At 68.7% G+C, this 57,671-nt stretch carries 45 protein-coding genes, 1 tRNA gene and 1 pseudogene (1 of these 47 running past the window's edge); 26 read left to right on the top strand and 21 right to left on the bottom strand.

Going from position 1 to position 57,671, the window contains the following annotated elements:
* The 3 genes from VHB92_RS16200 to VHB92_RS16190 all read right to left on the bottom strand — a co-directional run.
* A protein-coding gene (locus VHB92_RS16200; protein WP_325454803.1) for a transglycosylase domain-containing protein crosses the window boundary here: on the bottom strand, positions 1-1,012 show its 5' portion. Its footprint begins 1,436 nt before the window's first position; only the first 1,012 of its 2,448 coding nucleotides appear in the window; it begins with the start codon at positions 1,010-1,012; the stop codon falls past the left edge of the window.
* A 316-nt stretch (positions 1,013-1,328) separates the two neighbouring features.
* Entirely contained in the window at positions 1,329-2,336 is a 1,008-nt protein-coding gene (locus tag VHB92_RS16195; RefSeq protein ID WP_325454802.1) for a metallophosphoesterase, read from the bottom strand.
* On the bottom strand, positions 2,333-5,008 hold the full coding sequence (locus VHB92_RS16190; RefSeq protein ID WP_325454801.1) for a transglycosylase domain-containing protein: 2,676 nt from the start codon (positions 5,006-5,008) through the stop codon (positions 2,333-2,335). Before VHB92_RS16190 ends, VHB92_RS16195 begins: the two co-directional genes overlap by 4 nt.
* Before the next feature lie 262 nt (positions 5,009-5,270).
* Between VHB92_RS16190 and VHB92_RS16185 the strand changes: the two genes are divergently transcribed.
* Together VHB92_RS16185 and VHB92_RS16180 are read left to right on the top strand one after the other, a co-directional pair.
* Positions 5,271-5,432 (top strand): hypothetical protein, encoded by a 162-nt coding sequence (locus VHB92_RS16185; protein ID WP_325454800.1) that lies wholly within the window; start codon positions 5,271-5,273, stop codon positions 5,430-5,432.
* A complete protein-coding gene (locus tag VHB92_RS16180) occupies positions 5,432-5,902 on the top strand; it encodes a RidA family protein (RefSeq protein WP_325454799.1) in 471 nt (156 codons plus the stop codon). Before VHB92_RS16185 ends, VHB92_RS16180 begins: the two co-directional genes overlap by 1 nt.
* Positions 5,903-5,907: 5 nt before the next feature.
* Here the strand turns inward: VHB92_RS16180 and VHB92_RS16175 are convergent, their stop codons facing one another.
* Positions 5,908-6,204, bottom strand: coding sequence for a hypothetical protein (locus VHB92_RS16175; RefSeq protein ID WP_325454798.1), 297 nt, complete (start codon positions 6,202-6,204; stop codon positions 5,908-5,910).
* A 246-nt stretch (positions 6,205-6,450) separates the two neighbouring features.
* Here VHB92_RS16175 and VHB92_RS16170 point away from each other — a divergent pair, with 246 nt between their 5' ends.
* Positions 6,451-7,011, top strand: a complete 561-nt coding sequence (locus tag VHB92_RS16170; protein ID WP_325454797.1) for an endonuclease domain-containing protein — start codon at positions 6,451-6,453, stop codon at positions 7,009-7,011.
* 310 nt (positions 7,012-7,321) lie between these two features.
* Here the strand turns inward: VHB92_RS16170 and acs are convergent, their stop codons facing one another.
* The gene (gene acs, locus VHB92_RS16165; protein WP_325454796.1) at positions 7,322-9,298 is read right to left on the bottom strand and encodes an acetate--CoA ligase; all 1,977 of its coding nucleotides are present in this window, start codon (positions 9,296-9,298) and stop codon (positions 7,322-7,324) included.
* Between the two features lie 1,254 nt (positions 9,299-10,552).
* On the opposite strand from acs, the gene VHB92_RS16160 reads away from it, so the two are divergent.
* The 5 genes from VHB92_RS16160 to VHB92_RS16140 all read left to right on the top strand — a co-directional run bounded on the left by VHB92_RS16160 (position 10,553) and on the right by VHB92_RS16140 (position 13,994).
* Positions 10,553-11,533, top strand: coding sequence for a TadA family conjugal transfer-associated ATPase (locus VHB92_RS16160; RefSeq protein ID WP_325454795.1), 981 nt, complete (start codon positions 10,553-10,555; stop codon positions 11,531-11,533).
* A gap of 65 nt (positions 11,534-11,598) precedes the next feature.
* On the top strand, positions 11,599-12,600 hold the full coding sequence (locus tag VHB92_RS16155; protein ID WP_325454794.1) for a type II secretion system F family protein: 1,002 nt from the start codon (positions 11,599-11,601) through the stop codon (positions 12,598-12,600).
* A 359-nt stretch (positions 12,601-12,959) separates the two neighbouring features.
* Positions 12,960-13,118, top strand: a complete 159-nt coding sequence (locus VHB92_RS16150) for a DUF4244 domain-containing protein (protein ID WP_325454793.1) — start codon at positions 12,960-12,962, stop codon at positions 13,116-13,118.
* A 1-nt stretch (position 13,119) separates the two neighbouring features.
* Positions 13,120-13,635 (top strand): TadE family protein, encoded by a 516-nt coding sequence (locus tag VHB92_RS16145; protein WP_325454792.1) that lies wholly within the window; start codon positions 13,120-13,122, stop codon positions 13,633-13,635.
* Positions 13,632-13,994 carry an Rv3654c family TadE-like protein gene (locus VHB92_RS16140; protein WP_325454791.1) on the top strand — a complete coding sequence of 121 codons (363 nt, stop codon included), beginning with the start codon at positions 13,632-13,634 and terminating at the stop codon, positions 13,992-13,994. The genes VHB92_RS16145 and VHB92_RS16140 overlap by 4 nt, the downstream gene beginning before the upstream one ends.
* Before the next feature lie 44 nt (positions 13,995-14,038).
* Here VHB92_RS16140 and VHB92_RS16135 read toward each other — a convergent pair whose 3' ends face one another.
* The gene (locus tag VHB92_RS16135; RefSeq protein WP_325454790.1) at positions 14,039-14,284 is read right to left on the bottom strand and encodes a hypothetical protein; all 246 of its coding nucleotides are present in this window, start codon (positions 14,282-14,284) and stop codon (positions 14,039-14,041) included.
* Between the two features lie 607 nt (positions 14,285-14,891).
* On the opposite strand from VHB92_RS16135, the gene topA reads away from it, so the two are divergent.
* From topA to VHB92_RS16110, 5 genes and pseudogenes are all read left to right on the top strand, one after another.
* On the top strand, positions 14,892-17,936 hold the full coding sequence (gene topA / locus VHB92_RS16130) for a type I DNA topoisomerase (protein ID WP_325454789.1): 3,045 nt from the start codon (positions 14,892-14,894) through the stop codon (positions 17,934-17,936).
* Positions 17,933-18,607 (top strand): annotated as a pseudogene (gene tmk, locus VHB92_RS16125) (dTMP kinase); the annotation flags it as partial. The gene topA and the pseudogene tmk, both read left to right, overlap by 4 nt.
* Before the next feature lie 180 nt (positions 18,608-18,787).
* On the top strand, positions 18,788-19,960 hold the full coding sequence (locus VHB92_RS16120) for a DNA polymerase III subunit delta' (protein ID WP_325454788.1): 1,173 nt from the start codon (positions 18,788-18,790) through the stop codon (positions 19,958-19,960).
* Entirely contained in the window at positions 19,957-21,486 is a 1,530-nt protein-coding gene (locus VHB92_RS16115; RefSeq protein WP_325454787.1) for an alpha/beta hydrolase, read from the top strand. Before VHB92_RS16120 ends, VHB92_RS16115 begins: the two co-directional genes overlap by 4 nt.
* 43 nt (positions 21,487-21,529) lie before the next feature.
* Positions 21,530-22,183: a TetR/AcrR family transcriptional regulator gene (locus VHB92_RS16110; RefSeq protein ID WP_325454786.1), complete on the top strand. Its 654-nt coding sequence runs from the start codon at positions 21,530-21,532 to the stop codon at positions 22,181-22,183.
* A gap of 234 nt (positions 22,184-22,417) precedes the next feature.
* Here VHB92_RS16110 and VHB92_RS16105 read toward each other — a convergent pair.
* Positions 22,418-22,493, bottom strand: a tRNA-Thr gene (locus VHB92_RS16105).
* Between the two features lie 149 nt (positions 22,494-22,642).
* On the opposite strand from VHB92_RS16105, the gene VHB92_RS16100 reads away from it, so the two are divergent.
* The 6 genes from VHB92_RS16100 (at position 22,643) to VHB92_RS16075 (ending at position 30,376) form a co-directional block, all read left to right on the top strand.
* Complete coding sequence (locus tag VHB92_RS16100) at positions 22,643-23,626, top strand: Gfo/Idh/MocA family oxidoreductase (protein WP_325454785.1); 984 nt, start codon at positions 22,643-22,645, stop codon at positions 23,624-23,626.
* Positions 23,627-23,703: 77 nt separating this feature from the next.
* Positions 23,704-26,289 (top strand): D-alanyl-D-alanine carboxypeptidase, encoded by a 2,586-nt coding sequence (locus tag VHB92_RS16095; RefSeq protein WP_325454784.1) that lies wholly within the window; start codon positions 23,704-23,706, stop codon positions 26,287-26,289.
* A 262-nt stretch (positions 26,290-26,551) separates the two neighbouring features.
* Entirely contained in the window at positions 26,552-26,929 is a 378-nt protein-coding gene (locus VHB92_RS16090; RefSeq protein ID WP_325454783.1) for a YciI family protein, read from the top strand.
* Positions 26,917-28,236 (top strand): RNA polymerase sigma factor, encoded by a 1,320-nt coding sequence (locus tag VHB92_RS16085; RefSeq protein WP_325454782.1) that lies wholly within the window; start codon positions 26,917-26,919, stop codon positions 28,234-28,236. The genes VHB92_RS16090 and VHB92_RS16085 overlap by 13 nt, the downstream gene beginning before the upstream one ends.
* A gap of 117 nt (positions 28,237-28,353) precedes the next feature.
* The gene (locus VHB92_RS16080; RefSeq protein WP_325454781.1) at positions 28,354-29,553 is read left to right on the top strand and encodes a thiolase family protein; all 1,200 of its coding nucleotides are present in this window, start codon (positions 28,354-28,356) and stop codon (positions 29,551-29,553) included.
* A 37-nt stretch (positions 29,554-29,590) separates the two neighbouring features.
* On the top strand, positions 29,591-30,376 hold the full coding sequence (locus VHB92_RS16075; protein ID WP_325454780.1) for a 3-hydroxyacyl-CoA dehydrogenase: 786 nt from the start codon (positions 29,591-29,593) through the stop codon (positions 30,374-30,376).
* Positions 30,377-30,482: 106 nt separating this feature from the next.
* Here the strand turns inward: VHB92_RS16075 and VHB92_RS16070 are convergent, their stop codons facing one another.
* Entirely contained in the window at positions 30,483-31,934 is a 1,452-nt protein-coding gene (locus tag VHB92_RS16070; RefSeq protein WP_325454779.1) for a helix-turn-helix domain-containing protein, read from the bottom strand.
* Positions 31,935-32,103: 169 nt separating this feature from the next.
* Here VHB92_RS16070 and VHB92_RS16065 point away from each other — a divergent pair, with 169 nt between their 5' ends.
* Positions 32,104-34,164, top strand: coding sequence for a phosphoenolpyruvate carboxykinase (GTP) (locus VHB92_RS16065; RefSeq protein ID WP_325454778.1), 2,061 nt, complete (start codon positions 32,104-32,106; stop codon positions 34,162-34,164).
* 208 nt (positions 34,165-34,372) lie between these two features.
* Here VHB92_RS16065 and VHB92_RS16060 read toward each other — a convergent pair whose 3' ends face one another.
* Both VHB92_RS16060 and VHB92_RS16055 read right to left on the bottom strand, forming a co-directional pair.
* Positions 34,373-37,183, bottom strand: coding sequence for an FAD-binding and (Fe-S)-binding domain-containing protein (locus VHB92_RS16060; protein WP_325454777.1), 2,811 nt, complete (start codon positions 37,181-37,183; stop codon positions 34,373-34,375).
* Positions 37,184-37,218: 35 nt separating this feature from the next.
* Positions 37,219-39,213, bottom strand: a complete 1,995-nt coding sequence (locus VHB92_RS16055) for an ABC transporter ATP-binding protein (RefSeq protein WP_325454776.1) — start codon at positions 39,211-39,213, stop codon at positions 37,219-37,221.
* Positions 39,214-39,409: 196 nt separating this feature from the next.
* Between VHB92_RS16055 and VHB92_RS16050 the strand changes: the two genes are divergently transcribed.
* The 4 genes from VHB92_RS16050 (at position 39,410) to VHB92_RS16035 (ending at position 42,648) form a co-directional block, all read left to right on the top strand.
* Positions 39,410-40,336, top strand: coding sequence for an ABC transporter ATP-binding protein (locus tag VHB92_RS16050; RefSeq protein WP_325454775.1), 927 nt, complete (start codon positions 39,410-39,412; stop codon positions 40,334-40,336).
* A 109-nt stretch (positions 40,337-40,445) separates the two neighbouring features.
* Complete coding sequence (locus tag VHB92_RS16045; protein ID WP_325454774.1) at positions 40,446-41,285, top strand: ABC transporter permease; 840 nt, start codon at positions 40,446-40,448, stop codon at positions 41,283-41,285.
* Positions 41,282-42,115 carry an ABC transporter permease gene (locus tag VHB92_RS16040; protein ID WP_325454773.1) on the top strand — a complete coding sequence of 278 codons (834 nt, stop codon included), beginning with the start codon at positions 41,282-41,284 and terminating at the stop codon, positions 42,113-42,115. The genes VHB92_RS16045 and VHB92_RS16040 overlap by 4 nt, the downstream gene beginning before the upstream one ends.
* 47 nt (positions 42,116-42,162) lie before the next feature.
* Entirely contained in the window at positions 42,163-42,648 is a 486-nt protein-coding gene (locus VHB92_RS16035) for a DUF2269 family protein (RefSeq protein ID WP_325454772.1), read from the top strand.
* A gap of 27 nt (positions 42,649-42,675) precedes the next feature.
* On the opposite strand, the gene VHB92_RS16030 is transcribed toward VHB92_RS16035, so the two are convergent.
* The 9 genes from VHB92_RS16030 to VHB92_RS15990 form a co-directional block, all read right to left on the bottom strand.
* Positions 42,676-43,089 (bottom strand): hypothetical protein, encoded by a 414-nt coding sequence (locus VHB92_RS16030; protein WP_325454771.1) that lies wholly within the window; start codon positions 43,087-43,089, stop codon positions 42,676-42,678.
* 163 nt (positions 43,090-43,252) lie between these two features.
* Positions 43,253-43,729 (bottom strand): 6,7-dimethyl-8-ribityllumazine synthase, encoded by a 477-nt coding sequence (gene ribH, locus VHB92_RS16025; RefSeq protein ID WP_325454770.1) that lies wholly within the window; start codon positions 43,727-43,729, stop codon positions 43,253-43,255.
* Positions 43,726-45,168 (bottom strand): GTP cyclohydrolase II, encoded by a 1,443-nt coding sequence (gene ribA, locus VHB92_RS16020; protein ID WP_325454769.1) that lies wholly within the window; start codon positions 45,166-45,168, stop codon positions 43,726-43,728. The genes ribH and ribA overlap by 4 nt, the downstream gene beginning before the upstream one ends.
* The gene (locus VHB92_RS16015) at positions 45,165-45,815 is read right to left on the bottom strand and encodes a riboflavin synthase (RefSeq protein ID WP_325454768.1); all 651 of its coding nucleotides are present in this window, start codon (positions 45,813-45,815) and stop codon (positions 45,165-45,167) included. The genes ribA and VHB92_RS16015 overlap by 4 nt, the downstream gene beginning before the upstream one ends.
* Before the next feature lie 2 nt (positions 45,816-45,817).
* Positions 45,818-46,945 (bottom strand): bifunctional diaminohydroxyphosphoribosylaminopyrimidine deaminase/5-amino-6-(5-phosphoribosylamino)uracil reductase RibD, encoded by a 1,128-nt coding sequence (gene ribD / locus VHB92_RS16010; RefSeq protein WP_325454767.1) that lies wholly within the window; start codon positions 46,943-46,945, stop codon positions 45,818-45,820.
* Positions 46,946-47,472: 527 nt separating this feature from the next.
* A complete protein-coding gene (locus VHB92_RS16005) occupies positions 47,473-48,207 on the bottom strand; it encodes an HAD family hydrolase (protein WP_325454766.1) in 735 nt (244 codons plus the stop codon).
* A 109-nt stretch (positions 48,208-48,316) separates the two neighbouring features.
* Entirely contained in the window at positions 48,317-49,327 is a 1,011-nt protein-coding gene (gene trpS / locus VHB92_RS16000) for a tryptophan--tRNA ligase (RefSeq protein WP_325454765.1), read from the bottom strand.
* Positions 49,328-49,397: 70 nt separating this feature from the next.
* A complete protein-coding gene (locus VHB92_RS15995; RefSeq protein ID WP_325454764.1) occupies positions 49,398-50,240 on the bottom strand; it encodes an exodeoxyribonuclease III in 843 nt (280 codons plus the stop codon).
* A 9-nt stretch (positions 50,241-50,249) separates the two neighbouring features.
* A complete protein-coding gene (locus VHB92_RS15990; RefSeq protein WP_325454763.1) occupies positions 50,250-51,629 on the bottom strand; it encodes a YihY/virulence factor BrkB family protein in 1,380 nt (459 codons plus the stop codon).
* Positions 51,630-51,835: 206 nt separating this feature from the next.
* On the opposite strand from VHB92_RS15990, the gene ptsP reads away from it, so the two are divergent.
* Positions 51,836-53,491, top strand: coding sequence for a phosphoenolpyruvate--protein phosphotransferase (gene ptsP / locus VHB92_RS15985; protein ID WP_325454762.1), 1,656 nt, complete (start codon positions 51,836-51,838; stop codon positions 53,489-53,491).
* Between the two features lie 35 nt (positions 53,492-53,526).
* On the top strand, positions 53,527-54,852 hold the full coding sequence (locus VHB92_RS15980) for a GNAT family N-acetyltransferase (RefSeq protein WP_325454761.1): 1,326 nt from the start codon (positions 53,527-53,529) through the stop codon (positions 54,850-54,852).
* 218 nt (positions 54,853-55,070) lie between these two features.
* Here the strand turns inward: VHB92_RS15980 and VHB92_RS15975 are convergent, their stop codons facing one another.
* Positions 55,071-55,856 carry a succinate dehydrogenase iron-sulfur subunit gene (locus VHB92_RS15975; RefSeq protein ID WP_325454760.1) on the bottom strand — a complete coding sequence of 262 codons (786 nt, stop codon included), beginning with the start codon at positions 55,854-55,856 and terminating at the stop codon, positions 55,071-55,073.
* Positions 55,856-57,652, bottom strand: a complete 1,797-nt coding sequence (gene sdhA, locus VHB92_RS15970; protein ID WP_325454813.1) for a succinate dehydrogenase flavoprotein subunit — start codon at positions 57,650-57,652, stop codon at positions 55,856-55,858. Before sdhA ends, VHB92_RS15975 begins: the two co-directional genes overlap by 1 nt.
* Between the last annotated feature and the right edge of the window lie 19 nt (positions 57,653-57,671).

Below are 57,671 nucleotides of genomic sequence, written 5' to 3'. Positions count from 1 at the left end.
CGTAGTCGCAGAAGAAGCCGGCGTCGTACGCGACAGCGGACTGGCATCCTGAGGGCGTCGGCGTGATCTTCGGCGTGATGGGCGTGGCGACCGCCTGCTTGTACTGGGCCTTCGTGATCGACTTGTGCACGAGCATCCGCTGCAGCACGTAGTCACGGCGCGCCTTCGTGGCCGCGAAGCCGTTCTTCGAGTTGTTGTCGGTCGCCGAGTCGTCGGGCTTGATCGATCCGTCGTCGATGCGCAGGTAGTTCGGGTTGTTCAGGATGGCGACGAGGGTCGCGGACTGGGGGAGCGAGAGGTGTTTCGCATCGACGCCGAAGTAGTACTTCGCCGCAGCCTGCACACCGTAGATCTGACCGCCGAACCCGACGATGTTGAGATACGAGCGCAGGATGTCGGTCTTGCTGTACCGCTTGTCGAGGCCTATGGCGTACCTGATCTCCTGCAGCTTGCGTGACACCGTGACGCCCGCGGCGTCTTCGTAGCACTGCTCGAACTTCGCCCGCTGCTTCTTCTGCTCCGCCGCCGACGCGCTGGGATCCACCTGGTCGTTCTCGTCGCAGCGCTGCACGAGGATGTTCTTCACGTACTGCTGCGTGATCGACGAACCGCCCTGCACGTCACCGCCCGTCGAGGTCGCGATGGCCCCGCGGATGGTTCCGTAGACGTCGATGCCGCCCTCCGAGTAGAAGCGCGGATCCTCGGTGTCGACGGCGGCGTCCTTGACGGTCTGCGCGATCTGGGCGGATGAGACATCCTGCCGATTCTGCGCGTAGAAGGTGGCGATCGGCACCTTCTGTCCGCCCTTGGAGGCGTAGAAGGTGGTCGTCTGATCCAGTGGCTGCAAGGCCAGGTAATCGGGGAGCCCGTCGAACGTGTTCGTCGCGTCGCTCACCGCGAGCGAGGTGACCGCCGCCGCGGGAGTCACCGCCGCCACGACGAGGACACCTGCCACAGCACTCATGCCGACGAAGGCCGCGAGCGCTCCCCAGAATGTGCCAGTGGTCTTCACCCGAGCACCGTACGCGGCCACTCTGACCCGTCGATCAGCGTGGACTATGTCGTTTCTCAGAGAACGCGGTGGTGCATCAGCGAGCCGCGATTCAGGTGACGTTCGCTCCGAGGAGGAGGCTCGTCCACAACCTGGACGTCAGGGGACGTTCGCCCCGCGGCGGCCCGCGGGCGGCCCGGACGTCAGGGGACGTTTGCTCCGTGGCGGCTCGTGGGAGCCGGAGGCCAGCGGACGTTTGCTCGGCGGTGGAGGCTAGACGGCGACCGAACGGTCAGCGGACGTTTGCTCCGGTGGCGGCGCGTCGGCGACGCGGCGGTCAGCGGACGTTCGGTCCGTCGAAGGGCGTGTCGTGCGGGACGAGAGTGACGAGGGATGCTTCCGGCCTGCAGGCGAAGCGCACGGGAGAGTAGATCGACGTGCCGAGACCGGCCGAGACGTTCAGGTACGCGACACGGAGTGCGTGCGTCCAGGTGCTGAGGCCCTTCGCCTGGCGGCGCGGGAGGTCGCAATTGGTCACGAGCGCGCCGAAGCCGGGCACGCAGACCTGACCGCCGTGGGTGTGTCCCGCGAAGATCATGCTCGCTCCGTTGGTGACGAAGGAGTCGAGGATGCGCCGGTACGGCGCGTGCGCGACGCCGATCGCGACAGTGGCCCCCGGGCGGCCGTCGCGACCGCCGTCGCGCCAGCCGCCATCGGTCTCCTCGGATGCCCTGAGCTCGTCGAGCTCGCCCGTCACCGTGTCCAGCCGATCGAAATTGCGGTGCGGGTCGTCCACCCCGAACAGCTCGAGTCGCGTCCCGTTCAGCGTGAGCGCACCCGCGCGGTTGTTCAGGTCCAGCCAGCCCAGCTCGTTCGCGAAGTATCCGGTGAGCTCACCGGTGTCCAGGTTGGACGGCTTCGCGTGCAGGGTGGAAGGGCCGCTGAAGTACCGCATTGGGTTCTTCGGGATCGGCCCGTAGTAGTCGTTCGACCCGTTCACGAACACGCCCGGGACACCCTTGAACGCGTCGAGCGCGTACTTCACGCCGTCGAAGCCGCGCTCGTGCCCGAGGTTGTCGCCCGTGTCGACGATCAGATCGGGCGCGTAGGACGCGAGTGAACGGATCCACTCCTGCTTGTCGCGTTGCCAGGGCGCCATGTGCAGGTCGCTGAGATGCAGCACCCGGACCGGTTTCGAGCCGGAGGGCAGCACAGGAGCGCTCACCTGCCGCAGCGCATACCACCTGCGCTCGATGAGCGTGCCCCAGATCAGAGCACCCATGGATGCCGCGCCGGCGACGAGTGCAACCGTTCCGATCGCACTCGCGCCCCGGCGTACTGTCATCCGTTGGCTCCGTTTCCTCCGTTGCCGCCGCCTCCGTTGTTCTTCGCGGTCTTGATCGTGACCGTCGAGCCGGTGGCGGCAGGGGTATTCGCAGCCGGATCGGTAGAGACGACCGTGCCGGTCGGATCGCTTCCGCTTGCCCAAGCCACGTTGAATCCGGCGTCGCTCAAAACCTTGGCAGCATCTTGGCCTGACTTGCCGGTGACGTCGGGTACCGCCTTCTGATTCCCCTTCGACGTGTACACCGTGACCACCGCACCGATGCCGACACTGCTGCCGGCAGGCGGGTTGGTGCTCGCGACGACGCCCGCTGGCAGCGCCGAGTCGACAGGGCCGCCGTCCTGGTACGCGAAGCCCAGGCCCTCGAGCGTGGACTGCGCGTCTGCGGGCGACTTGCCCGTCAGGTCGGGCACCGTCACCTGCTTGGCCTGCAGAACGCTTCCGGTCGCCTGCGGGAACGGGTCACCGCCGTACAGCTTGTTGAGTGCTGCGATCACCGGCTTGGCGACGTGGAGCTTGGCGTTGCGTCCGTTGTCGCCGTTCAGGCTGAAGTTGCCGAAGTTGACCCAGTTTCCGTTGGTCTGCTTCGTCTGACCGACCCAGGAGACCGTCGCCGTCTTGGTCGTGGACGAGACGAACCAGTTCTGCGCGGCGGAGTCGGTCGTACCCGTCTTGCCCAGGATCGGAACACCGTCGTGCGGGTTCGCGATGGTTCCCGTGCCGCTCGAGACGACGCCCTGGAGGGCCTTGATCGCGCCGGCGGCCACGTTCGGATCCACGCCCTGCGTGCACTTCGTCGGCGTGACCGGGAGGTCCTTGCCGTCTGCGCCCACGATCTTGTCGATGCCGACAGGCGTGCACCACTTTCCGCCGTTCGCGACTCCCGCATACGCGGTGACGAGAGTCAGCGGCGAGAGGTTGTTCGTGCCGAGGATCGCAGCAGGGTTGCCGAGCAGCGGGTTGGGAACCTGCACCTCGTTGCCGGCGGCGTCGGTGGTCCACACCTTGTCGCTGGCGGGGTGGATGCCCATGTTGACGGCGCTCTGACGGATGCCGCAGAGGTCGAGCTTGGTGCCCATGATCGCGAACGCCGTGTTCACCGACTCCGCTGTGGCGCTCGAGACGCTCATCGTGCCGCCTTCACCCGGGCCGTCGTTCTCGACCGTCCAGGATGCGACCGGCGAGGTGTCCGAGCACGTCGTGTGCCACTTGCTCGCGGGGAACGTGGTGCGGGCGGAGGGCGCCGTTATCCGGTCGTTGATGGAATGGCCCTCCTTGAGCCACTCCAGCAGCGTGAAGAGCTTGTAGGTGGATCCAGTCTGGAAGCCGCCTGAGCCGCCTTCGTTGAAGTCGGTGTTGTAGTTGATGCTCGTGGAGTTCGGGTCGCCGTTGTCCACAGCGGTGTAGCTCGTGTTCTGCACCATCGAGATGACGCGACCGGTGCCGACCTCGACCGAGAGGTTCGAGCCGCCGATGGCGACGCCAGGACGCGAGCCGGGCACATAGCTGCTCAGCGACTGCTGCGCGACGTTCTGGATGTCCAGGTTGAGCGGCGTGTAGATCTTCAGACCGCCGGCGCGCAGCAGCGCGTCGCGAGCGGCCGCGGTCTTGCCGAGCCCGGTGTCCTCGGAGATCAGGTCCCGAACCCAGGAGCAGTAGTAGGCCGCGTTGTACTGCGCGGCGGTCTCGCATCCGTTGGGCTGCGGCGTGATCTTGGGCTCGATCTTGGTCTTCACCGCATCGTCGTACTGCTTCTGCGTGATCTTGTGGGCTTTCAGCATGCTGCGCAGCACGTAGTCGCGACGCTCAAGCGTGCGCTTGAACCCGTTCTCGGCGTTGTTGCCCGGGTTCGTCGCCTTATCCTGATCGATGCGGAGATTCGCCGGGTTGTTCACGATCGCGACCAGCGTCGCCGCCTGCGGGAGCGTGAGGGTCTTCGCGGTGGCACCGAAGTAGTAGCGGGCCGCCGACTCGACTCCGTACACGGATCCGCCGAATCCTGCGATGTTGAGGTACCCCTTGAGGATGTCGTTCTTCGAGTACTTCTTCTCGAGCCCGATGGCCTGCTTCATCTCCTCGACCTTGCGGGAGATCGTCGGGTCTGTCGCGGCGTTGTAGCAGTCCTCGTACTTCTTGTCCTGAGCGGCCTGACGCTTCTTCTGCTCAGCCTCGGTGGGACCGGAGACGATCTTGTTCAGCGCCTCGCACTGCTGCACCTTGACGTTCTTCACGTACTGCTGGGTGATGGATGATCCGCCCGACGTGGACTTGTGCAGGAGTCCCGTCAGCACGATGGCACGCGTCGTGCCCTCGAGGTCGATGCCGCCGTGCTGGTAGAAGCGCGGGTCTTCGGTGGCGATCGTCGCATCCTTCATCACCTGTGCGATGTCGTCCCAGCCCACCTCGACGCGGTTCTGCTGGTAGAAGGTGGCGATCGGAACGGGCTGTCCGCCCTGGTTCGCGTAGATGGTCGAGACCTGGGGAAGGGCGCCGATCTCGAGGTATTCGGGGAGGCCGTCGAACGCGCCGATGCCGTCACTGGCGGCCATGCCGGTGACCGCGATCGCAGGAGTCACCGCTGCTGTCACAAGAAGGCCGGCGACGACGCTCATTCCGACGAACGCCCCCAGTGCGCCGAGCGCACCTCTAGCCGTGGGTTTTTGGGCAGACATGCGCCACAGGCTATCGGCAGAACCTGGCAAACCGCTCGTTCGGCGGCCGCCGCGGGAAAGCGGGCCTTGGCGGTCGCGTGTGGAGGAGGAGCAGAGGGTTCGCGGCGCGGCTCTGCGGGATGTGACGCAGTTGCGCGCGGCATCGCGATGAGGTTGCCTTGGATGCGCTGCCGTCGTGGTGTTCCGCGACTCCTATCGCCGCTCCACGGCAGCGTGATCGACACAGCAGACCCGCACGCCGGTGCGCGAGAAAGAAGGACCCATGCTTCGGTGGGAGTACATGACCACGCCGCTCATCGTGCACAACACGGCGGCGATCCTGAACAACTGGGGCTCCGAGGGCTGGGAGCTCGTGCAGGTCGTGAGCGGCCCTGAGGGCGGGCTCGTGGCCTACCTGAAGCGTCCGATCTCCGAGGAGGGCTGATGGCGACGCACGAGGAGCGCCTGGCCGAGCTCGGCATCCAGCTTCCGGACGTCGTGCCGCCGGTCGCGGCGTACGTGCCCGCGATCGTCGACGGTTCCCTCGTCTACACCGCCGGGCAGCTGTCGATGGTCTCCGGCGCTCTGCCGCTCACGGGCAAGGTCGGCGACGGCCACGGGCTCGTGCCGGCCGACGACGCTCGCGATCTCGCCCGCACCGCGACCCTCAACGCCCTCGCCGCCGTGAAGTCCGTGATCGGGTCGCTGGACCGGATCACCCAGGTGGTGAAAGTGACGGGATTCGTCGCCTCCGATCCGTCGTTCACGGGTCAGCCCGGTGTGGTCAACGGGGCGTCGCTGCTTCTCGGCGAGATCTTCGGCGACGCGGGCAGGCACGCCCGCTCGGCGGTCGGCGTGGCGGTGCTCCCGCTGGATGCGCCGGTCGAGATCGAGCTCATCGTCGCGTTCGAGTAGCCGCTCTACGTGCCGCCCGCCGACGGCTCGCCGTGCGAGCCGTCGCCGCGCCAGCCGTCGCAGTCGGCTGATTCGCGGTACACCGCAGTTTTGACGATTCGCCGTACGGCAACCGCGCTTTCCGTACGGCGAATCAGCAAGTCACCGGTCTGGCGGAACACGCGGCTTTCCGTCCCCAGCGGTCGGAAGCCAATGTTCGGGTACACATTCGTCTGGCAGGCAGCCATCCCGTCTGAGTCGGGGGTGACGATGACGAGGTGGATATCGCCGGTCTGGTCAGAGCGCACGGTGGCGTCATGCATCGTCGTTCGCTGCGCGGATACGGCATGTCGGCGTATCGCATCCGAGCTGCCGCAGCATCTGGCGAGATCCTCCTCCTGGGTCGCGACCGGGTTGCTATACCCGAGGCGTCAGCTGAGCTGCGGGCAGCCGCCGCGCTGGGTCTGCGAGTCAGCTGCGTGTCGGCAGCGCGCCTGTGCGGTCTGTGGGCGCGGTCGGTTCCTCGGCTCCATGTCTCCGCTCCGCGCGGCTTTTCCCCACACCGCCCCATGCCGCACTTCGTGGTGCACTGGGGTCAGCTGCCGAGGCCGGCCGGTCGGGATGCTGCGATCGAGCCGGTTCTGAATGCGCTCGTTCACGTCGTGCAGTGCCAGCCTCTCGACTACGCCGTCGCAACTCTCGATTCGGCGCTGCACAACAGGCGAACGTCGCTCGAAGAGTTGAATCAGCTGGCGCACGTGCTCGGCGGGCGGTTCGCACGGACGGTCGCCCTGGTGGACGGACGCGCGGACGCCGGTGGAGAGTCGCTGATGCGGGTGAGACTCGCAGCGAGCGGCATCGTCATGGTGCCGCAGGTTTACGTGGACGGCCATCCCGTCGACGGTCTGATCGGCAGTCGCCTGATAGTGCAAGTGGATGGCTTCGAGTTCCATGGCGATCCCGTGAGGCGAGCGAGAGACCTGGCCCAAGATCGCCGGCTGAACCTTCAGGGATACACCGTTTTCAGGTATCCCTCGCACGCCGTCGAGAACAGATGGCCCGCAGTCCAGGAAGAGATCTTGGATGCCGTCGCCCAAGGCTTGCACGAACGTCCCCGCCGTTCACGTTGACCGCGCTCGGGCTCCAGGCCACGGTGTGGTGTGCCCCTGACCAAGTCACCTGCGACTGATTCGGTCCCGTTCCAGTGACGTCGAACGACTGCTGCCGCCGACTTCGTCGTCTGCAGCGGCCGACTTCATCGTGTGCTGCGGCGGATTTCGTCGCATCCACCGTGCGCCCTACACCGGACTTTTGACGATCCGCCGTACGGAAACATCGCTTTCCATACGGCGAATGGTCAAAAGTCCGGCGTGGCGTGACGTCGCGCCGCGTGACGCCGGGCACTCGGCGCGGTGCGGCGAGACGCGGCACCGCGGCGTGTCAGTCCTCTGAGGGCGCAACCCCGCCGGTGAGCTTCTCGGTGATGATCGACATCACGGTGGTGTCGGCCAGCGTCGTCGTGTCGCCGACCGGGCGTCCCTCGGCGACATCGCGCAACAGCCGGCGCATGATCTTGCCGCTGCGGGTCTTCGGCAGCTCCTCCACGACGTAGATGTCACGGGGACGGGCGATCGCGCCGATCTGCTGCGAGACGTGCGAGCGCAACTCGGAGTTGACATCCGTGGCGCTCGCCGCCTCGCGCTGGTTGCCCTTGATGATGACGAACGCCACCACGGCCTGTCCCGTCGTCTCGTCAGAGGCGCCGACGACGGCCGACTCCGCCACGAACGGATGCGCGACGAGGGCCGACTCGATCTCCGCCGTCGACAGACGGTGGCCGGAGACGTTCATCACGTCATCCACCCGGCCCATCAGCCAGATGTCGCCATCCTTGTCGCGCCGGGCTCCATCGCCGGCGAAGTAGACATCGCCGAACTTCGACCAGTACGTCTCCTTGTACCGCTCAGGGTCGCCCCAGATGCCGCGCAGCATCGACGGCCACGGCTCGGTGATCACGAGCAGGCCGCCCTCGTCGGCGCCGACGGGCACACCGGCATCCGACACCACGTCGACCGAGATTCCGGGCAGCGGGATCTGCGCGCTGCCAGGCTTCGCTGTCGTCACACCGGGCAGCGGCGAGATCATGATGCTTCCGGTCTCCGTCTGCCACCAGGTGTCGACCACGGGCGTGCGGTCGCCTCCGATGACCTCCCGGTACCAGATCCACGCCTCGGGGTTGATCGGCTCTCCGACCGAGCCGAGCACGCGCAGCGACGACAGGTCGTACTGCTGCGGGATCTGCCGTCCCTGCTTCATGAAGGACCGGATGGCCGTAGGCGCCGTGTAGAAGATGCTCACCTTGTACTTCTCGATGAGCTGCCACCAGCGTCCGGGCTGGGGGAATTCCGGAGTGCCCTCGTAGAGCAGCTGCGTCGCGCCGTTGGCGAGCGGGCCGTAGACCACGTAGGTGTGTCCGGTGACCCAGCCGATGTCGGCCGAGCACCAGTAGACGTCGGTCTCCGGATGCAGATCGAAGACGTTCTTGTGCGTGTACGCGGCTTGCGTGAGGTAGCCGCCCGACGTGTGCACGATGCCCTTGGGCTTACCCGTGGTCCCGCTCGTGTACAGGATGTAGAGCGGATGCTCGGCGGCGAACGCCTTCGCCTCGTGGTCCGCGTCCACGAGTGGCAGCTCCTCGTGCCACCACAGGTCGCGACCCTCGACCCATTCGACGTCGTTTCCGCCGCGGCGCACCACGAGCACCCTCTCGACGTTCGTTCCACCGTCGGCGAGCGCCGCATCCACCGCGTTTTTGAGCGGGAACACGGATCCCTTTCGGTATCCGCCGTCGGCCGTGATCACGAGCTTCGCGTTGGCGTCGTCGATGCGCTGCCGCAGGCTGTCGGCGCTGAAACCTCCGAAGACGACGGAGTGGACGGCGCCGATGCGCGCGACGGCCAGCATCGACACCACGGCCTCGGGGATCATCGGCATGTAGATGGCCACCCGGTCGCCCTCCCGCACGCCGAGGCTCGTGAGCAGGTTCGCGGCGCGCTTCACGTCTGCCGTCAGCTCCGCGTACGTGATGGTGCGGCTGTCGCCGGGCTCGCCCTCCCAGTGGATGGCCACGCGGTCGCCGTTGCCGGCGAGCACGTGACGGTCGAGGCAGTTGTAGGCGACGTTGAGCTCGCCATCGTCGAACCATTTCGCGAAGGGAGGATTGGACCAGTCGAGCGTGCGTGTGAACGGCTTGTGCCAGTGCAGCAACTCGCGGGATTGGTCAGCCCAGAACTGCAGACGGTCGGCCCTCGCCTGCTCGTACAGCTCTGGTTTGGCGATCGCATTCGCTGCGAAGTCCGGGTCGGGGGCGAACCGGCGCGACTCGTGCAGCAGGTTGTCGATCGTGTCTGAAGACATGGATTTCGCTCCTTCGCGAGGTGAGACAAGGGGCGGCTGGCGCAACGCTGACGACGATACCGTTTGCTCCGTTGCGTCGCGAACCGGCCGACGGATGCCCGTCACACGCCGCAGTATGGGCCGCGTTGGCCGCCTCGCGGAGGTGCCTCAGGTGCGCGATGGAAGCCTCCGGATGCCCCGTTCTCGGCAGTGGAAAATGCCTCTTGCGCGATAGGTCGCATGGCGTACACTAGCCATCGGCCGAATGATAATTCTGGCGTGCGACGAGAGCGATTCCCCCCAATCCCTCGTCGCTGAGGCGGCACCTGTTCCCCCCAATAGGTGCCGCCCCTTGCATTTAAGCCGTGCGGGCTTCAGCGGTGGCCGTCGGCGCGCGACTCGTACTCGTCCTCCCCAATGGCGCTGCTCGCCCGATACTGCACGGAAGGGCGCGAGGCGGCGAGAGGCGTCCGGCGCGATCCGTAGTGTCCCGACATGCCCGTCGCCTCACGATCCCGTTCCAGCACCGTCCCCTTCGTTCCCCGCCCTCCCGCGCAGCGCGTGCGGGGTCCGGCGCCGTTGCTCGGGGGATCGAGGCCGGAACGACCGCCTGAGGGTCCGCCCGGCGACATCGTCGTCGGCCGTGACGGCCTAACTGGAGCTAGCGTGCCGACGGTGCGGGAGGGAGGCGATCGCTGGCACTCGTCCGGCGACCGACTCCGATCCCCATCGCGAGGGTTCAGGCCGATGGGACTCCCGCCGCACGACGTCTCCACCGGCAGCAGCTCGGCCGAAAGAGCCGCGACGAGCAACGTGGTCGCGCACACCGCTGCGCCCGCCGGATTCGTACCTAGTGGTGGGGATCCCGGTCGCGCTCGCACCGGCTCTCGTGCGCCCTCCCGTGAAACGCCATGGCCCGGTGGTCTGCGTCCGTCACGCGCCTCCGCAGAGCAGGGCGGCCGCGCGGATGACGCTGCGGGCTGGTGGGTGCGCGATGGCACCTCAGGCGACGGTGGTGGGATGGCCTCGGGGTCACCCGCCGCACTGAGCCATTCTCCGGGCCGCTTCGCACCGGGTCCTACTCCGGGTCACTCTGCATCAAGTCATGCTCCCGGTTACCTGGCACCTGATCGTTCTCCCGGTGTGGGCCGTCTGACGGCACCAGGGGATGACGGCACCGTCCGACGATCTAAGGCGCCGGCCCGCGGCGCTGTCGCGCCAGGTGAGACCTCGTCGAGCAAATCTCTGGAAGACGACGCGGAGGTTTCGGGGGCGATGCTCGAGCGATCGGATCGCGACCTGGGCACGAGCGAGGGCCGGCAGCATCCGATCGACTGGGCGGCCTTCGGACCGCTGGCGCCGTACGTCGCGTCTCCGGAGGTCACCGACGTGTTCGTGAACGGGCCCGGAGGCCTCTGGATCGATGCCGGCTCGGGCGCGGTGCGGGACCTGGCCTGGTCCTGCGACGAACGCACTCTTCGTGGGCTCGCCGTGCGACTCGTCGCGCTCGGAGGGCGGCACGTCGACGAGGCGAATCCGTGCGTGGACGTGCGGCTCGCCGACGGCATCCGGGTGCACGTCGTGCTGCCGCCCATTTCGACGAACGGAACGCTGATCTCGATCCGCGTGCCACGCGCCCGCCGATTCGCATTGCACGACCTCGATGCCGCGGGCATGCTCGGCGTCTACCGTCAACGCCTCGCCGAGGCCGTGCATCGGCGCGCGAACCTGCTCGTCACCGGCGCAGCAGGAAGCGGAAAGACCACGCTCCTGTCGGCCCTGCTCGCCGAAGCGCCAGAGGAGGAACGCATCGTCTGCGTCGAGGATGTCGCGGAGCTGCACGTGCAGCATCCACAGGTCGTGGCGCTGGAGGCACGGCAGGCGAATCTCGAGGGAGCCGGAGCCATCGGCCTGGACCGCCTGGTTCGCGAGGCCCTGCGGATGCGCCCCGACCGTCTCGTGGTCGGGGAGTGCCGTGGTGCGGAGGTCCGCGACCTCATGTCCGCCTTGAATACCGGGCACGACGGCGGAGCCGGCACCCTGCATGCGAACTCGATGGAGGATGTGCCGGCCAGATTGGAGGCGCTCGGTGCGCTCGCTGAGATGGATGCTTCGGCGGCGGCCCGTCAGGCGGTCAGCGCATTCGACCTGGTCGTGCACCTGGAACGCGTCGCGGGCGTGCGTCGTGTGGCGCATTGCGGCGAGTTCCGCCTCGACGCGGGCGGCCGGCTGTCGGTGCAGGAGCTCGCGCCGTGAGCCGGAGGACGACGTCCGCGGGTCGGGCTGGCCGGTCTGGCGAGACGGGAGTTGCGCGACAGCCAGTGAAGTCGAAGCGACTCTCCCGACCGGCTGTCGAGGAGGTTGCGGATGCCGCACAGCGGCTGGCCGTGCTCCTGGCGGCCGGGGTGCCGCCCGGCGCGGCATGGAACTACCTTGCGGAGGCGAGCGGCGACGATGGCGGACCGAAAGAGACCCCGAACCCTACGAATGCCGTCGTCAAGGCCGCGGCGATCGCGGCTCGACGGGGCGGCGACGTGCCAAGGGCCATCGCAGCCGCCGCGGACGCGACGCGGGCCGGGCCCAGGCCTCGGTTCGGCCGCCCGCGCCAGTCGAAGGAGGTGTCTTTCGCCTGGCGCGGGCTCGCGGTCGCCCTCCAAGTGGCCACCGAGTCGGGGGCGCCTCTGGCCGAGTCGCTGCGCGATCTGGCGTCGGCCTTGCGCGACCTCGGCCAGACTCAGCGCGACCGGGATGCCGCACTGGCCGGACCGCGGGCAACGGCACGCACTGTGCTCGCATTGCCCGCCGTCGGCATCCTGTTCGGTGCAGGCCTGGGATTCGACACGTTGCATGTGCTCGTCGCGACCCCAGCAGGCCTTTCGTGCCTGGGCGCCGGTGCGGCCCTGTTGTTCGCCGCACGCTCCTGGAACCGTGCGCTCCTGAAGCGGGCGACGCCGCGGGAACCGATGCCGGGCCTGGCGGTCGAACTCGTTGCGGTCGCCATGTCGGGCGGCGGGTCCGCGCCTGGCGCTCTGACCCGCGTGGCTCGCGGATGCTCGCGTTTCGCCCTCGCTCCGCCCGATCAGGATGCCGTCCACTCCGTCTTGAACCTGGCCCAGCGCGCGGGCGTCGGCACCGTGGAACTGCTGCGGTCTGAAGCCGAGCAGGCCAGACGGGATGCCCGCAGCGCCGCGCAGGCCGCATCGGCTGCGCTCGGCGTGCGCCTCATGGCGCCGCTCGCCGTCTGCGTGCTTCCGGCCTTCATGCTGCTCTCTGTGGCCCCGCTCGTGATGGCCATCCTCTCCTCCACACTCCACGGCATATGAACACTGCGCACGGATGCCGGGAACGCTCCCGCTCCGTGCGCTCACACCGAGGAAGCTCGGATTCATGGCCGCCCGAACGCCATTCGCCTCGGGTGGCGAGGTACCACGATCAAAAGGAGAACAAGGTGCAGCTGAGAGCAGAACCAGAACGACGCGCTTTCCGGTCCGTCGCGAAGCGACAAGAGGCAGCCATCATCCGGCCTATCCGTGTGCACTCGGGGTGGGATCGATCGTCACTCGAATACCGATTCAGACTGGAGCCGAGATCGCCGCAGCGAGCGCGCTCCGGGGTACGCGGGCTGCGGAATAGCCGAAGCGTCCGATTCGGTCATGCGCAAAGACCCGGCCGGCTCAGCGCATTGCTGGCCGACGAAACCGGATCGGCCACCGCTGAGTACGCGGTCGCGACCATGGCGGCCGTGGGCTTCGCCGGCCTGCTCGTGCTGATCCTCCGTGGCGATGAAGTGCGAGGCATCCTGACCGATCTCGTACGTCGCGCGCTGACCGTCGCCAACTGAGATGACCGCGCACGCAGCGACGAGCCAGCAGGTCGAAAGCGGTCGGGCGCGAAGTGGTGAGCTGCTCGCTCGCCGATCGACGCGGACGCCGGGATGGTCGGGGTCGGTTCGATCGAAAAGTTGGGCGTCGACACGTCTCGGGATGCGCGGAGCCAGTCGGTTCTGCGGGGAACGAGGCAGCGTCACGGCTGAATTCGCCGCGGTGATTCCGGCAGTGCTCCTCGTGCTCGCATTCGGGCTCGGTGCCATCGAGGTCGTGGTGCAGCAGGCCAGGCTCACGGACGCCGCGGCCGATAGCGCGCGGTCGGTGGCCAGAGGAGATAGTGAAGGGCTGATGAACCAGCGAACGGTCGGAGCTGTGGGATCGGCCGCGGTGTCTGTTCGCCGGAGCGGCGACTTCGTGTGTGTCTCCGTCGCGCAACCCGCCGCCGGGCCGGCGGCGCTGACAGGACTCACCGTGCGCGGCGAGGGCTGCGCGCTCGGCGACGAGGAGGCTGACGCGGAGGCCGGGTCATGATGCGCACTCGAGAGCGCGGATCCGCATCACTCGTCGTCGTCGGTCTGCTCGCCGCGCTGCTCTTGACCACGGCTGCTGCAGTCGGCGCGTGCGCCTTGCTGGCTGCCAAGCAGCACGTATCCGCCGCTGCGGATGCCGCGGCGCTCGCAGCGGCTGACGCGGCGAGCGGACGCGTTCCCGGCGCTCCGTGCGACAGGGCGGCACGCGCAGCGCAACTCAACGATGCTGTCCTGGGTTCGTGTGAGGTCGACGGCCCGTTCGCCGTGGTGACAGCAGAGAAGGACGTCGCCGGTGTGACGATCACGGTCCGGGCGCGCGCTGGGCCGCCGGATGCTCGTGAAGCGGGGGATGACCCCTGAGCAGGCGTCGCGTCCCGGCTCCGACGCGTCGCGCGCCACAGCCGTCAGCCGAAGACGGCTTCTATGTAGCGGTAGTCGACGGCCGTCGGACGCTCCGAGTCGCCTGCGTCGGAGGCGTACTCCACGCCACCGGAACGCGTATACACGTACCGCTTGCCTCCGCTGCCTGCGCTGATCTCGATTCGCGGCTGCGGATCGCCGGACTCCAGAAAACCCGTCGTGACGGTCTTGCCCTCAAGCGGTCCGTCGGTCAGCTTCGCGGTGTAGGCACCGCTCGATGAAGTACCCATATCGTCATTGTCCTCCGGCCAGGCAGGGGGTCAACCCTCCCCGTTGCGGTGGCTCGCGTCCGCCGGCGCGCACCATGAGCGTCACGGCGAGCTTGGATGCCGAACCGAGCGGCGCGGGCCTCGCCGCCGGTGCCACGCCGGTAGAACCCTGTGACGGCACACCGCCTGCCGGCGCGAGCACAATTAGGCAGTCAGGCGGCGAACGTGTGTATGGTGTGCCTGATGAGCGGCGCGGCTCTACCTGAATGGGGAGCCGACGGCGCCATCGGGGAAGAGAGCGGGGGGCGCAGCCGCATTTCTGGCAAGGGCGAGGCGAGCGCGCCAACCGGCTCTGCGCATCCCACCGATGACTCTGGCGTGACCGTCCTGCCGGAAACACCAGCAGGAGCGTTCTCACCGAAGGCGGGGCGACTCGGATCCGGGCGGCCATCGAAGGAGATCCCATCGGATGCCACGATGTCGCAGAGCGGGCGAACCGGGCGAGGCGGTCCGCACCCACGTGGCAATGGTTATGAAGAGCAGACGTTAGAAGAAGCAGAAGTCGTTGCACGACCGGCAGTCGCGCCGCGAGCAGCATTCGAGACAAGCAGTCGAGGTAAGGAGACAGGTGCCAGGGAACAAGCTGGTCATCGTCGAGTCGCCGACCAAGGTCAAGTCGATCGAGAAGTACCTCGGCGACGGATACACGGTGGAGGCGTCGGTCGGGCACATCCGTGACCTGATCGAGCCCAAGGACATCCCGGCCGAGAAGAAGCGAGGTGCCTTCGGGCAGTTCGGCGTCGACGTCGACAACGGCTTCGAGCCGTACTACGTCGTGTCCGACCGCGCCAGAAGCGTGGTGTCGAAGCTCAGGAAGCTGCTGAAGGACGCCGACGAGCTCCTGCTCGCCACGGATGAGGACCGCGAAGGCGAGGCCATCGCGTGGCACCTGCTCGAGGAGCTGAAGCCGAAGGTTCCCGTGAAGCGCATGGTGTTCCACGAGATCACGAAGGATGCCATCGAGCAGGCGAAAGACAACACGCGCGAGCTGGACATGTCGCTGGTCGACGCTCAGGAGACGCGCCGCATCCTCGACCGCCTGTACGGCTACGAGGTGTCGCCCGTGCTGTGGCGCAAGGTGCGCCAGGGACTCTCGGCAGGTCGGGTGCAGTCGCCGGCGACCCGGCTCATCGTGGATCGCGAGCGCGAGCGCATGGCGTTCGTCGCGGCATCCTATTGGGACCTCATCGCCCAGCTCGCCGCAGGCGACGACGCGCAGTCTTTCGCAGCCCGGCTGAACCGTGTCGACGGGGAGCGGGTCGCCAGCGGAAGGGACTTCGACGACCGGGGTCGCCTCAAGGGCCAGGCCCGAGTGTTCGACGAGGACTCCGTCCGTGCACTGGCCGACGCCCTTCGGCAACCTTCGACCGCCGTGACCGTCGCCAAACTGGAGACGCGGCCGCTGACGCGCAAGCCGTCGGCGCCGTTCACGACCTCCACGCTTCAGCAGGAGGCCGCCCGAAAGCTTCGGTTCACCGCTCGGCAGACGATGAGCGTGGCCCAGTCGCTCTACGAGAACGGGCACATCACCTATATGCGCACCGACTCGACCGCGTTGTCGGCGCAAGCCGTCAGCGCGGCCAGGGCGCAGGCCAAGGCGCTCTATGGCGCCGATTCGGTGCCGGATGCTCCGCGCACCTTCCCCAACCGGAGCAAGAACGCGCAGGAGGCTCACGAGGCGATCCGTCCGGCGGGTGACACGTGGCGCACACCTGCACAGATGGCATCCGTGCTGCACGGGAACGAACTCAGACTGTTCGAGCTGATCTGGAAGCGGACGGTGGCATCCCAGATGGCCGACGCGAAGGGACAGACGGCGTCGGTCACGATCGAGGCGCGTGTGCGCGAGGGCGCCCTCGACGGCACACTGGCCGAGCTGACCGCCAGCGGCACGGTGATCACGTTCCGCGGATTCCTGCAGGCGTACGAGGAGGGCCGCGACGAAGAGCGCAACGCCGAGACCACGTCGGACGAGGCGAAACTACCGCCTCTGACCGAGGGTCAGGCACTCATCGTCGGCGATGTGGAGGCGAGGGGACACGAGACCTCTCCGCCGCCGCGCTACACGGAGGCGAGCCTGGTCAAGCGCATGGAGGAGCTCGGAGTCGGGCGTCCCTCTACCTATGCCGCCATCATCTCGACGATCGTGGATCGCGGGTATGTGACAGCGCAGGGTCAGGCCCTTGTGCCGAACTGGATCGCCTTCGCCGTCGTGCGGCTTCTCGAGGACCACTTCGGCGACCTGGTGGAGTACGACTTCACGGCGGAGCTGGAGAACAACCTGGACCGGATCGCCGACGGCGAGGAGACACGGGCCGACTGGCTCAAGGGCTTCTACTTCGGCAGCAGCGATCACCGGGGATTGCGTCAGGTGGTCGACAATCTGGGCGAGATCGACGCCCGGGAGATCAATTCGGTGCGGATCGCCGACGACATCACACTCCGGATCGGCCGGTACGGGCCGTATTTGGAAGTGCCGGATCCCGATGCAGGGCCGGATGCGCCGCCGCGGCGCGTGAACATCCCGCCCGACCTCGCCCCGGACGAGCTTACGGTCGCACGAGCACGCGAGCTCATCGAAGCACCCGTGCAGTCCGACCGCGAACTCGGCGTGAACCCTGAGAACGGGAAACTCGTCGTGGTCAAGGACGGCCGGTTCGGGCCCTACGTCACCGAGGTGGAAGCAGAAGAGGCGCCCGTCCCCGATTCGGTGGACATCACGGATGCCGTCGACGAGGTCGTGGATCTCGAAACGGGCGAAGTGCGTCAGACGAAGAAGAAGCCGGCGAAATCCAGCAAGGCGGCCAAAGCGGAGAAGCCGCGGACGGCATCCCTCTTCAAGTCCATGGACCCGGGGACCATCGATCTCGACACCGCGCTCAAACTACTCGGGCTGCCGCGCACGGTCGGCGAGGATCCGGAGTCGGGTGAGCCGATCCTGGCGCAGAACGGCCGATACGGCGCCTACCTGAAGAAGGGCGCCGACACGCGCTCGCTGCCGAGCGAGGACGCCATCTTCGACATCGACCTGCCCGGCGCGCTCGAGCTGTTCGCCCAGCCGAAGTACGGCGCTCGTCGCGCCTCCAGCGCGCTCAAGGAGTTCGACGCCGACCCGGTGAGCGGCAAGCCTGTGCGCGTGAAGGACGGGCGCTTCGGCCCCTACGTCACCGACGGTGAGACGAATGCCACGATCCCGCGCGGCGAGTCCGTCGAGGAGATCGACTTCGCACGAGCCGTGCAGCTGCTCGCCGACAAGCGCGCCAAGGGGCCGGCGAAGAGGCCTGCCGCGGGCCGTCGCACCTCGAGGACGTCGGCCGCGAAGTCGACGGCCAAGACGACGACCGCGAAGTCGGCGTCCGCGAAGTCCACGTCCGCGAAGTCCACGTCCGCGAAGTCGACGGCCACCAAGTCCAAGGCTGCGAAGTCGACCTCCTCGAAGTCGACGTCCGCGAAGTCGGCAGCGGCTGCCAAGCCGACCACCGCATCGGCGGCGAAGAAGGCGCCGGCCACGACATCCGCGAGGAGCACCCGGGCGGCGAAGACCTCTGCGAGGACTTCGGGAGTCTCCGGTGCGGAGACGGGTGGTGCGGAGACGAGCGGCGCTGACTCATGACCGACGACAGGTCCGGTGTGCCCGGCGGGGAGAACGCTGACGAGTCCTCGCACCGTGCTCGGGGCGTCTTCATCACGTTCGAAGGTGGCGACGGTTCCGGCAAGTCGACGCAGGCGTCCCTGCTGGCCAGTCGGCTCTGGGCCGCCGGGTATTCCGTGCTGCACACGAGGGAGCCGGGGGGAACGGATGTCGGCCTCGAGATCCGCGAGCTCGTGCTGCACCACAACGGGCAGATCGTGCCGCGTGCCGAGGCGTTGCTGTATGCCGCTGATCGCGCTCACCACATCGCCACCGTCGTGCGCCCCGCGCTCGAGGCGGGCACCATCGTGCTGCAGGACCGCTATCTCGACTCCTCGGTCGCGTACCAAGGTGTGGGGCGAGAGCTGGACGCCGCCGAGATCCGCGAGCTCTCGCTCTGGGCCACCGACAATCTGCTGCCGGACCTGACGGTGCTGCTCGACATCGACGAATCGGATGCCCGTAGTCGCCTCGACGCTGCGCAGAAGCGGTTCGACAGGCTCGAGGCCGAGGCATCCGAGTTCCACGCTCGCGTGCGCACAGCCTTCCTGGCACTCGCCGAGGTCGAACGCTCCCGGTTCATGGTGGTGGACGGCGCCGGCTCCGCCGAGCACCTGGCCGACGAGATCGGGCAGCGTGTCGAACTGCTCCTGGCGGAACGAGGCATCGTTCCGTCCGACACTGCGACGCCGCACGGGCGAGCGAGCGACAAGCGCGAGCACGGGGTGGACGGCCGGCACGAGGCGGCGCCGAGCTCCGGCCATGCGGCGGAGGCGAGCGCGGAGCCCGAGCGGGTGGCGAACGCTGACGGACGCACCCGGTAGCGTCGAGTCATGCCCGTAGCGCAGAAGCCGGTGTGGGACGACCTCACCGGGCAGCCCGACGCGATCGAGACGCTGCGCGCCGCGGCAGCGGCGACGGCGTCGTCCGCCATGACGCACGCGTGGCTGATCACCGGGCCGCCCGGCTCGGGCCGTTCGAATCTCGCATACGCGTTCGCGGCCGCCTTGCTCAGCCCGGAGGGCCCGGACGGCGACGAGATCACGACGCGCGAAGTGCTCGCGCGGACGCATCCGGACCTCAGCGTGCTCAGCACGGAACGCGTCATCATCTCGATCGACGAGGTGCGCTCGCTCGTCTCGAGCTCCCAGTTCTCACCATCGGTGAGCCGGTACCGCGTCATGGTGATCGAAGACGCCGACCGGATGTCCGAGCGTACCTCCAACGTCCTGCTGAAGGCTCTGGAGGAACCGCCGGAGCGCACCGTGTGGATCCTCTGCGCGCCGAGCGACGCCGACCTCCTGCCCACCATCCGCTCCAGGGTCCGCACGGTCCGTTTGAAGGTGCCGTCGGTGTCCGATGTCGCCGGCCTGATCGAACGACGTGACGGCGTCCCTGCAGAGGTGGCCGAGCGAGCGGCCCGCCACGCGCAGAGCCACATCGGCATGGCGCACCGTCTCGCCACCAACGAGGATGCCAGGGCACGGCGGGCGGAGACGCTCGACCTCGCGCTCGGCATCCGGACGGTAGGCGACGTCGTTCCCGGTGCCGCCAGGCTGCTGGAGATCGCCGGAGCCGACGCCAAGGCCATCACCGAGGAACGGGACGCGGAAGAACGCGCTCACGCGCTGCAGTCGCTGGGCATCCAGGAGGGAGGCACCGTGCCTCCCGGCCTCCGCTCACAACTGCGACAGCTCGAGGACGACCAAAAGCGCAGGGCGACCAGGAGCCTGCGCGACGGGATCGACCGCATCCTCACCGACCTGCTCTCGCTGTATCGCGACATCCTCATGCTGCAGCTCGGCGCCGGCGTCGAGCTCGTGAACGAGGAGCTGGCGGAGCGTCTGCAAGCCGCTGCGCAGGCATCCACGCCGGCACGCACGCTGGCCACCATGGATGCCGTGCAGACCGCCCGTGAACGGATTGACGGAAACGTGGCGCCGGCGCTCGCCGTCGAGGCGATGCTGGTCGCGGCTCGGCGGCAGGCTGGAGGGGAGTCCCGATGAGGCGATCGAGTCGCATACGGCGAGTAGGTGTCGTCGCCGCGATCGCGGTGGCGCTGTCACTGGCGCTGAGCGGATGCTTCCCGGCGCAGCACGCGCCCGACACCTCGACGCCGCGCTCGGAGAAGGTCTCGGCCGCGCTCGCGCCGTTCTACGGGCAGCACCTCGACTGGCGGGCATGCGGCACGTTCCAGTGCGCGAAGGCGAAGGTGCCGCTCGACTGGTCGGATCCGTCTTCCGGCAGCGTCGAACTGGCGCTGATCAGGCATTATGCAACAGGAAAGCGCCTCGGTTCGCTCCTGGTCAATCCCGGAGGTCCTGGCGGGTCCGGCGTCGATTTCATCCGGGACAGCCTCTCGTACGCCGTGGACAAGAAGCTCCAGGAGCACTACGACATCGTCGGCTTCGATCCTCGGGGCGTCGGCGCATCCACGGCCGTGAAGTGCTACGACGCCAAGAAGATGGACGAGTACCTTTTCGGGATCACGCCCGGCCAGCGCGGCTCCGACCAGTGGATCCAGTCGTCGACACGTCAGGCGGCCGCATTCGCTTCCGCGTGCAAGCAGAACACGGGCGCTCTGCTCGGTCAGGTCGGCACCACGAGCGCGGCCAGGGACCTGGATGTGCTGCGCGCGGTGCTCGGCGACGCCAAGCTCAACTACCTCGGCTACTCCTACGGGACGCTGCTCGGCGCCACCTACGCCGGCCTCTATCCGAAGAATGTCGGCAGGCTGGTGCTCGACGGGGCCCTCGACCCCGCCTCCAGCAGCTTCGATGTCAACCTCGGGCAGTCGAAGGGCTTCGAGCAGGAGCTCACCGCCTACGTGACGAGCTGCCTGAAACGCAAGGGATGCCCATTCTCCGGGTCCGTCGACGACGCCCTGTCCACGATCTCGCACCTGCTGGCGTCGCTGGATGCCAGTCCCATCCGCAACTCGGACGGCCGCGAGCTCGGCGCCAACACCATGGTCACGGCGATCATCTACCCGCTCTACGACTCGAGCGCGTGGAGTCTGCTCGACGACCTCTTCCAGAGCGTGATGAGCGGGAGTGCGAAGGTGGCGTTCTCGCTCGCCGACGGCTACTACGAGCGCAACTCGAACGGCACGTACTCCGACAACTCGACGGAAGCATTCACGGCGATCAACTGCCTCGACTATCCCTCCGACGCGAACCCCGCCACGATGCGGAAGCAGGCGACCGAGCTGACCCAGGCGGCACCCGTCATCGGGCCCTACATGTCGTACGGCGACATCGGATGCGCCGTGTGGCCGTACAAGCCGACGCGAACGCCCGCCCCGATCCACGCCACGGGAGCAGCGCCCATCCTGGTCGTCGGAACCACGGGTGATCCGGCGACGCCGTATCAGTGGGCCGTGAACCTGTCCCACGAGCTCGAGAGCGGACATCTCGTGACGTACCACGGTCACGGTCACACGGCGTACAACAAGTCGAACTCCTGCGTGAACGACGCCGTGGACGCCTTCCTCGTCGACGGCACCGTGCCTCAGAAGGACCCGGAATGCTGAACGTTCTTCGGCGGCGTTTTGCACTGACTGCAATAATGGGCGCGTGATCGCCACCGGTTCTGAGGCGCAGTCCGGCGTCCGCGAGCGCAAGCGGATCGCCACACGCAACGCCATTCAGCGCGCCGTGCTGACGTTGGCGCTCGACCGCGGCTACGACGGCGTCACGGTCGAGGAGATCAGCCACGCGGCCGGCGTCTCCCCACGCACGTTTTTCAACTACTTCCCGACGAAGGAAGCCGCCGTCATCGGGGATCTGCCTGAGCTGCCCGACGCCGAGTCGGTCGACCGGTTCGTCGCAGCGGGTCCTGGCGAATCGATGCTTGATGGGATACGAGACCTCCTGCTGACGACGGTCGATCAGGAGCCGAACCCCGACGGCGCGGACCTGGAGGGCCTTCGGCGCACACTGTTGCGCGAGTATCCGTATCTCTTCACTCTGCGCATGGCCAGCATGAAGCAGCTGGAGTTCGACCTGGTATCGGTCGTCGAGCGACGCCTGAGACGTGAGGACCCTCTCCTGGCCGACGACCCCGAGCGCCTGCACAGCCGGGCACGGCTCGTGACATTCGTGGCCTTCGCCGCTATCCGGCATGCCTGGTCGTGCTGGGCCGAGACCGGAGGTCACGGTGCTCTCGCGGACCGCCTGATCGATTCCTTCGCCGAGCTGCGCGAACTCGTGCGCAACGAGGGCGTCTGACCGAACCGCGAGGGCATACCGCCGTTCGGCCGGTGCGAACGCGGCGTCGCGAGGCAGCGCAGCCGACCGAACTCAGATGCCAGACCGGCGCCGACATCGCTGTGACGGGACTGCATCGATGTGTCGGCACTGCCACGGATGTGTCGGGCCTGCATACATGTGTCGGGACTGCCCCCCCGGATGTGTCGGGCCTGCAAATGCGAGAAGGGCCCCTTTCGGGACCCTTCCGTTCGCTGGAGCCGCCTGTCGGAATCGAACCGACGACCTATTCATTACGAGTGAATCGCTCTGCCGACTGAGCTAAGGCGGCGCGGCGCGGTCTCCCACGCACAGCAGACAAGCTTAGCGGATCAACGGACCTGTTCCGACCACACATCCGGAGGACGTGCGGCTCCCCCGTCCCGGTACGCTGGCGGCATCCGCCGTGCGAGGCGAGCCGTTCGAGGTCGAGGGGGAGCGATGGGCGACATCCGTTGGGGCATCGTGGGCACAGGAAGCATCGCGCACACGTTTTCGAAGGAGCTCATCGACGACGGGCACTCGATCGCGGCGGTCGGTTCACGCACCAAGGTGCGCGCGGAGGAGTTCGCCGACGAGTTCGACATCCCGACGGCACACGGCTCGTACGACGACCTCGTCGCGGATGCCGACGTGGACATCGTCTATGTTGCGACGCCGCATCCCCAGCACGCCGCCAACGCGGAGGCGGCCCTGCGTGCCGGCAAGCACGTGCTCGTCGAGAAGCCGTTCACGCTGAACGCGGGGGAGGCGCAGCGGGTGGCGGACCTTGCCGCCGACCGGGGACTGCTCGTGCTCGAGGCGATGTGGACGAGGTTCCTTCCGCACGTGCAGCGCATCAGGGAGATCATCGCCGATGGCACGCTCGGCACGCTCCGCGGATTCAGCGCCGACCACCTGCAGCTGCTGCCGAGCGATCCGCGGCACCGCATCAACGCGCCGGAGCTCGGCGGCGGCGCGCTGCTCGATCTCGGCGTCTACCCAATCTCGTTCGCGTCGATGCTGCTGGGCGAACCCGACTCGGTGCAAGCCGCCGCGCGGTTCAGCAGCACGGGGGTGGATGCCGCGACCGACACCGTCTTCGGCTACGGCGACCGGGCACTGGCCGTCACGCGTTGCGCCAGCGATGTCCGCGCTGCGAACACGGCGATGATCGTGGGAACGGATGCCGCGATCGAGATCGACAGCGTCTGGTACACACCGACGAACTTCCGCGTCGTCGACACCGAAGGGCACGTCGTGGAGGAGTACAAGACGCGCATCAAGGGCGGAGGCAAGCAGTTCCAGGTCAGGGAGGCCGAGCGGCTGATCGATGCCGGCCTCACGGCGAGCAGCATCATGCCGCCCGAGGAGTCCGTGTCGATCATGCGCACGCTCGACGCTGTGCGGTCGCGTATCGGGCTGGTCTATCCGCAGGAAGTCTGAGCATCCGGTCAGTGCGCGGGCGATGATGGGCATCCTGCTCCCGAACTCTCCCAGGTGCCGTCGGTACACTCGGGCGAATGCACGACGAGTCCCCCCGGTCGCGCCGAGATCGCCGATCGGACGATCCCACTGAGTCCGCATTCGATGAATTGGGCCTGAGCGCTCTGCTCGGCGACGCCACGCAGGAGAACCCGGTCGTGGCGGAACCCGCGGCCACGCCTCGGCCGCAGGAGGAGACCCCGACGCCACGATCGGCGACAGCTGAGCAGGCGACGACATCCGACGTCGACGCCGGGTCGGGACTCGGTCCTCGTCGGCGGATGCGAGCGGATGCCGATGGCTCGGCGGATGCCGCCTCCGGTCGGCACGGCGCAGGCCACGGCAGCGAGCCCGAGACCCAGCCTCATCCCGTGACGCCCGTGCTCTTCGGAGGGCCGGACGAGTCGGACGTGCAGACCGCACCGATCGTTGCAGCCATCGACGGCCAGTCTCCGTTCGGAGCGCCAATCGACGGCCCGTCGTCGATGGAATCGCCCGTGGACAGCCCGTCTTCGTTCGGATCGTCCGTCGATGGTCCGTCTCCGATGAGACCGACCGTGGACGGCCCGTCTCCGATGGAGTCGCCCGTCGACGACTCGTCTCCGGCAGGTCAGGCCCCCGAGCCCCGTCACACGCTGGCGGTGCCGCCACCGGCGGATGCGCGAGCGTCCGCCGACCAGCGAGACGGTTTGCTTCGTCCGCGAGACGAAACGGTCACGCCCACTCGCGGGTTCACGTTTCCTCCGGCGGGACCCGTCACCCCGGCCGCAGGCGAAGCGACACGGCTGCCGGTTCGCGCTCGCGATCTGCCACCCGTCGGCGACTCGATGGCCGCGACCGGCGACCATCCGACAGAGGTACTTCCGGCCGCGGCGAGCACGTCCGGCGACGCATGGTTCGGAGGCCCCATCGAGGAGGTCGCCGATGACGGTGACTCTGCGACCGGCCCGTCCGCACCTGCCCAGCGTGTCCGCAGCGAGGACTCGGCCGGCGCCGCGGCCTCATCGACGCTCGGTGCTCTCTGGGCGCGCCTCTCCGGATCCGTCGGGCGTCGCGGTGGCGATCGCTCCGGCGCGACGGGCGGCGGCTCCGGCGCGGGCCGCGGCCGCGGTAATGGCGGCCGCGGGGCCGGAGGCGGCGGCAATGGCGGCGGGGCTGGAAGCGGCGGCCGCGGCGGTGGCCCATTCGACGGCATCTTCGCCTGGATCCGCAAGAATCCGCGCACCTCGCTGATCGCCGGCATCGCGGCAGGGGTCGTGGTGCTCAGCGGTCTCTCGTTCGGCATCGGAGCGGCATCCGCACCGGCCGCCAGCGCGCGAGGCGCATCAGCCCCGGTCACCGAGACGGCCACGCCGACCCTGAAGCCGACGGTGCGTCCGACGCCCGCGTCGGCGCCGGCTCCCAGCAAGATCCGCACGTGCTCCGTGGCGTCGTACGCGGCGGACAGCGGATTCGGCACGCTCGAGGCGCAGGTGATGAACGCGTCGACCGGCGAGGTGCTGTTCGACCGCAACGGGGCCAACCCTGCACCGACGGCCAGCGTGCTGAAGATGCTCACGGCAGCGGCGGCGTACAGCATCCTCGGGCCGGACTACCGGGTGCCGACGACTGTCGTGAAGGGCTCCCAGCCCGGCCAGGTCGTGGTGATCGGTGGCGGCGATGTGACCCTGACCCGCCTTCCCACCGGAGAGGATTCGTTCTACACGGGCGCGCCGCACCTCGACGAACTGGCGAACCAGGTGAAGCAGGCATGGGCATCCGACCCGGCGAATGCCGGCCAGCCGATCACCTCGCTCGTGGTGGACACGTCCCTGTACTCGGGCCCCGTCTGGCAGCCGAGCTGGGATGAGCACGAGGAACGGGTGGTCGAAGGATCCACGCCGTACATGACCTCGTTCATGGTCGACGGCGACCGCAACGACCCCACCGCCGTCGAGTCGCCGCGGAGCACGGATCCCGTCGGGCGAGCGGCCAACGCGCTCGCCGACGACCTCGGCGGGAACGTCACGATCAGCTCGGGCACGGCCCCAGCCGGCGCCAAGCAGCTCGGCCAGGTGCTCTCGCAGCCGGTGTCGGCGCTGGCAGAGCAGGCTCTGACGTACTCCGACAACACGATCATGGAGGAGCTTGCCCGGCTCGTCGCCATCAAGACCGGCGCGGGCAACAGCTTCTCGGCCATCAACGCCGGAACGCTGAAGGGCCTGGAGGCGTACGGCATCTCGGAGAACGGACTCTATTTCGCCGACGGATCCGGACTGAGCGCCGACAACAAGGTGCCGGCCTCGTACCTGACCCAGTTCATGGTCAAGGTGCTGAACCGGCAGGGCGCGCTCGGCTCCATCTACGACGGCCTGCCCATCGCAGGCAAGACCGGAACGCTGGGTCCGGGATACGGCAGGTTCGACGGATCCTTCTCGTCGAACGCGGTCGGCCACGTGAACGCGAAGACCGGATGGATCGACACGGCGAGAACGCTCGCCGGCGTCATCCACGCGAAGGATGGCACGAACCTCACGTTCGCCATCTACGCGCTGAACTACGGCGGGGACGACGCGGCGCTCGCCGCCATCGACAACCTCACGACGGCGTTCTACGAGTGCGGCAACAACCTCTCCAACAACTGATTGAGGGTGGTCAAGCGAGCTCGCTCGCTTGACCAACCCGAGTGAAATTGTCGAGCGCGAAGCCGCGAACACAACTGACTGAGGGTTGAAGTTGTTTCAGCGGCGAAGCGGCGAACACAACTGATTGAGGGTTGGTCGAGCTCGCTGATTCGCGAGTCAATTGACGCTGACTCGGCGACCGCTGTCGATCACTCGCGACCTCACTCGTCATCACTGCAGAAGCAAGCGCAGACGGCGCTGTGGAGAGTGAGAGGATGACGAAATGCGGTACGCACTGCTCTTGAACGCTCTGGAAGCCCAGGACGCGAACGTCACCGAAGAAGACATGGAACCCTTCAAGGTGGCGTTCGACGAATACGGAAAGGCGCTCGCTGAGGCGGGCGTGCTGGTGGCAGGCGAGATCCTGAAGCCGGTGGCGAACACCACGCAGGTCACGTTGCGGGACGGCGGGCTCACTGTGCAGGACGGCCCGTTCGCCGACACCAAGGAAAGGCTCGCCGGAGCCTTCTTCATCGACGTGCCCGACCTGGATGCCGCCATCGCCTGGGCGGAGAAGTGCCCAGGCGCCCAGTACGGCGTCATCGAGGTGAGACCCACGGAGATCTCGCTCATCGACGGTGAGTGGGTGTGGGGGAACTGAACCAACTCGCGCCCACCGGCGGCGACGATGCCGTCGGTGCCGCGCTGAGGAACGTCGTACGCGAGTCGTACGGCAGGATGCTCGCCGTGCTGGCCGCGAGCACGCGCGACATCGCGCTCGCCGAAGACTGCCTCCAGGACTCGTTCGAGCGCGCTTTGCGCACGTGGCAGCGTGACGGCATCCCGGCGAATCCCGCCGGATGGCTCGTCGTCGCCGCCAGGAATCGCATGCTCGACTGGCTCCGCTCGTCGGAGCACAGCACGCGCTCGTTGGAGTCCGACCTGGTTCACGAGCCTGCTGCGGAGGAGCCCGAACGGGTGGAGCCGGATGAGATCCCCGACCGTCGTCTCGCGCTGCTCTTCGTCTGCGCGCATCCTGCGATCGACGCCGCTGTGCGCACGCCGCTCATGCTCCAGACGGTGCTCGGCGTCGACGCCGAACGCATCTCGCGAGCGTTCGCCGTGCCGTCTCCTGCGATGGCGCAACGGCTCGTGCGCGCGAAGCGTCGCATCAAAGAGACGGGAATCCCGTTCGCCGAGCCGAACCGGGAGGTGTTGACGGAACGCCTTCCCGCCGTGCTGGAGGCGATCTACGGCGCCTATGCCATCGACTGGGCGCTCGTGGCGGGCACGAGCGAGCGGGACTTGTGGGCGCCGGGCTCGCTGAGCGGTGAAGCGCTGGCGCTTGCCGAGATCGCGGTGCGCCTGCTGCCGCGGGAGCCTGAAGTGCTCGGTCTCGCCGCCATGATCTGCCTGTCGCTCGCCCGTGCCGGGGCGAGGCTCGACAGTGAAGGGCGCTTCGTGTCTATCGACGAGCAGGACGTCACGCTCTGGGATGCCGACCTCATCGCGCGTGGCGAGTGTCACCTTCTCGCCGCGAGCCGGCTCGCGATCGATCCGTCCGGCGACCTCCGGGCGATCGGCCGGTTCCAGCTGGAGGCGGCGATCCAGTCGGCGCACGACGATCGCGCTCGCACCGGGACCGTCGATCGGGGAACGCTGCTGACGCTGCATCGTGCGCTCGTGGCGGTGGCACCCACGCTCGGCGCGAGGGTGGCCATGGCGGCCTCGCTCGCCGAGGTCGAAGGCCCGGACGCCGGCCTCGCCGAGCTGGATCGCATCGCCGACCCCGCCGCGTCCCGGTTTCAGCCGGCCTGGGCGACGCGAGCGCATCTGCTGGCCGATGCCGGCAGGCGCGCGGAGTCGGACGCGGCATTCGAACGCGCCATCTCGCTCACCGTCGACCCCGCCATGCGCGAGCACCTCCTGCTGCGCAGAGCCGCCGTCGGTCGTATCGTCGACCCCTGACGCCTTCTCAGCTGAGGCATCCAGATGACTGCACTGCTGCGGCGTGCGAGGCGTTGCCTCCGGGCCCCGTCTCGGTGCAGGGCGCGTGGCATCCGCCGTGCGCCGTAGGCTGGGGCCATGAGCGTCGAAGAGGCCGTCATCGTCGATGTGGTGCGCACCCCGAGCGGTCGCGGAAAGCCCGGAGGAGCTCTCAGCGGCGTGCATCCGGTCGATCTGCTTGCCGATCTGCTGGCCGAGCTCGTGCGCCGCAACGACCTCGACCCGGGAACCATCGACGACGTGATCGCCGGATGCGTCGGCCAGGTCGGACCGCAGACGTTCAACACGGCGCGCAACGCCGCGCTTGCCGCAGGGTTCCCCGAGCACGTGCCGGGAACGACCATCGACCGTCAATGCGGCTCGAGCCAGCAGGCCGCGTCGTTCGCGGCGCAGGCGATCATGTCCGGCATGCAGGACGTGGTCATCGCGTGCGGCGTCGAGTCCATGAGCTCGGTGCCGATCGGGTCGTCGACGCTCGCACGCGACCCGTACGGCACGCGGCTGGCCGCCCGCTATCCCGACGGGCTGGTCAGCCAAGGTGTCTCCGCGGAACTGATCGCCCAGAAGTACGGCTTCGGGCGCGACATGCTCGACGAGTTCAGCGCGCTGTCGCACCGGCGGGCGGCCGAGGCAGCCGAAGCGGGCGAGTTCGATCGGGAAGTCGTGCCCGTCGACGTCACGGATGCCGACGGCGGCACCCGAGTCGTGTCCGTCGACGAGACGGTGCGGCCTGCCACCACGGTCGAGGCCCTGGCCGGTCTGTCGCCCTCGTTCCGCACGGATGCGCTCGCCGCGCGCTTCCCGGAACTGGACTGGAAGATCACGCCGGGCAACTCGTCGCCGCTCACCGACGGCGCCTCCGCCGCGCTCATCATGAGCGCGCGCCGCGCCGAGCAGCTTGGGATCACGCCGCGCGCACGCTTCCACGCGTTCGCGGTCACGGGCAGCGATCCGCTCTACATGCTCACGGGCGTCATGCCGGCGACCGCCCGCATCCTGAAACAGACAGGGCTGAACCTCGACGGCATCGACGCGTACGAGGTGAACGAGGCCTTCGCGCCTGTGCCGCTGGCGTGGCTGGAGGAGTTCGGCGCCGACCCCGACCGCCTGAATGCGGACGGCGGGGCGATCGCGTTGGGGCATCCGCTCGGGGCGAGCGGCACGCGGCTGCTCGGCACCCTGCTTGCACGCCTCGAGCACACCGGCGGGCGGTTCGGCCTGCAGACCATGTGCGAGGGCGGCGGCATGGCCAACGCCACCATCATCGAGCGGCTCTGAGACGCCGGCCCGCTGCCAACAACAACCGGAGGGATATATGCGGATTCAGGAATGCAGTGCGATCATCACGGGAGGCGCCTCGGGGCTGGGCAACGGCACGGCCAGGGTGCTCGCCGAGGCCGGGGCGAGGGTGGTCATCGTCGACCTGCCCTCGTCGGCAGGCGAGGCGGCGGCGGAGGAGCTCGGGGGCGTGTTCGCGCCCGCCGACGTGACCGACGCCGATCAGGTGCAGGCCGCCGTGGACACCGCCCAGAAGCTGGCGCCGCTGCGCATCACAGTGAACTGCGCCGGCATCGCCACCGCAGGGCGCACCGTCGGTCGCGACGGGGCGCTGCCCCTCGACGGTTTCGAACGCACCATCAGGATCAACCTCATCGGAACCTTCAACGTCGTGCGGCTCGCCGCCGCCGCCATGGCGGGGAACGAGCCGGTCGAGGCGCAGTCGCTGCCCGGTGTTCCCGACACGAGAGAACGCGGCGTAATCGTGAACACCGCGTCCGTCGCCGCCTTCGACGGCCAGATCGGCCAGGCCGCCTATTCGGCGTCGAAGGGCGGCGTGGCATCCATGACTCTGCCGATCGCGCGCGACCTGTCGAAGCTGCTCATCCGCGTCGTGACGATCGCGCCGGGCATCATGCAGACGCCGATGATGGCCGGGATGCCCGAGGACGTCCAGCGCTCACTGGAGGAGCAGATCCCGCATCCGTCGCGCATGGGCACCCCGGGCGAGTACGCCGCGCTCGCGCGTCACATCGTGGAGAACCCGCTCCTCAACGGCGAGGTCATCCGGCTCGACGGCGCCATCCGCATGCAGCCGAAGTGACGCGGGAGCGCCTCGACGGACGGGGGAGCGCCTCGACGGACGGGGGAGCGCCCCAAGAGACGCGGGGAGTACGCCGCGGTGGCCGCCGGCTCGGATCGGTGAGACATCACGCTCCGAGCGGTCCGGAGTGAGCATCGAGGAACGCGTACAGCTCGGCGTCGTCCACGCCGGGGAACGCGCCGGTCGGCAGCGGTGACAGGATGTGCGCGTGCAGCCGGGCGCTGGGCCACGCCTTGTCGGCCCACGACGACTCGAGCGAGGCATCCGGTGCCCTGCAGCACGACGGATCAGGACACGTCGAGGTGACGCGCGCCGTGGTCTCCCGGCCGCGGAACCACTTGGCATCCGCGAATGGCACCCCGACGGTGATCGTGAAGCTGCCGTCGTCGCTGCGACCGGTCTGGGTGGCGCACCAGTACGTGCCCGCCGGCGTGTCGGTGTACTGGTACAGCTCTGTGGTGCGGTTCGTCTGGGCGAACGCGTCGCGCGCGCTCCACTTCTTGCACACCAGCTGCCCCTCGATCGCGCCTGTGACGTCTTTCGGCAGCGGCAGGCCGTCGTTCTCGTAGCCCTTGTACAGAGCGCCGTCGTCGCCGACGCGCAGAAAGTGCATGCGCATGCCGAGGTGCACCGTGATGAGGTTGGTGAGGCGCAGGGATGCCGCCTCGTGCGTCACGCCGAACGCGTCGCGGAAGTCCTCGACCGCCAGGTCGCGCTCCTTCTTCGCCTGCTGGAGGAACGCGACGGCAGCGCTCTGCGGCATGAGGCAGCACGCGGCGAAGTAGTTGATCTCCAGGCGCTGCCGAAGGAACTCGGCGTAGCTGCCGGGTCTCTCGTGCCCGAGCACGCGGTGCGCGAGCGCCTGCAGCGCCATCGACCGCAGCCCGTGGCCGCCGGGGATGGATGCCGGTGGCAGATAGATGCGCCCGTTCTCCAGATCCGTGATGGAGCGCGTCGAATTCGGCAGGTCGTCGACGTAGACCAGCTGGAAGCCGAGCCGCTCGGCCATCACGCTCACCTCGCGGTGCGTGAGCGCTCCCGCCACGTGGCCGGATGCCTTGACCTGTTCCTCGGCGAGCCGCTCGATCTCGGGCAGGTAGTTGTCGCGTTCGCGCATCCACTCGCGCAATTCGGTGTTCGCCCGCCTCGCCTCCTCGGGCGTGGCGATCGCCTTGCTGGCCTGGCGCGCCAGTTCTCGATGGAGGCCGACGAGGGCCGCGATCGTCTCCGTCGGCGTCCCCTTGGTCGGTCGCACCGTCGGCAGCCCGAGCGCCGTGTAGAGCGGCGAGCTCTGCGCCCTGCGCAGCTCGAGCTCGTATGCGGTGCGTTCGTCGGGGGGCTCGGCCACGAGCAACGTGGCGAGATCGACTCCGATCGCGCCGGCGATGGACTGCAGAACCGTGAGCTTCGGCTCCCGCTTCCCGTTCTCGATCATGGAGAGCTGGCTCTGCGAGAGGCCGACGAGGTCGCTCACGCGTTCGAGCGTCAGACCCGAGCGGGTGCGGAAGTGGCGGATTCGGTGACCGATCGTGGCGATATCGGCGGTGTCGGCATCCATTGGTTCACGCTAACAAAAGAACGTGGATTCTTCACGGCTGCAGTGCGGTGCCGAGTGCCGGAAGTCGCGCGAAGGTGAAGAGGACGGCGGGCGCGATGCAGCGCGAAGCGGCGGATGCGCCGAGCGACCACCGAACGACGACGCGACGACGAGGTGAGGACGGGCGGGCATGACGATCATCCAGAGACCGAAGCCAGGGCAGTCGAAGTCTGCGCAGCCGAGGGCGACTCAGGGGGAGAGGACCGAGGCCGAGCGAGCGCAGACGGAGAGGGCGCAGCGGTACCCCGCGACCACACGTGCCGCCGCACAGACCAGCCGGACGGATGCCGAGGGCACCGGCGTCCGTCCGGCTTTCTTCTCCACCACCCTGCCTCTGCCCGATGCCGCACGGGCTGTCTCGACGAACGGGTCCCGGCCATTAGGCAGTGCCGTGACGGGGACGGCGGATGCCGCGCTCGCCGAGTGGGTGGCCGAGGTGGCCGAGCTGACCAAGCCGGACGAGATCGTCTGGTGCGACGGCTCCCGCGCGGAAGCCGACAGGCTGTTCCGCCTCCAGGTCGCGAACGGGCAGCTCATCAAGCTCAATCCCGAGTGGCGTCCGGGCAGCTATCTCGCTCGCACGGATCCTCGGGACGTGGCGAGGGTGGAGGCGCGTACGTTCATCTGCTCCGAGCGGGAGGAGGACGCCGGCCCGACCAACAACTGGCGCGACCCTACGGAGATGCACGCGGAGCTGTCCGAGGTCTTCGACGGCAGCATGCGGGGCCGCACGATGTACGTGGTGCCGTTCTCGATGGGCCCGCTGGGAGGCGCGATCTCGCAGCTCGGCGTCGAGCTCACCGACTCGCCGTACGTCGTGGTCTCCATGGGCATCATGACGAGGATGGGCCGCGGCGCGCTCGACCTCATCGAGCAGGGACGGCCGTGGGTGCGCACCGTGCACAGCGTGGGGTATCCTCTCGTGGATGCCGACGGCGTCGCGCGGCCCGAAGTCGCCTGGCCGTGCAACGAGACGAAGTACATCGCGCACTTCCCGCAGGAGCGCGAGGTGTGGTCGTACGGCTCGGGGTACGGCGGCAACGCGCTCCTCGGCAAGAAGTGCTTTGCGCTGCGCATCGCGTCGCAGGCCGCGCGCGAGGAGGGCTGGCTCGCCGAGCACATGCTCATCATCAAGGTCACCTCGCCGGCAGGCAGAAGCCATCACCTTGCTGCGGCGTTCCCCTCGGCGTGCGGCAAGACCAATCTGGCGATGCTGCGCTCGCAGCTGGACGGCTGGACGGTCGAGACCATCGGCGACGACATCGCCTGGCTGAAACCGGATGCCGACGGCCGGCTCCGCGCGATCAACCCGGAGCGCGGATTCTTCGGCGTCGCCCCTGGCACGGGCGAGTCGACGAACCGCTCGGCCGTGGAGACGCTATGGGGCAACACCATCTTCACCAATGTCGCGCTGCGCGACGACGGCGATGTGTGGTGGGAGGGGCTGACCGACGAGCCGCCCGCCCACCTGATCGACTGGCGCGGCGAGGACTGGACGCCCGCGTCGGGTCGAACGGCGGCGCATCCGAACTCGCGCTTCACGGTTCCCGCCGAGCAGTGCCCGACCATCGCTGACGACTGGGAGGACCCGGACGGCGTTCCGATCGATGCGATCGTCTTCGGCGGCCGCCGGGCCACGAACGTTCCGCTGGTGATGCAAGCGAGGGACTGGAAGCACGGCGTGTTCCTCGGCGCCACGATCGCGTCGGAGCGCACGGCGGCAGCGGAGGGCACCGTCGGCGAGCTGCGCCGCGATCCGTTCGCCATGCTGCCGTTCTGCGGCTACAACATGGCCGACCACTGGGCGCACTGGCTGAGCATCGGGGAGCGGCTCGGGGCTGACGCGCCGGCGGTGTTCCAGGTGAACTGGTTCCGCAGGGGGAGGGATGGCGAGTTCCTCTGGCCCGGGTTCGCCGAGAACATGCGAGTGCTGGCGTGGATCGTCGGACGACTGGAGGGCACGGCATCGGCGGTGGACGAGAGTGTGGGGCGCGTGCCGGCGCGGGCATCCCTGAACGTCGAGGGGCTGGGACTGGAGCCGGATGCGCTCGACCAGCTCTTCGAGATCGATCGCGCTGCGTGGCTGGCGGAGTGCGATCTGACCGAGGACTTCTTCGCACGCTTCGGCGGCCGGGTGCCTCCGGCGCTCACTGCTGAGCTGGAGTCGTTGCGGTACCGCCTGCGGCACTGACCGCAACCGACGGCCGACCGCGGGTTGAGCCTGTCAAAACCCACTGGGGGCGGTTTCGACGAGCTCAACCGGCGGTGTCTGCGGCACCGGTCGAGGGTTGAGCCTGTCGAAACCGGGCACTGGGGGCCGTTGCGACGAGCTCAACCGGCGGTCTCGGCGGGCCCTACCGCGGGTTGAGCCTGTCGAAACCCGGGCACACCCGCCGCGCTCAGCGGGTCGCGGTCGCCTCGTCGAGCACCTGGAGCACGTGCCGGTACTCGCGTCCTGTGGCGCGCGTCATGCCGAGCTCGCACGTGCGGTTCAGCGACGCGTGCTCGACACTCCCGAGTGCTGCCACCTCGGCGGCCTCCGGTGCCGTCGCGCTCGCGGTGAGTTCGGGATGCAGCATCCCGCGGTCGCCGGCGAACGCGCAGCAGCCCCAGTCCTCCGGAACCGCCACGCTGTGCGCAGCCGCCTCCGCCACCCGCAGCAGTGCGGGGTTGGCGCCGATGCGGGTGGACGAGCACGTCGGGTGCACCGTGAGTGATTCCACCTTGGAGCCGGCGGGAAGCGCTGCCAGCACGTGTTCGTCCACGAACTGCACGGCATCCACGACCCGGATGCCGGCCGCCGACGCCGCCTGCAGCATCACCTCGAGACCTTCGCTGCAGGAGGACGCGTCGCACACGACGGGCAGCCTCCCGGCATCCGTCGCCTCCATCAGTGTGGCGACGACGCGTTCGGTCATCTCGGCGTAGCCCTCGGTGAGACCCTTCGACTTCCACGGCGTTCCGCAGCACAGAGAGGGGATGCCCTCGGGCGTCGTCACCGTCACGCCCGCCCGCTCGCACAGCCGCAGGAACGACTCCGAGACGCCATCTGCGCCGACCGGTCCGAACATCGTGTTCGTGCAGCTCGGAAAGTAGACCGCGACCGGATTGTCCGCCGCGATCGGCCGGCGCTGCTTGCCGCCTCCGGGAAGCTCGGCGGAGTACAGCGGAACGGTCTCGGCACCGAGCACGGCTCGTCCCACCCGCGTCGCGAGCTTCGGCAGCGCGGCCGGCATGGACTTGGCGACGGACAGCGCCACGCCGCCGGCGCGCGAGGTGGCGCCCCAGTGCTTCGCGGCCGCCGACCACGGGACTTGCTCGGCCGGGCCGTTCGCCTCGGCGCGCAGCCTGCGGACGAGATCTCCCGTATTGATCAGCACGGGACACGCGGTCTGGCACATGCCGTCGACCGCGCACGTCTGCACGCCGTCGTAGCGGTACTCGTTCTGGATGGAGCGCACCAGGTCGTCGTCGCCGGCGTCGCGCGCGCGCTCCAGCTCTCTGCGCATGACGATGCGCTCTCTCGGGGTGAGCGTGAGGTCTTTGCTCGGGCACACCGGCTCGCAGTACCCGCACTCGACGCACCGATCGACCTCGGCCTCGACGGTGGGCGCGACCTTCAGGTTCTTCAGGTAGGAGTCCTGGTCGTCGGTGAGCAGCACGCCGGGATTGAGCAGCATCCCGGGGTCGACGAGTCGCTTCAGCTCCCACATCACCTCGTACAGCTCGTCGCCGTACTGGCGTCGCACGAATGGCGCCATGATGCGGCCCGTGCCGTGCTCGGCCTTGAGCGTTCCACCCTGCGACAGCACGAGGTCGACCATCTGCTCCGTGAAGGCCCGATAGCGGTCGACGGCGGCGGGGCCGTCGAAGCGCTCGTTCACGAGGAAGTGGATGTTGCCGTCTTTCGCGTGCCCGAAGATGACCGACCCCTCATAGCCGTGCTCGTCGAACAGCTCGATGAGCCTGGTGCAGGTCTCGTTGAGCCGCTCGACGGGAACGGCGATGTCCTCCAGCAGTGCCGTCGTGCCCGACGGCCTCGCTCCTGCCACCGCCGTGTAGAGACCCTTGCGGATGTGCCAGAGGTCGGCCCGCGCCGACGGATCGACGGTGAGCTCTGCGGGGCGGTCGAGACGGAGTCCGGCGAACACGCCGGGCGCCTCGAGCAGCCGTGCCGCGAGCGCGTCGGCCGTCTGTTCCTGGTATTCGACGAGCAGCGCAGCATGGTCGACCACGGCGAGATCGCGCAACTCGGCCGGCGCCTCGGGGTCCAGTTGCGCCACCCGGAGAGAGGCGGCGTCGAGCAGTTCGATGGTCGCGAACCCCGCGGCGACGAGCGCGGGCAGCGATGCCGTGGCATCCGCGAGCGACGGGAAAACGAGCAGTCCCGTCGCCGCGTGCGGCAGAACCGGAACGGTGCGGAACGTGGCCTCGGCGACGAAGGCGAGCGTGCCCTCGGAGCCGATCACGAGGTGTTCGAGGATGTCGACGGGCTCGTCGTGGTCCAGGAACGAGTTGAGCCCGTAGCCCATCGTGTTCTTGATGGAGTGCAGGCGGCGGAGCGTCGCGACCGACTCCGGGTTCCCGCGCACTCTGTCCCGGAGCTCGCGCAGGCCGGCGTCGATCCGTGGCTCCCGCGACCGCAACGTCTCGGCCGCGTCGGCGGCCGACGTGTCGATGATCGTGCCGCTCGGGAGAACGAGCACAGCGCTCTCCAGTGTGCGGTAGGTGTTCGCGTGGATGCCGCACGACATCCCGCTCGAGTTGTTGGCGATGACACCGCCGACGGTGCAGGCGATCTCGCTCGCTGGGTCGGGCCCCAGCCTGCGGCCGTGCCGGGCGAGCCGGGTGTTGACGGAACGCACCGTCGCACCGGGCTGCGTGCGCACCCGCTCACCGTCATCCAGCACACGCACCGTGCGGAAGTGCCGCCGGGTGTCGATGACGACACCCTCGCCGCCAGCCTGACCGGAGAGGCTCGTGCCGCCAGAGCGGAACGTCACCGGAACGCCGTCGGCCTGACAGGCGGCGAGGATGCCACCCACCTGGCCGGCATCGCGGGCGATGGCGACCGCCTGCGGCAGCAGCCGGTAGTGGGAGGCGTCGTGTGCCGCGGTGAGCCGGTCGGTGGCTGTCGTGCCGACGTGCTCGGAGGTCAGAGCAAGAGCCTCCAGCAATCGCTGGGATCCCGACGTCGTGCCTGTGTTCATCGACCCTCCACTCGACGGAGACCCTATCGGGTTCCTCACACCAGCAGCTGGTGCTTCGCCAGCTCACGATAGAGCGGCGTGGACTCCACGAGCCCCGAGTGGGTGCCGACGCCGACCACACGGCCCTTGTCGAGCACGACGATCTGATCGGAGTCGACGACCGTCGACAGCCGGTGCGCAATCACGATCAGGGTGCGGTTCTCCGCGACCGCGTCGATGGCCTCGCGCATGAGCTGCTCGTTGCGTCCGTCGAGGCTCGACGTGGACTCGTCGAGCAGAAGGATGGGCGGCGCAGCCAGCAGGGCTCTCGCGATCGCGAGCCGCTGGCGTTCGCCTCCGGAGAGCATCACGCCGTCTTCGCCGACCGGCGCCTCGAGCCCGAGCGGGCTGCGTTCGAGCACCTCGGTGAGGTTCACGGTGTGCAGCACGTCGATGCACTGCTGGTCCGTCGCCTCGGGCGAGGCCAGGGTCAGGTTGTCCCTGATCGATCCGGCCAGCACGGGGGCGTCCTGCTCCACGTATCCGATCTGGGCGCGCAGGTCGCGGCGATCCAGCGTGCGGATGTCGAGCCCACCCATCGTGATCACACCCGCCGCCGGATCGTAGAACCGCTCGATCAGGGCGAGGATCGTGCTCTTGCCGGCTCCCGATGGGCCGACGAGAGCCGTGCGCTTGCCACGCGGCGCTGCGAACGTCACGCCGTGCAGCACACCCTCCTCGACGGTGGCCGAATCGGATGCCGTCAGACCGTTGACCACGACATCCGTTCGGCTTCCCCCCGCCAGCGCCTCCGCCTCAGCGACGACGTCCCGGCCCTCGAATGCCTCGAGCGCCGCTTCCGCGGTCTGCGCTTCCGCAGTCTGGGGCGCAGGCCCGTCGTCGTCGGACGCCTGCGCGGCGGGCGAGCCCTCGGGGTAGGAGAACCGCACGTCCTGGAAGGCGATGGCCGGGGCATCCGGATTCACCGTGGCGTTGGCCGGCCCGACCATGACCGCGCGGCTCTCGACGGGCAGATCGGACGCGTCTTCGCTCGGCAGATCGATGATCTCCTGGATGCGTCCGAGCGCTCCCAGCGCGGAGTTCACCGAGGTGAACGCTCCGAACGCCTGACCGAGCGGCAGGATCATCATGAACAGGAACAGGATGAACGCCACGAGGCTCGCCACGGTGATGGCGCCGCTGGCGACGCGGTATCCGCCCACGCCGAGAACGACGAGGAAACTCACCTGCATGGCGATGCCGGCCACTGGGACGACGAGAGCCGAGATCTTCGCGACCTTCACACCCATGCGGTACGCGGCCGTCGCATCCTTGTCGACGCCCTCGATCTCGCGCTGGGTGGCGCCTGCCGCCCTGATGGTGCGCACGGAGCTGATCGCCCGCTCGACGGATGCCGCCAGGTCGCCGACCCGCTCCTGAGCCTTGCGGCTGGCAACGCGGATGCGACCGGAGAGCAGCACGACGACCGCGATCGACACGGCGATGACGAGCACGGTCAGCCCGAGCAGCACCGGATCGATGACGAGCATCGCGATGAGCGCCCCGATGAACGTGAGCGCCCCTCCGATGGCCTCGACGAGCCCCTGCGTGAGCACGGCGCGCAGCAGCGTCGTGTCGCTGCCCACCCGGGACACCAGGTCGCCCGTGCGCCGTGCGTCGAACTGGCTGATCGGCAGGTTGAGCATGCGAGCGACGAGACGTCGGCGCGAGGAGAGCACGACGCTCTCGCCTGTGCGCTGCAGCAGGTAGTGCTGGTAGCCCGAGATGAGGCCGGAGACCACGACGAGAGCCACCAGCGCCCACACCAGGGCGCCGAGGGCCTTGCCGTTCTGCACGATGCCGATCACCTGGCTGACGAGCAGCGGCTGCGCGAGACTCGCAGCGGCGCCCAGCACGCTGAGCACGATGACCACGGTCATCGACGCCCTGTGCTCGAAGATGTAGGGCAGCAGCTGCGAGAACGTGGCCCGTGGGCCGTCGTCCTTCTGCGGGCGCCCGAACGGACGACGTGCTGACGCGGGTGAACTCATGAGGACTCCAGGGGAAAGCCGCGAGGGGATGCGTGCGGCAGGCTATCAACGCCGCCTGATAGCCGAGCCAGGGCATCCGTGCAGCGCGAGCGGCCCAGATGGCGTCGCGACAGGTCCGGATGCTCCACTCCTCCGCGAGCGCGGGCGAGGCCGCGACCATCGGCGAATGTCACCCGTCGGGGTTACGTTGGTGATCGTGTCTTCGCCGGTGATCGTCGCATCAGACCTCGTCAAGCAGTACGGGGAGGTCACGGCCGTCGGAGGGATCTCGTTCGAGGTCGCGCAGGGGGAGTCGTTCGGCCTGCTCGGACCGAACGGCGCAGGCAAGTCGACGACGATGCGCATGATCGGCGCCGTCTCCACCCGCACAAGCGGACGGCTGGAGATCCTAGAGCTCGACCCCGACGGCTTCGGCCCTGAGATCAGGTCGCAGCTCGGTGTCGTGCCGCAGTCCGACAACCTCGACGAGGAGCTCCGCGTGCGCGAGAACCTCATCGTCTACGGCAGGTACTTCGGACTGCCGATGGCGAAGGTGCGATCAAAAGCGGATGACCTGCTCGCCTTCGCGCAGCTGCAGGACAAGGCGAAGGCGAAGGTGACCGACCTCTCCGGAGGCATGAAGCGCCGGCTGACGATCGCGCGCGGGCTCATGAACGACCCGCGCATCCTGCTGCTCGACGAGCCGACGACCGGCCTCGATCCGCAGGCACGTCACATCCTCTGGGACCGCCTGTTCCGGCTCAAGGAGGAGGGCACGACGCTCGTGCTCACGACCCACTACATGGACGAGGCCGAACAGCTCTGCGATCGGCTCATCGTGGTCGACAAGGGCACGATCATGGCGGAAGGAACACCGGCGTCGCTGATCAGGGAGTACTCGACGCGCGAGGTGCTCGAGCTGCGATTCGGCGCGGACCGCAACGCGGAGATGGCGGAACGCCTCAAGGATGCCGGCGACCGCGTCGAAGCGCTTCCCGACCGCGTGCTCGTGTACACGGCCGACGGCGAGGCGGAGCTCGCGCGCCTGACGGATGCCGGCATCCACCCGCTCACCTCGCTCGTGCGACGCTCCAGCTTGGAGGACGTGTTCTTGCGGCTGACAGGAAGGTCTCTGATCGAATGACCGTCGCATTTCCTCCGCCGGCCGGGACGGTCGTCGGCGCTGGCGTCGCGGCGACGGTCAGAAATGACCGTCGCTTTGAGCTCCAGCGCGCTGGAAGGTCCTTGATCGAATGACCTCCATCGACACCGCCGCGCAGACGTCGCTCGTGCGCAGTGCGGCCAAACCGCGGCGCTTCGGCGCCTGGTACGTGGCGGAGCACCGGCTGCGGGTGATGCGCTCCTACGTTTCCACGGTGCTGATCGGCGCCGTCGGGACGCCGCTGCTGTACCTGTTCGCGATGGGCGTCGGCCTCGGTGCGCTCGTCAGTGCGAACCTGGGTCCACACGCGGTCGACGGGGTCAGCTACCTGCAGTTCGTCGCGCCCGCGCTGCTCTGCACGGCCGCCGTGACCGTGGCATCCGAGGAGTTCACGTACCCGGTCCTTCTCGGCTTCAAGTGGAACCCCACGTTCCTCGGCATCAGCTCGTCGCCCATCACGCCTGGTCAGATCATCGACGGCATGGTCATCTCGGCCGTTGTGCGCCTGCTCGCGTCCAGCGTTCTGTACTGGCTGTTCATGATGCTGTTCGGCGCCACCCCGGCAGGCACGGCATTCCTCGGCGTGTTCGTCGCGACGCTGGTCGGTCTCGCGTTCGGCACGCCGATCATGGCGTACGTCGCCACCATCCAGACCGACACCGGCCAGATCGCCATGCTCATGCGCTTCGTGCTGCTGCCGCTGACGCTCTTCTCCGGCACGTTCTTCCCGCTCGCCACGATGCCGATCTACCTGCAGTGGATCGGCTGGCTCTCGCCCATCTGGCACGGCACCCAGCTCGCCAGGATCGTGTCGTACGGCGCGCACGAGCCGCTCTGGCTGGTCGTCGTGCACGTGGTCTACCTGTTCGCGCTGTTCGTGCCGGGCTGGCTGGTGGCACGTCGCATCGCTCGGCGGAGGCTGTACACATGACCGAGGTCGAGGTGCGGTCTTCGGTGCAGGCATCCGCTCGCCGCAGGCCGGCGGGATCGCTCTACGCGGGCAATGCGCGCTCCGTCGTGTACCGGGGCTGGCTGGCGACCAAGTCGACCAACTGGCTGGTCGTGCTCTCCGGCGTGTTCGAGCCGGTCTTCTACCTGCTCTCGCTGGGCGTCGGGCTCGGCACGTTCGTCGGCACGGTGACGGCGGGAGACGGCAGGCAGATCCCCTACGCGGCGTTCATCGCGCCCGCTCTGCTCGCGACCGCGGCCATGAACGGCGCGGTGTATGACTCCACGTGGAACGTGTTCTTCAAGATCCGGTTCGCGCGGCTCTACGAGGGGATGCTCGCCACCTCGCTCGGCCCGCTCGACGTCGCGTTCGGCGAGATCTCGCTCGCTCTCCTCAGGGGCGCCGGCTACGCGATCGCGTTCATGATCGTCATGCAGCTGGTGGGGCTCAACCTCTCCTGGTGGGCGTTGCTGGCGCTCCCCGCCGTGCTGCTCGTGGCGTTCGCGTTCGCCAGCTTCGGCATGGGGATCACGAGCTACATGAAGTCGTTCCAGCAGATGGACATCATCAACTTCGTGATGCTGCCCCTCTTCTTGCTGTCGGCGACGTTCTACCCGTTGTCGGTCTACCCGCCTGCCGTGCAGGTGATCATCCAGGCGCTGCCGCTGTGGCAGAGCGTCGAGCTCGTCCGCTCGCTCACCACGGGCGCCGTCACTGTGGGAATCCTGTGGCACGTGCTGTACCTCGCGGTGATGGCCGTGCTCGGCATGATCCTGACTACGCGGCGTCTTCGCGCGCTGTTCCTCGACTGACCGGACGCGCGCGCGGGCTTGCACCCAAACCTCAATAGGCTGGCGGGATGAACGTGGCTAGCGTGATCTTCGACATTCTGCACGTGGCGGCGGCGGTCTTCATCGTCGGCCCGATGGCCATCCTCCCGATGACCGCGCTCAGGGCGATCCGCGCCGGATCCCCCGGACAGGTGCGCACGCTCGCGAGGTCGACCAACATCTTCAGCCTGCTGTCGCTGATCGTGGTCTTCTTCGGCTTCGGCGCCATGGGGCTGTCGGACCCGAAGTACCACACGACCATCGCATCGACGTGGATCTGGCTGTCCATCGTGTTCTACGTCGTGGCCCTGGCGCTCACGCTGTTCGTCGTGGTGCCGGCCATGCGTCGCGCGGCGGACAACCTGGAGGGCGAGGAAGCCGTCGAGGTCGAAGACCCCTCCGCGGTCGGCGAGGCGCCCGAGAAGGCCGCGGGCTACGGCATCATCTCGGGCACGAGCGGCGTGGCCAGCCTGTTCCTGCTCGCGGTCGTCGTGCTCATGGTCTGGAAGCCGTAACAGGCGAAGCTCGCCCGACGTGCCGCCTCACTGCGATTTGCGCCATCCCGACACGAGGTTCGTCACATCCGTGGTCAGGCGGGAGTTGTCCCTGCCGCAGGAATAGGTCTGCAGCATCGTCTTCGTGCCGTCGCCGAGCGTGAGCTGAAGGCCGGTCGTGACGCCGCCTGCGCATCCTGGCCTGACCTCGACGACCGACGCACCCGGGTGCCAGCCGTCATCGCGCAGCACCGCGGTGAGCGCATCCAGTTGCTGCGGGTCGGTCGTCGTCTTCGGCGAGTCGTCGAAGCCGGGCACGGCCTGCGACTGGCGGTAGGTGACCGAGGTGATCGTGCCGGTCCAGGGCCCTGGCCTGACGACGACGATGACGATCGCGACGACGATGGCCACCGCGACGAGCGCTCCGCCGATCCAGAGTGCGGCTTTGCGTGCTCTGCTCACGGGCACAGCCTACGGTCGGCCGGGCGCCGCACCGCGGAAGTCCGCCGGCAACGGCGGTTCTTTCGCGATCCGGCACGTTCCTTGCACGGTCCAGGTACGCCGGGAGCCGGTCGTCGCGCTCATGCGGCGCTGACAACCGGCTCCCGTCGACCCTGCAGAGCGGTCAGGCGCTGCGGAGGTCTCGCAGTGTGATCGCCGTGGCGAGCGCCGCGTGCGCGGCCTCCGCCCCCTTGTCCTCCTTGGATCCCGGCAGCCCGGCGCGATCGAGCCCCTGCTGCTCGTCGTCGAGCGTGAGCACCCCGAATCCCACCGGCTTGCCCGTGTCGAGCGCCACACGGGTGAGGCCGTCCGTCGCGGCCGACGACACGTACTCGAAGTGCGGAGTGCCGCCGCGGATGATCACGCCCAGGGCGACCACGGCGTCGGCGCCGGCATCCAGCGCGACTTTGCTCACCACGGGCAGTTCGAAGCTGCCGGGAACGCGCACGAGCCTCCAGTCGGCGCCGGATGCCGCCAGCTCGCGCTCGGCTCCCGCGATGAGACCCTCTGTGATGGTCTCGTGCCACGTTCCTGCCACGACCACCACCCGCAGTCCCGTGCCGTTCAGCGTGTCGTGGTCCGGTGCGCCGGCTCCGCTCATCGGGTCGCGCCTTTCTCCTCGGTTGTCGGGTGGATGGTCTCGGGCTCTGGACCGTCGCCGCTTGCGACAACGGCGGGTGCGGCCACGTGATGCGCGATGAGCTCGTCGTCGGAGCCGGCAGCGGCATCCTGCTCGAACTCGTCGTCCAGCTCCGGCAGGTCGGCGAGGTCGCTCGCCGAGCCGCTCTCACCGGAAAGCCCCGTCGCCGGAAGCAGGTGGCCGAGGCGATCGCGCTTCGTGGCGAGGTACTGCTCGTTGAGCGCGCCGAGGCCGACGATGAGCGGCACGCGCTCTTCCACCGTGACGCCGTGCTCGGTGAGCTGCTTCACCTTGTCGGGGTTGTTCGTCAGAAGCCGCACCGAGCGGATGCCGAGATCGTTGAGGATCGCGGACGCCGCGCCGTAGTCGCGCGCGTCGATCGGCAGCCCGAGCGCGAGGTTCGCGTCGAGGGTGTCGAGCCCGTCCTCCTGCAGCCGGTAGGCACGCAGCTTGTTGATCAGGCCGATGCCTCTGCCCTCGTGGCCGCGCAGGTAGATGACGACGCCGCCGTCGTGCTGGATGGTGTCGAGTGCGGCATCCAGCTGCGGTCCGCATTCGCATTTCAGTGAGCCGAACGCCTCGCCCGTCAGGCACTCGGAGTGCACGCGGACGAGCGATCCGGATGCGCCTGGCGTGCCGGCGATGATGGCGACGTGATCGGCGCCCGTCATGCGGTCACGGTAGGCGCGCATGCGGAACGGCCCGTGCGTGGTCGGCACCGTGGTCTCGACCTCGAAGATCACCCGCGAGCTCTCCGGGACCTCGGCGACCGGCTCCTGCAGCCCGCCGCCGTGGAACTCCTCGAGATACTCGATGAGCGCCTCGATCGTGATCACCGGGACGCTCTCCCTGGCGCCGAACTCGATGAGCTCGGGCAGCCGCATCATCTCGCCGTCGTCGGCCACCACCTCGGCGATCGCGCCGACCGGGGTCATGCCCGCGAGCTTCAGCAGGTCGACGGCGGCCTCGGTGTGACCGTCGCGCTCACGCACTCCGCCGTCCACCGCGCGAAGCGGCACGATGTGGCCTGGGCGGTGCAGGCTGCGGGCCGTCGACGACGGGTCGGCGAGCACGCGCAGCGTGTGCGCACGGTCGGCGGCGCTGATGCCGGTCGAGAGACGATCGGCAGCATCCACCGTGATGGTGTAGTTCGTGCCCCGGGAGTCCTCGTTGTCGACCACCATGACGGGCAGTTCGAGCCGGTCGGCGAGCTCATTCGTCATCGGAGCGCACACGAACCCCGACGTGTGCCGCACGGTCCAGGCGATCCACTCCTGCGACGCCGTCTCGGCGGCCAGGATCACGTCGCCCTCGTTCTCCCGGCTCTCGTTGTCGGCCACCAGGACCGGTCGTCCGGCGCGTAGCGAGTCGAGTGCTTCGGGGATGGTCGCGAGCGTCATGCTTCACTCCTCTCGTCGGAGAATCGGTGCCTCGGCGTTGCCTGCTCCAGCGCGAGCATCCGCTCGACGTGCCTGGCCAGGATGTCCGTCTCGACGTTCACGCGGTCGCCCATCTCGAGGCTTCCCAGGGTGGTGGCCACAAGGGTCTCCGGAATGAGGGAGACCTCGAACCACTGCTGCGCGGCATCCGCAGCGCTCACCGCGGAGACCGTGAGCGAGACGCCGTCGACGGCGATCGAGCCCTTGCGGGTGACGAGCGACGCGATCTCGGGGGAGAGGCTGAAGCGGACGACGCGCCATGCCTCGCCCGGCGTCACGGCGAGCACCGTGGCGATGCTGTCGACGTGGCCCTGCACGATGTGGCCGCCGAGGCGGTCGCCGACCTGCGCCGCGCGCTCGAGGTTCACTCGCACGCCTGCCGCCGCCTCGTCGAGCGTGCTGACCGCAAGGGTCTCGGCCATCACGTCGGCGGTGAAGGAGTCGGCGCTCTGGTCGACGACGGTGAGGCAGACGCCGCTGACCGCGATCGAGTCGCCGTGCTTCGCGTCCTGCACCACGAGGGGCCCACGTACGGTGATCCGAGCCGCGTCGGCGCCGCGCTCGATGGCGATGACCTCGCCGAGTTCTTCGATGATTCCGGTGAACATCCTCATGCTCCTTGCTGGATCGTCTGAGAGGTCTGTGTGCTGTCGGCAGGGGTGGTGCCGGCAGGGGTGGTGCCGGCGACCGTGCTGTCGGGCGGCCACGGGTTCAGGTGACGCGCCGTCGGATCGAGTGCGACGAGCAGCACGTCGTCGTCCACCCGCTCGACTCGTTGCAGGCGGAGCCGCCGCTGCTGGGCGATGGTGCCGACGCCGAGGTCGGTCGTCGCCGTGCGAGGACCGCCGAGAAGGGTGGGCGCCAGGTACACGTGCAGCTCGTCCACGAGCCCTGCGCGCAGGAGGGCGTCGGAGAGCACGGGTCCCGCCTCCACGTACGCGGTCCGGACTCCACGGTCGCGCAGGTCGACCAGCGCGGCGGCGAGGTCGTGGCCGGGCAGGAAGAGCGGTGGGTTCGGGTGGCGCCGCACCGCGGCATCCTGCGGCACCTCGCGGTCGCCGATCACGACGGGCAGGGGCTGGTGTGCGAGAAGCCCGCCGGCCTCGTCGCGGGCGGTGAGGCTGGGGTCGTCGGCCAGCACTGTGCCGGTTGCGACGATGATCGCGTCGGATGCCGCCCGATCGTCGTGCACCCGGCGGCGCGCAGCTGCCCCCGTGATCCATCTGCTGCTGCCGTCGGCCGCTGCCGTCCGGCCGTCGAGGCTGCTCGCCCACTTCAGCGTCACGTACGGGCGGCCAAGGCGGGCGGCCGTCAGCCAGTCGCTGAGGAAGTCGCCTGCCGCTTCGGCTTCGACCCCGGGGATCACCTCGACGCCCGCTTCGCGGAGCCGGTCGGCACCGCCGTGCGAGGCGTGCCCGGGATCGTCCACCGCGTACACCACGCGGGCGACTCCCGCCGCGATCAGCGCCTCGCTGCACGGACCCGTGCGTCCGGTGTGGTTGCACGGCTCGAGGGACACGACGGCCGTTGCTTCCGCCGCCTCTCCGGGCGCCAGCTTCGACAGCGCGTCGACCTCGGCGTGAGCGGTGCCGGCACCACGGTGCCAGCCCTCCGCGATGGTCTCGCCGGTGGGGGAGAGGATGACGCAGCCTACCCGCGGATTCACGCCGGCCGCCGGCCCGCGCGCCGCCAACTCGAGGGCGCGCCGCATGGGCGCTTCGAACCCCGTGTCGATCATCCGATCCCCGTCTGTCCTGTACTTCCGCTCGTCGTCTCGACGAGCGGGCGGACCCCGGGGTTTGTCGGTACATGCCGACGGCACGGATGCCTGACGCATCCGCGCGCGTGCTGCCTCCCATCCGGACTCTGACGCTTCGACCGAAGCCGAATGCACCATCACCGTCGGTGCCGGAATTCCACCGGCTCGGCCTCCCCGTACGCCTCTGCCGAGCCCGGCGCCTGCAGGCGCTGGGCATGAGCACAAACGAACGACTCGGTTCGCGGACTATCACCGCCGGTTCGGACTCTCACCGACCCCGGAGCACTTTCTACAGCGTATCAACGCGCGCGTCGGCGTCGTATTCCCGTGTCACCTGGCGTCGTCTTCGCGCGGGTTGCAGCGATGTCTGCGGCTGCTCCGGATGCCTCAGTGTCCCTTGTCCGCGATTCCTCTGGAGAGCCCGCCGCTCCTGGTCGTACGCCGGTTTCGCCGTCGACAGGCTCGGGCGCTGGCGGGTAGCGGCGGGCGCCGCACCGCGGGAGACGTCAGGCCAGGAGAGCCGTCACCAGCTCATCGAGCGCGGTGATGCGCACCACGCCCAGCTGTTCTGCCGCATCGCGTTCCTCGGCCGACACCGCTGTGTTGTGCCGGTCGAGCCACACGCCCGTCAGCCCGGCATGGGCGGCGCCGACGGCATCCGTCCCCAGCCGGTCTCCGACGTACACCGTCTGATCCGGCCGTACTCCGAGCCTGTCGCAGGCGAGGCGGAAGATCCTGGTGTCGGGCTTCGTCACGCCGACGGCGCCCGAGGCCACCACGGTGTCGAATCGATCGCCCAGGCCCACGGCGTCGATCTTGCGCAGCTGATAGTCGAGCTCGCCGTTGGTGATGATGCCGAACCGCACGCCGGGGATGCGCCGCTGCAGCTCGTCGAGGCACGGCAGCGCATCCTCGTGCAGGCGCCAGTGCTCCTGGTAATGGGCAAAGAACGCCGACCACCACTCCAGGGCCTCGTCCGGAGTCAGCGCGACCCCGTGGCGTGCCGCGTAGTCCCGGGCCCGGTCGGCCCGCTGGCCGTCGGACGGCACCTCGCCGCGCAGATAGCGGTGGTAGTGGTGCTCCTCCAGCTCACGCCAGGCGGCGAGCTCCGCTGCCTGATCGGTGATGTCGTACGGATGCCCGAGCGAGCGCAGATGCGACACGAGTCCGTCGGTCACGGCGTCGCGGTGGGCGAAGAGCGTGTCGTCGAGGTCGAACAGCACGGCATGGATGACGCTCATCGCGCCCCCACAAGCAGCCGCACGGGCGCGACCGAGTGCGGCGCGCGGCGAGGGGAGCCCACCTCGGGGTGCCAGACGTCGAGCACACGCGGTCGCATGGAACCCGTGCTCAGGGCCGCACCCGCCGCAGGAATCCCACGGCGTCGTACGCCCTCGCCAGCGTCGCCTCCGCCACCTCCGACGCGCGGTCCGCGTTGGCGGTCAGCACCCGGTCTAGCTCCGCCGGGTCGTCCAGCAGCTCCAGAGCCCGGGCCCGCACGGGCTCGAACTCGCCGATCACGACGTCGGCCAGACCCTTCTTCAGATCGCCGTAGCCTCGTCCCTCGTACTCGCCGGCGACGGCCTCGATGGTCTGTCCGCTGAGAGCCGCGTAGATCGCCAGCAGGTTGGAGACCCCCGGCTTCTCGCCGCGGTCGAAGCGAACGACGGTGTCGGTGTCGGTGACCGCCCGCATGATCTTCTTGCGCGTCACGCTCGGCTCGTCGAGCAGCAGGATGAGGCCGGCAGGCGACTCGGCGGACTTCGACATCTTCGACGTCGGATTCTGCAGGTCGTAGATGCGCGCGCTCTCCTTCTGGATGATCGCGCGCGGCACGACGAACGTGTCGCCGAACCGCGAGTTGAAGCGCTCGGCCAGGTCGCGCGTCAGCTCCACGTGCTGCCGCTGGTCGTCGCCGACCGGAACGTCGACCGCGTCGTAGAGCAGGATGTCCGCCGCCATGAGCATCGGGTAGGTGAACAGCCCGACGCTGGCGGCATCCGTGCCGAACCGCGACGACTTGTCCTTGAACTGCGTCATGCGCGCGGCTTCGCCGAACCCGGTGATGGTGTTCAGCACCCAGGTGAGCTCGGCGTGCGCCGGCACGTGCGACTGGACGAACAGGGTGGATGCGGTCGGATCGATGCCGGCGGCGATGTACTGCGCCGCGAGACCCCGCGTCTTCTCCGCGAGCTCCTTCGCATCCTGGGGGACGGTGATGGCGTGCAGGTCGACGATGCAGAAGAAGGCGTCGTGCGAGTCCTGCAGCTCGCGCCACTGCAGCAGCGCCCCGATGTAGTTGCCGAGGTGCAACGAGTCGCTCGACGGCTGGATGCCGGAGAAGAGGCGTGGCTTGGTCATCTGTCGGTCTTTCTGGAGCAGGTGTTCTGAAGCTGAAGTGAGGAGGAGAAGGGTGCCGCCGACGAGGACGTCAGAGCGCGTAGTCGACGACGACGGGCGTGTGATCCGACCATCGCTCGGCGTATGACGGCGCTCTGTCGACCTGGTAGTCGACCACTTTCTCGGCCAGCTTCTGCGTGGCGAGCTGGTAGTCGATGCGCCAGCCGGTGTCGTTGTCGAACGCCTTGCCACGCCAGCTCCACCAGGTGTACGGGCCGTCCACCTCGCCCGCCTGCTTGCGACCGATGTCGATCCAGCCGTAGCCTGCGCCGTCGTTGTAGTGCTCGTCGCTTTCCGCGCCCATGAGCTTGTCGAAGTAGGCACGCTCTTCCGGCAGGAATCCGGCGCGCTTCACGTTGCCCTTCCAGTTCTTGATGTCGAGCGTGCGGTGGCCGACGTTCAGGTCGCCCATCACGGCCGCGAGCTCGCTGTGCTGGGGCAGGGCCTTCATACGGGCATCCATGGCGTCGAGGAACCGGTACTTGTAGACCTGCTTCTCGGTGCCCGCCTCGCCAGAGGGCACGTACGCGCTCACCACGGTGACGATGCTGCCGTCGACCTCGTAGTCCGCCTCGAGCCAGCGCCCCGCGGTGTCGAAGTCCACTTCGCCCAGCTCCACCCGGTGAATGGATGCCTTGCCGCGGCTGGCGAGGGCGACGCCGGCACGTCCCTTCGCCGTCGCCGCGTCGTGCAGCACGTCCCACTCCTGGCCGAGCAGCTCGACGAGGTCGTCGGTGGACGCTCGCACCTCCTGGAGAGCCAGGATGTCGACGCCTCGCCCGTCGAGCCACGCGCCCATGCCGCGACGGAACGCGGCCCTCACACCGTTGACGTTGACCGTGGCGATGCGGAGCGTGCGGCGGGACGAAGGCATGCGTCAAGGTTAGTGGCGGCGGCCGACATCCTCTGCGCGGGAGCGGACCGGCGACGGGCTCGGATCGGTCCACCAGCTGCGCTTCTTCGGCGGAGACGGCTCCGGCTCCCGGAGAACGTCGTCCAGCTCCTTCCTGGCGTCCCGCAGCGTGCGATTGGCGAACCATCTCGAGAGCCCGTGAGCGCGTGCAGCGGCGCGCTCCGCGTCGTCCACCGCCGTGCGCGCGACGAGCAGGCGGGCCGACCGTTCGGCCATCGCCTTCTCATAGGCGATCTGCTCGGCGGTGCGACGGCGCGGCTCGATGCCGCTGTCGAACATCCCGACGGCGATCCAGGCCGCGGCGAGCAGGATCATCCTGCAGATCATGTTGAACCAGAGCAGAAGCCCGACGAACACGGCGAAGGTCGCCAGCAGGGGATTGCGGGTGGCGCCGCCGATCAGCAGACCGCCGAGCACGCTCAACCCGCTGATGGCGATGGCACCGAGCAGCGGGCCGAGCACGAGGAACCGCCAGGGGATCACCACGCGCGACAGCACGCGGTACATCGACACGAGAACGAAGTAGTTGAGGGCAACCGAGATGGCGAACCCGATCACCCTGGCGAGGAGGTTCTCCCAGAACGAGCCGCCGCCGATGCCGAAGAGGCCGAGCACGAACGTGATCGCCTCTGTGGTCAGCACCGACACGGATGCCGACACGATGAGCACCACCCCGAACACCACGGCAAGGCCGAGGTCGGTGATCTTCTGCAGCACGTAGTTGCGTTCGTCGCGCTCGAGGGAGAACATCGCGCGCACCGCCTGGCGGGTGTAGTACAGCCAGGCGACGGCGGTCCAGAGCAGGCCGATCAGGGCGATGATGCTCGTCCACCCGAACGTCGTGCCGAGCGACTGCAGCGTCTCCTGGCTGATGACGCCCTCCTTGCCGCCCGCCGCGATCAGGCCGGGCACGGCGTCGTTGATGATGTCGACGAGCGCACCGAAGAGCTGCTTGTTGCTGGTCAGCCAGTAGCCGGCGATCGAGAAACCGACCCACAGCGCCGCGAAGATGGCGAACAGCGACTGGTACGACATGCCTGCCGTGCGCAGGTTGCCGTCGTGGTGCGAGAACTGGATCCAGACCCGGTACGGCTTGAGGTTGCTCACCCAGCGCCACCAGCGGTTCACGCGTCGCACCGGTCCGACCAGTCTGTCCCGCAGCGGATCGGCGATCTCCTCGAAACGTTCCGTGAGCTCTTCGCGCTCATGCACGGCCTCGGTTCGCAGCCGGTCGATGCGACCGTCGGCCGCCTCGTCGTGCGCGGCAGCGGATGCCCGTGCCCCTGCGCCGGTGCCGTCGTGACCGACCAGGGGAGAGGCATCCGTCGACTTCGCGTTCCGCCGCGCCACGGCATCAGCCTACGGGCGACGCGGGCGCGGGAGGCACAGCGCGCACGTCTCGTCGTCGGCCGTGAGCCGAAGCTCGCGTCGCCTCGGCGGGCGTCGCGCCCGCGACCGGGTGCGGCCGTCGTTCCGCCGGTGTCCGGCGGTGCTGTCCGTGGACACCGACCTGGATATGCCCCGGTTCCGGCTCACGCGCTCAGCGGCATAGGCTGGTGGCCGTGTCGACCCAGATCGCGGGCATCGGCGTAGGCCACGGAATCGCCGTCGGCCCCGCCCTGCGCATGCCGGACCCGATCGACGAGCCCGAAGACGTGGAGTCGCAGGCCGAGGCGGTCGACGAGTATCGCAGGGCGCAGTCTTCGCTGGAAGCCGTCACGGGTGAGCTGGTCGAGCTCGGACGCAAGGCGGGTGGCGACGCGGAGGAGATCCTCGAGGCCCAGTCGCTGATGGCGCAGGACCCGGCAGTGGTCGACGACATCCAGCAGCGTATCGGCGACGGCAAGACGGCCGAGCGAGCCGTGTTCGAGGCGTACGAGCAGTACGCGCAGGTGCTGGAGGGCCTCGGTGACAACCCGGCGGCGAGGGGAGCCGACGTGCGCGACGTGGCCCGCCGCGTCATCGCGAGGCTGCGCGGTGTCGCCCTCCCCACCGTGCCGCAGTCCGACGCCCCGTTCGTGCTCGTCGCCCACGATCTGGCGCCGGCCGACACCGCGACGCTCGACCTCGGCAAGGTGCTGGGGGTCGTGACACGCGATGGCAGCACGTCGTCACACACCGCCATCCTCGCCCGCAACAAGAACCTCGTGGCCGTCGTCGGCGCGTCGGGCAGCGATGTCATCGTCAACGGGCAGACCGTGATCGTCGACGCCGAGCACGGGCAGGTCATCGTCGACCCCGACCCCGTGGCCGTCGCAGAGGCGGCGCAGCGCGGCGGCACCGTCGTCGCCCCGCGCCCGCTGACCCCCGGCGCGCTCGCCGACGGCACCCCCGTGCCGCTGTTGGCCAACGTCGGCTCGCCGGAGGAGGCAGCTCCCGCCGTCGCGCTCGGCGCTGAGGGAGTCGGGCTGTTCCGCACCGAGTTCCTCTATCTGGATGCGCGCAAGGCGCCGCCCGTCGAGCTGCAGCGCTCCCGCTATCGCGACCTCATGGCGGCGTTCAGCGGACGCAAGGTGGTCGTGCGCGTTCTGGATGCCGGCGCCGACAAGCAGCTGGCCTTCCTCGGCCACACGCACGAGGAGAATCCAGCGCTCGGGCGGCGAGGCATCCGAGCGCTTCGCGAGCACGAGGACGTGCTCCGCGACCAGCTCACGGCGCTGGCGGCAGCGCAGCGTGACACCGGAGCTGACCTCTGGGTGATGGCTCCCATGGTCGCCGACGTGGCTGAGACCGTGTATTTCATCGACGTGGCGCGTTCGCTCGGCCTGAGCACGGTCGGCGTCACGGTCGAGGTGCCGTCTGCCGCCGTGCTGGCCGACCAGGTCGTCCCACTGTGCGATTTCGTCAGCATCGGCACGAACGACCTCACCCAGTACACGCTCGCGGCGGACCGGATGCTCGGATCGGTGGCGCAGTACCAGGACGCGTGGCACCCCGCCGTGCTGCGACTGGTGAAGCTGGTCGGCGACGCGGGGAGGGCGTCGGGCAAGCCGGTCGGGGTGTGCGGAGAGGCGGCATCCGATCCCCTCATGGCCGTCGTGCTGGTGGGGCTCGGGGCTGAGGACCTCTCGATGTCACCGGGCGCGCTCGCCGATGTGCGCGCTGCGCTGGCCAGGGTGACGCTCGCCCAGGCCCGCGAGCTGGCGCTTCGCAGTCTCGCCCAGACCAGCGCCGCTGCATCGCGCGGCGTCGTGGCCGAAGCGTTCGCCTGACCGCACGAGCGTCTGCGTCCCCATAGTCTGAGGGGATGGATTCGACGCAACTTCCCCTCGACGCCACCTCTTCCGACGCGCTCGCGGCCGAAGGGCTGCGTCTCGGGCTGGTCGACGGCACGAACCGCGATGCGATGGCCGCGTGGGACGAGGCGGACTATCGCGGTTTCCATGATCGGCGCCCCGACGCGGAGACGATCGACGACCACGTGCGGCACACCGCGCAGCGCCGCATCGTCGGCGTGTGGGACGACGCCATCCCGGAGCCCGACGTGCCCGTCGCCACGGTCTCCACGTGGGTGGGGGAGCTCACCGTGCCCGGCCGCGCGACCGTGGATTCCTGGGCCGTCAGCTCGGTGACGGTCGCCCCGACCCACCGTCGGCGTGGCGTCGCCCGCGCTCTGCTCGAGGGCGAGCTGCGCACCGCGGCATCCGCCGGCGTGCCGATGGCCTCGCTGACGGTGTCGGAGGCGACCATCTACGAGCGCTACGGATTCGGCCCCGCCACCCAGACGGCCGATCTCGTGATCGACACGAAGCGCGCCGGTTGGGCGCGTGCGACATCCGACGCGGTACCGACGGGCGCGCGCGGTGACGGACGCGTGGCGTTCGTCTCGCTGGAGACCATCCGCGACACGTGTCGGGACATCGTCGATCGCGCGCGCCTCGCCACGCCGGGCGACTTCACCACGGACGACTTCCTGTGGGGCCGCCTCGCCGGAGTGCTCGGCGACCGGGACAAGAAGCGGTCGCTGCGTGCCGTGCGCTACGACGACGGCGACGGCACCCCGCAGGGGTTCGTCGTCTACTCGCTCAAGGCCGACCCCGCCGACTTCTCGAAGCACACCGTCGACATCCGCTACCTGCGCGCCGCGACCGACGACGCTTACGCGGCGATCTGGCGGTTCCTGATCGAGCTCGACCTGGTGGGCACCGTGAAGAACGAGGTCGCCGCCGCCGACGAGCCCGTGCTCTGGATGATCCGCGACCAGCGCGCGGCGACCGTCGTGCTGCGCGACCACCACTGGCTGCGCATCCTCGACGTGCCCGCGGCCCTGCGGGCACGCACGTACGGCCGTCCCGGATGGCTGACGGTGCGCATCCATGACCGCCTGGGCTTCGCGGCGGGCACGTATCGGATCGACGTGCGCGCCGACGGCTCCGCGGAGGTCGAGAAGACGGATGCCGCACCCGACCTGGCGATGGACGTCTCGACGCTCTCCGCGCTCTACCTCGGCGCCTGGCGCACGTCGACGCTCGCGCGCGCCGGCCGCATCGCCGAGTTCACCGCCGGCGCCACCGCACGCTTGGATGCGGCGTTCCGGTCAGACGAGGCACCGACGCTGAGCTTCTGGTACTGACCAGCTTCCGGCGCCGACGCTCCGGCGGCGGCGTCCCAGCGCACTCTTGCGCGGAGTGTTCTCGCCTGCGGTCTTCCCGGGTGCGGCGTTCTCGCCCGCCGACTTCTCAACCCGCCTGACGCCAGACCGCAGAATGCACGATGTGCCGTACGGAAAGCAGGTTTTCCGTACGGCACATCGTGAAAAGTGCGGCCCAGCGCGGCAGGCGACTGCGGCGACTAGGGGCGACCTCGCATGATCGCCTGCTTGACCTCGGCGATCGCCTGCGTGACCTGGATGCCGCGGGGGCAGGCATCCGTGCAGTTGAAGGTCGTGCGGCAGCGCCACACGCCCTCCTTGTCGTTGAGGATGTCGAGGCGCACCTGCGCGGCGTCGTCGCGCGAGTCGAAGATGAACCGGTGCGCGTTGACGATCGCCGCCGGGCCGAAGTACTGGCCGTCGGTCCAGAACACGGGGCACGACGAGGTGCACGCTGCGCACAGGATGCACTTGGTCGTGTCGTCGAAGCGCGCGCGGTCGACGACGGACTGGATGCGCTCCTTGCCCTCCGGCGGAGCGGAGTTGGCCTGCAGGAACGGCTGCACCTCTCGGTAGGACGCGAAGAACGGCTCCATGTCGACGACGAGGTCCTTCTCCAGCGGCAGGCCCTTGATGGCCTCCACGTAGATCGGCTTCTGCACGTCGAGATCCTTGATCAGGGTCTTGCAGGCCAGGCGGTTGCGGCCGTTGATGCGCATGGCGTCCGATCCGCACACGCCGTGGGCGCACGAGCGGCGGAACGTGAGCGAACCGTCCTGCTCCCACTTGATCTTGTGCAACGCGTCGAGCACCCTGTCGGTCGGGTACATCTCGACGTCGAAGTCCTCCCAGTGCGGCTCGGTGTCCACGTCGGGGTCGAACCGGCGGATGATCAGCGTCACGATGAAGGACTTGATCGGCTCGGGCGCCTCGGCTGCCTTCGACTCCTCGGGCGCCTCGGTCACGTCGGCGACGGCGGTGGACATCAGTACTTCCTCTCCATCGGCTGGTAACGGGTGACCACGACGGGTTTCCAGTCGAGCTTGATGTGGTCTGCCGGATCCGACGAGTGCGGATCGCCGGTGAGGTAGGCCATGGTGTGCTTCATGTAGTTCTCGTCGTCGCGCTTGGGGTAGTCGTCGCGCATGTGGCCGCCGCGGCTCTCCTTGCGGTTGCGGGCCGAGAACACGACGACCTCCGCGAGGTCGAGCAGGAAGCCGAGCTCGACGGCCTCGAGAAGATCGGTGTTGAACCGCTTGCCCTTGTCCTGCACCTGCACGTTCCGGTAGCGCTCGCGCAGCTGGTGGATGGTCTCGGTCACCGCCGCCAGCGTCTCGTCGGTGCGGAACACCTGCGCGTTGCGGTCCATCTCGTCCTGCAGCTCCTTGCGGATCGCGGCGATCCGCTCGGTGCCCGTCGAGTTGCGCAGACCGTCGAGCATGGTGCGAACGTCGGCAGCCGCGTCCTCGGGGAGCGGCACGAAGCCGGCCGTCTTCACGTACTCCACGGCGTTGCGTCCGCTGCGCTTACCGAAGACGTTGATGTCCAGCAGCGAGTTCGTGCCCAGACGGTTCGACCCATGCACCGAGACGCACGCGCACTCTCCGGCCGCGTAGAGGCCGGGAACGACAGTGGTGTTGTCGCTCAGCACCTCGGCGTTGTTGTTGGTCGGGATGCCGCCCATCGCGTAGTGCGCCGTCGGCATCACGGGAACGGGCTCCACGACCGGATCGACGCCCAGGTAGGTGCGAGCGAACTCGGTGATGTCAGGCAGCTTGGTCTCGAGCACCTCTGCGCCGAGGTGCGTGCAGTCCAGCAGCACGTAGTCCTTGTTCGGACCGGCGCCGCGACCCTCGAGAACCTCCTGCACCATGCTGCGCGCGACGATGTCGCGCGGCGCGAGGTCCTTGATGGTGGGCGCGTACCGCTCCATGAAGCGCTCGCCCGATCCGTTGCGCAGGATCGCGCCTTCGCCGCGAGCACCCTCGGTGAGCAGGATGCCCAGGCCGGCCAGGCCCGTCGGGTGGAACTGGAAGAACTCCATGTCTTCCAGCGGCAGCTGCTTGCGCCAGACGATGCCGACGCCGTCGCCGGTGAGGGTGTGCGCGTTGGAGGTCGTCTTGTAGATCTTGCCGAAGCCGCCGGTGGCGAAGATCACGGCCTTCGACTGGAAGACGTGCAGCTCGCCCGTCGCAAGCTCGTACGCCACGACGCCTGCCGGCCGCCGCTGCCCGTCGACCTCGCCCATGATCAGGTCGAGCACGTAGAACTCGTTGAAGAAGTTGATGCCGAGCTTGACGCAGTTCTGGAACAGCGTCTGCAGGATCATGTGCCCCGTGCGGTCGGCCGCGTAGCAGGCGCGGCGCACGGCCGCCTTGCCGTGGTCGCGGGTGTGGCCGCCGAAGCGTCGCTGGTCGATCTTGCCCTCAGGCGTGCGGTTGAACGGCAGGCCCATGTTCTCGAGGTCGATGACCGCGTCGATCGCCTCCTTGGCGAGGATCTCCGCCGCATCCTGGTCGACGAGGTAGTCACCGCCCTTGACGGTGTCGTAGGTGTGCCACTCCCAGTTGTCCTCTTCGACGTTCGACAGCGCGGCGGCCATGCCGCCCTGCGCCGCTCCCGTGTGGGAGCGCGTCGGGTAGAGCTTCGTGATGACGGCGGTCTTCGCCTTGGGCCCCGCCTCGATCGCCGCGCGCATGCCGGCGCCGCCGGCGCCCACGATGACGATGTCGAACTGGTGGTAGTGGACGCCGTCGATGACGTCACCGTCCGTGAACTCCATGCTCTGCTCTCTCCCGCCT

This window comes from Humibacter sp. (assembly GCF_035547335.1).
In the GTDB taxonomy this organism is placed as follows: Bacteria; Actinomycetota; Actinomycetes; order Actinomycetales; family Microbacteriaceae; genus Humibacter.
The sequence above is the reverse complement of the archived record's forward strand: the minus strand, read 5'-3'. Positions and strand labels throughout refer to the sequence as shown.

Coding starts and splice junctions, on each gene's coding strand:
- VHB92_RS16060 (WP_325454777.1), bottom strand. CDS start 37,183: ATGAACACAGGCACGACGTCGGGATCCCAGCGATTGCTGGAGGCTCTT.
- ribA (WP_325454769.1), bottom strand. CDS start 45,168: ATGACGCTCGCGACCATCCCCGAAGCACTCGACTCGCTACGCGCCGGA.
- VHB92_RS16035 (WP_325454772.1), top strand. CDS start 42,163: ATGAACGTGGCTAGCGTGATCTTCGACATTCTGCACGTGGCGGCGGCG.
- trpS (WP_325454765.1), bottom strand. CDS start 49,327: ATGACCAAGCCACGCCTCTTCTCCGGCATCCAGCCGTCGAGCGACTCG.
- VHB92_RS16175 (WP_325454798.1), bottom strand. CDS start 6,204: ATGCATGACGCCACCGTGCGCTCTGACCAGACCGGCGATATCCACCTC.
- VHB92_RS16055 (WP_325454776.1), bottom strand. CDS start 39,213: ATGAGTTCACCCGCGTCAGCACGTCGTCCGTTCGGGCGCCCGCAGAAG.
- VHB92_RS16135 (WP_325454790.1), bottom strand. CDS start 14,284: ATGGGTACTTCATCGAGCGGTGCCTACACCGCGAAGCTGACCGACGGA.
- VHB92_RS16080 (WP_325454781.1), top strand. CDS start 28,354: ATGAGCGTCGAAGAGGCCGTCATCGTCGATGTGGTGCGCACCCCGAGC.
- VHB92_RS16140 (WP_325454791.1), top strand. CDS start 13,632: ATGATGCGCACTCGAGAGCGCGGATCCGCATCACTCGTCGTCGTCGGT.
- VHB92_RS15975 (WP_325454760.1), bottom strand. CDS start 55,856: ATGTCCACCGCCGTCGCCGACGTGACCGAGGCGCCCGAGGAGTCGAAG.
- VHB92_RS16095 (WP_325454784.1), top strand. CDS start 23,704: ATGCACGACGAGTCCCCCCGGTCGCGCCGAGATCGCCGATCGGACGAT.
- acs (WP_325454796.1), bottom strand. CDS start 9,298: ATGTCTTCAGACACGATCGACAACCTGCTGCACGAGTCGCGCCGGTTC.
- VHB92_RS16115 (WP_325454787.1), top strand. CDS start 19,957: ATGAGGCGATCGAGTCGCATACGGCGAGTAGGTGTCGTCGCCGCGATC.
- VHB92_RS16090 (WP_325454783.1), top strand. CDS start 26,552: ATGCGGTACGCACTGCTCTTGAACGCTCTGGAAGCCCAGGACGCGAAC.
- VHB92_RS16005 (WP_325454766.1), bottom strand. CDS start 48,207: ATGAGCGTCATCCATGCCGTGCTGTTCGACCTCGACGACACGCTCTTC.
- VHB92_RS16190 (WP_325454801.1), bottom strand. CDS start 5,008: ATGTCTGCCCAAAAACCCACGGCTAGAGGTGCGCTCGGCGCACTGGGG.
- VHB92_RS16100 (WP_325454785.1), top strand. CDS start 22,643: ATGGGCGACATCCGTTGGGGCATCGTGGGCACAGGAAGCATCGCGCAC.
- VHB92_RS16065 (WP_325454778.1), top strand. CDS start 32,104: ATGACGATCATCCAGAGACCGAAGCCAGGGCAGTCGAAGTCTGCGCAG.
- VHB92_RS16145 (WP_325454792.1), top strand. CDS start 13,120: ATGACCGCGCACGCAGCGACGAGCCAGCAGGTCGAAAGCGGTCGGGCG.
- VHB92_RS16120 (WP_325454788.1), top strand. CDS start 18,788: ATGCCCGTAGCGCAGAAGCCGGTGTGGGACGACCTCACCGGGCAGCCC.
- ribH (WP_325454770.1), bottom strand. CDS start 43,729: ATGAGCGGAGCCGGCGCACCGGACCACGACACGCTGAACGGCACGGGA.
- sdhA (WP_325454813.1), bottom strand. CDS start 57,652: ATGGAGTTCACGGACGGTGACGTCATCGACGGCGTCCACTACCACCAG.
- VHB92_RS15995 (WP_325454764.1), bottom strand. CDS start 50,240: ATGCCTTCGTCCCGCCGCACGCTCCGCATCGCCACGGTCAACGTCAAC.
- VHB92_RS16015 (WP_325454768.1), bottom strand. CDS start 45,815: ATGTTCACCGGAATCATCGAAGAACTCGGCGAGGTCATCGCCATCGAG.
- VHB92_RS16170 (WP_325454797.1), top strand. CDS start 6,451: ATGCCGCACTTCGTGGTGCACTGGGGTCAGCTGCCGAGGCCGGCCGGT.
- VHB92_RS16070 (WP_325454779.1), bottom strand. CDS start 31,934: ATGGATGCCGACACCGCCGATATCGCCACGATCGGTCACCGAATCCGC.
- VHB92_RS16180 (WP_325454799.1), top strand. CDS start 5,432: ATGGCGACGCACGAGGAGCGCCTGGCCGAGCTCGGCATCCAGCTTCCG.
- VHB92_RS16160 (WP_325454795.1), top strand. CDS start 10,553: ATGCTCGAGCGATCGGATCGCGACCTGGGCACGAGCGAGGGCCGGCAG.
- VHB92_RS16195 (WP_325454802.1), bottom strand. CDS start 2,336: ATGACAGTACGCCGGGGCGCGAGTGCGATCGGAACGGTTGCACTCGTC.
- VHB92_RS16040 (WP_325454773.1), top strand. CDS start 41,282: ATGACCGAGGTCGAGGTGCGGTCTTCGGTGCAGGCATCCGCTCGCCGC.
- VHB92_RS16185 (WP_325454800.1), top strand. CDS start 5,271: ATGCTTCGGTGGGAGTACATGACCACGCCGCTCATCGTGCACAACACG.
- ribD (WP_325454767.1), bottom strand. CDS start 46,945: ATGATCGACACGGGGTTCGAAGCGCCCATGCGGCGCGCCCTCGAGTTG.
- VHB92_RS16045 (WP_325454774.1), top strand. CDS start 40,446: ATGACCTCCATCGACACCGCCGCGCAGACGTCGCTCGTGCGCAGTGCG.
- VHB92_RS15980 (WP_325454761.1), top strand. CDS start 53,527: ATGGATTCGACGCAACTTCCCCTCGACGCCACCTCTTCCGACGCGCTC.
- VHB92_RS16075 (WP_325454780.1), top strand. CDS start 29,591: ATGCGGATTCAGGAATGCAGTGCGATCATCACGGGAGGCGCCTCGGGG.